54 protein-coding genes and 1 pseudogene (1 of these 55 running past the window's edge) are annotated in these 56,489 nt (G+C 64.7%); 25 read left to right on the forward strand and 30 right to left on the reverse strand.

Going from position 1 to position 56,489, the window contains the following annotated elements:
- Nucleotides 1-168: 168 nt before the first annotated feature.
- The 3 genes from IEW24_RS16675 to IEW24_RS16685 all read right to left on the reverse strand — a co-directional run bounded on the left by IEW24_RS16675 (nt 169) and on the right by IEW24_RS16685 (nt 4,935).
- Nucleotides 169-3,285, reverse strand: coding sequence for an efflux RND transporter permease subunit (locus IEW24_RS16675; protein ID WP_188580692.1), 3,117 nt, complete (start codon nt 3,283-3,285; stop codon nt 169-171).
- Entirely contained in the window at nt 3,282-4,328 is a 1,047-nt protein-coding gene (locus IEW24_RS16680; protein ID WP_244644483.1) for an efflux RND transporter periplasmic adaptor subunit, read from the reverse strand. The genes IEW24_RS16675 and IEW24_RS16680 overlap by 4 nt, the downstream gene beginning before the upstream one ends.
- Nucleotides 4,329-4,671: 343 nt before the next feature.
- Nucleotides 4,672-4,935: a hypothetical protein gene (locus tag IEW24_RS16685; protein WP_188580696.1), complete on the reverse strand. Its 264-nt coding sequence runs from the start codon at nt 4,933-4,935 to the stop codon at nt 4,672-4,674.
- A gap of 277 nt (nt 4,936-5,212) precedes the next feature.
- Here IEW24_RS16685 and IEW24_RS16690 point away from each other — a divergent pair, with 277 nt between their 5' ends.
- Nucleotides 5,213-5,461 carry an EF-hand domain-containing protein gene (locus IEW24_RS16690; RefSeq protein ID WP_188580699.1) on the forward strand — a complete coding sequence of 83 codons (249 nt, stop codon included), beginning with the start codon at nt 5,213-5,215 and terminating at the stop codon, nt 5,459-5,461.
- A 476-nt stretch (nt 5,462-5,937) separates the two neighbouring features.
- Complete coding sequence (locus tag IEW24_RS16695; RefSeq protein WP_188580701.1) at nt 5,938-6,291, forward strand: putative quinol monooxygenase; 354 nt, start codon at nt 5,938-5,940, stop codon at nt 6,289-6,291.
- A gap of 156 nt (nt 6,292-6,447) precedes the next feature.
- Here IEW24_RS16695 and IEW24_RS16700 read toward each other — a convergent pair whose 3' ends face one another.
- From IEW24_RS16700 to IEW24_RS16715, 4 genes are all read right to left on the reverse strand, one after another.
- Complete coding sequence (locus IEW24_RS16700) at nt 6,448-7,419, reverse strand: LysR family transcriptional regulator (protein ID WP_188580703.1); 972 nt, start codon at nt 7,417-7,419, stop codon at nt 6,448-6,450.
- Nucleotides 7,420-7,562: 143 nt separating this feature from the next.
- Entirely contained in the window at nt 7,563-8,021 is a 459-nt protein-coding gene (locus IEW24_RS16705) for a VOC family protein (RefSeq protein ID WP_188580705.1), read from the reverse strand.
- A gap of 102 nt (nt 8,022-8,123) precedes the next feature.
- The gene (locus IEW24_RS16710) at nt 8,124-8,552 is read right to left on the reverse strand and encodes a nuclear transport factor 2 family protein (RefSeq protein WP_188580707.1); all 429 of its coding nucleotides are present in this window, start codon (nt 8,550-8,552) and stop codon (nt 8,124-8,126) included.
- A 126-nt stretch (nt 8,553-8,678) separates the two neighbouring features.
- Complete coding sequence (locus IEW24_RS16715; protein ID WP_188580710.1) at nt 8,679-9,047, reverse strand: hypothetical protein; 369 nt, start codon at nt 9,045-9,047, stop codon at nt 8,679-8,681.
- Between the two features lie 361 nt (nt 9,048-9,408).
- On the opposite strand from IEW24_RS16715, the gene IEW24_RS16720 reads away from it, so the two are divergent.
- Nucleotides 9,409-10,278: a helix-turn-helix domain-containing protein gene (locus IEW24_RS16720; RefSeq protein ID WP_188580712.1), complete on the forward strand. Its 870-nt coding sequence runs from the start codon at nt 9,409-9,411 to the stop codon at nt 10,276-10,278.
- Nucleotides 10,279-10,344: 66 nt separating this feature from the next.
- Here the strand turns inward: IEW24_RS16720 and IEW24_RS16725 are convergent, their stop codons facing one another.
- The 8 genes from IEW24_RS16725 to IEW24_RS16760 all read right to left on the reverse strand — a co-directional run bounded on the left by IEW24_RS16725 (nt 10,345) and on the right by IEW24_RS16760 (nt 16,684).
- Entirely contained in the window at nt 10,345-11,193 is an 849-nt protein-coding gene (locus IEW24_RS16725; protein WP_308468954.1) for an AraC family transcriptional regulator, read from the reverse strand.
- A 290-nt stretch (nt 11,194-11,483) separates the two neighbouring features.
- A complete protein-coding gene (copD, locus tag IEW24_RS16730; RefSeq protein ID WP_188580715.1) occupies nt 11,484-12,362 on the reverse strand; it encodes a copper homeostasis membrane protein CopD in 879 nt (292 codons plus the stop codon).
- Between the two features lie 5 nt (nt 12,363-12,367).
- A complete protein-coding gene (gene copC / locus IEW24_RS16735; RefSeq protein ID WP_188580717.1) occupies nt 12,368-12,727 on the reverse strand; it encodes a copper homeostasis periplasmic binding protein CopC in 360 nt (119 codons plus the stop codon).
- 97 nt (nt 12,728-12,824) lie between these two features.
- Nucleotides 12,825-13,292 (reverse strand): hypothetical protein, encoded by a 468-nt coding sequence (locus IEW24_RS16740; RefSeq protein WP_188580719.1) that lies wholly within the window; start codon nt 13,290-13,292, stop codon nt 12,825-12,827.
- 3 nt (nt 13,293-13,295) lie between these two features.
- Nucleotides 13,296-14,084 (reverse strand): anti-sigma factor family protein, encoded by a 789-nt coding sequence (locus IEW24_RS16745; RefSeq protein ID WP_188580721.1) that lies wholly within the window; start codon nt 14,082-14,084, stop codon nt 13,296-13,298.
- The gene (locus tag IEW24_RS16750) at nt 14,081-14,611 is read right to left on the reverse strand and encodes an RNA polymerase sigma factor (protein ID WP_244644485.1); all 531 of its coding nucleotides are present in this window, start codon (nt 14,609-14,611) and stop codon (nt 14,081-14,083) included. The genes IEW24_RS16745 and IEW24_RS16750 overlap by 4 nt, the downstream gene beginning before the upstream one ends.
- An 83-nt stretch (nt 14,612-14,694) precedes the next feature.
- Nucleotides 14,695-16,155, reverse strand: a complete 1,461-nt coding sequence (locus tag IEW24_RS16755; protein ID WP_188580723.1) for a YncE family protein — start codon at nt 16,153-16,155, stop codon at nt 14,695-14,697.
- Nucleotides 16,156-16,174: 19 nt separating this feature from the next.
- On the reverse strand, nt 16,175-16,684 hold the full coding sequence (locus IEW24_RS16760) for a DUF305 domain-containing protein (RefSeq protein ID WP_188580724.1): 510 nt from the start codon (nt 16,682-16,684) through the stop codon (nt 16,175-16,177).
- Nucleotides 16,685-17,330: 646 nt separating this feature from the next.
- Here IEW24_RS16760 and IEW24_RS16765 point away from each other — a divergent pair.
- The 6 genes from IEW24_RS16765 to IEW24_RS16790 all read left to right on the forward strand — a co-directional run bounded on the left by IEW24_RS16765 (nt 17,331) and on the right by IEW24_RS16790 (nt 23,196).
- Nucleotides 17,331-18,128 (forward strand): IclR family transcriptional regulator, encoded by a 798-nt coding sequence (locus tag IEW24_RS16765; protein ID WP_188580725.1) that lies wholly within the window; start codon nt 17,331-17,333, stop codon nt 18,126-18,128.
- Complete coding sequence (locus IEW24_RS16770) at nt 18,128-19,663, forward strand: class I adenylate-forming enzyme family protein (RefSeq protein ID WP_188580726.1); 1,536 nt, start codon at nt 18,128-18,130, stop codon at nt 19,661-19,663. The genes IEW24_RS16765 and IEW24_RS16770 overlap by 1 nt, the downstream gene beginning before the upstream one ends.
- Nucleotides 19,660-20,442, forward strand: coding sequence for a citryl-CoA lyase (locus tag IEW24_RS16775; protein ID WP_210324238.1), 783 nt, complete (start codon nt 19,660-19,662; stop codon nt 20,440-20,442). The genes IEW24_RS16770 and IEW24_RS16775 overlap by 4 nt, the downstream gene beginning before the upstream one ends.
- A gap of 3 nt (nt 20,443-20,445) precedes the next feature.
- A complete protein-coding gene (locus IEW24_RS16780) occupies nt 20,446-21,168 on the forward strand; it encodes an SDR family NAD(P)-dependent oxidoreductase (RefSeq protein WP_188580727.1) in 723 nt (240 codons plus the stop codon).
- Between the two features lie 58 nt (nt 21,169-21,226).
- The gene (locus IEW24_RS16785; protein WP_244644488.1) at nt 21,227-22,219 is read left to right on the forward strand and encodes a Bug family tripartite tricarboxylate transporter substrate binding protein; all 993 of its coding nucleotides are present in this window, start codon (nt 21,227-21,229) and stop codon (nt 22,217-22,219) included.
- A 164-nt stretch (nt 22,220-22,383) separates the two neighbouring features.
- Entirely contained in the window at nt 22,384-23,196 is an 813-nt protein-coding gene (locus IEW24_RS16790; RefSeq protein ID WP_188580728.1) for an SDR family NAD(P)-dependent oxidoreductase, read from the forward strand.
- 71 nt (nt 23,197-23,267) lie between these two features.
- Here IEW24_RS16790 and IEW24_RS16795 read toward each other — a convergent pair whose 3' ends face one another.
- From IEW24_RS16795 to IEW24_RS16820, 6 genes are all read right to left on the reverse strand, one after another.
- Nucleotides 23,268-24,284, reverse strand: a complete 1,017-nt coding sequence (locus IEW24_RS16795; RefSeq protein WP_188580730.1) for an asparaginase — start codon at nt 24,282-24,284, stop codon at nt 23,268-23,270.
- A complete protein-coding gene (locus IEW24_RS16800) occupies nt 24,274-25,176 on the reverse strand; it encodes a polysaccharide deacetylase family protein (RefSeq protein ID WP_188580731.1) in 903 nt (300 codons plus the stop codon). Before IEW24_RS16800 ends, IEW24_RS16795 begins: the two co-directional genes overlap by 11 nt.
- 45 nt (nt 25,177-25,221) lie before the next feature.
- Entirely contained in the window at nt 25,222-25,710 is a 489-nt protein-coding gene (locus IEW24_RS16805; RefSeq protein WP_188580733.1) for an ureidoglycolate lyase, read from the reverse strand.
- Between the two features lie 29 nt (nt 25,711-25,739).
- The gene (locus IEW24_RS16810) at nt 25,740-27,035 is read right to left on the reverse strand and encodes a TRAP transporter large permease (protein ID WP_188580735.1); all 1,296 of its coding nucleotides are present in this window, start codon (nt 27,033-27,035) and stop codon (nt 25,740-25,742) included.
- Nucleotides 27,035-27,643 (reverse strand): TRAP transporter small permease subunit, encoded by a 609-nt coding sequence (locus tag IEW24_RS16815; protein ID WP_188580737.1) that lies wholly within the window; start codon nt 27,641-27,643, stop codon nt 27,035-27,037. Before IEW24_RS16815 ends, IEW24_RS16810 begins: the two co-directional genes overlap by 1 nt.
- Before the next feature lie 111 nt (nt 27,644-27,754).
- Nucleotides 27,755-28,804 carry a TRAP transporter substrate-binding protein gene (locus IEW24_RS16820; RefSeq protein WP_210324239.1) on the reverse strand — a complete coding sequence of 350 codons (1,050 nt, stop codon included), beginning with the start codon at nt 28,802-28,804 and terminating at the stop codon, nt 27,755-27,757.
- Between the two features lie 129 nt (nt 28,805-28,933).
- Between IEW24_RS16820 and IEW24_RS16825 the strand changes: the two genes are divergently transcribed.
- The 6 genes and pseudogenes from IEW24_RS16825 (at nt 28,934) to IEW24_RS16845 (ending at nt 35,539) form a co-directional block, all read left to right on the forward strand.
- Nucleotides 28,934-29,833 carry a LysR substrate-binding domain-containing protein gene (locus IEW24_RS16825; protein WP_280514983.1) on the forward strand — a complete coding sequence of 300 codons (900 nt, stop codon included), beginning with the start codon at nt 28,934-28,936 and terminating at the stop codon, nt 29,831-29,833.
- A gap of 448 nt (nt 29,834-30,281) precedes the next feature.
- Nucleotides 30,282-30,797, forward strand: a complete 516-nt coding sequence (locus tag IEW24_RS16830; protein ID WP_188580739.1) for an RNA polymerase sigma factor — start codon at nt 30,282-30,284, stop codon at nt 30,795-30,797.
- A 120-nt stretch (nt 30,798-30,917) separates the two neighbouring features.
- The gene (locus IEW24_RS16835; RefSeq protein WP_308468966.1) at nt 30,918-31,955 is read left to right on the forward strand and encodes a FecR family protein; all 1,038 of its coding nucleotides are present in this window, start codon (nt 30,918-30,920) and stop codon (nt 31,953-31,955) included.
- 272 nt (nt 31,956-32,227) lie between these two features.
- Nucleotides 32,228-34,567: a TonB-dependent receptor gene (locus IEW24_RS16840; protein ID WP_244644491.1), complete on the forward strand. Its 2,340-nt coding sequence runs from the start codon at nt 32,228-32,230 to the stop codon at nt 34,565-34,567.
- Nucleotides 34,568-34,611: 44 nt separating this feature from the next.
- Nucleotides 34,612-35,079: pseudogene (locus tag IEW24_RS29110) on the forward strand (ABC transporter substrate-binding protein); the annotation flags it as partial.
- Nucleotides 35,080-35,143: 64 nt separating this feature from the next.
- Nucleotides 35,144-35,539, forward strand: a complete 396-nt coding sequence (locus IEW24_RS16845; RefSeq protein WP_188580743.1) for an iron chelate uptake ABC transporter family permease subunit — start codon at nt 35,144-35,146, stop codon at nt 35,537-35,539.
- 80 nt (nt 35,540-35,619) lie between these two features.
- Here IEW24_RS16845 and IEW24_RS16850 read toward each other — a convergent pair whose 3' ends face one another.
- A complete protein-coding gene (locus IEW24_RS16850; protein WP_188580745.1) occupies nt 35,620-36,495 on the reverse strand; it encodes a LysR family transcriptional regulator in 876 nt (291 codons plus the stop codon).
- A gap of 95 nt (nt 36,496-36,590) precedes the next feature.
- Between IEW24_RS16850 and IEW24_RS16855 the strand changes: the two genes are divergently transcribed.
- Nucleotides 36,591-36,998, forward strand: a complete 408-nt coding sequence (locus IEW24_RS16855; protein ID WP_188580747.1) for a tautomerase family protein — start codon at nt 36,591-36,593, stop codon at nt 36,996-36,998.
- Nucleotides 36,999-37,252: 254 nt separating this feature from the next.
- On the opposite strand, the gene IEW24_RS16860 is transcribed toward IEW24_RS16855, so the two are convergent.
- The 7 genes from IEW24_RS16860 to IEW24_RS16890 all read right to left on the reverse strand — a co-directional run bounded on the left by IEW24_RS16860 (nt 37,253) and on the right by IEW24_RS16890 (nt 45,033).
- Complete coding sequence (locus IEW24_RS16860; RefSeq protein WP_188580749.1) at nt 37,253-38,554, reverse strand: Zn-dependent hydrolase; 1,302 nt, start codon at nt 38,552-38,554, stop codon at nt 37,253-37,255.
- A 470-nt stretch (nt 38,555-39,024) separates the two neighbouring features.
- Nucleotides 39,025-39,747, reverse strand: a complete 723-nt coding sequence (locus IEW24_RS16865) for a GntR family transcriptional regulator (RefSeq protein ID WP_188580751.1) — start codon at nt 39,745-39,747, stop codon at nt 39,025-39,027.
- Nucleotides 39,747-40,757 (reverse strand): Gfo/Idh/MocA family protein, encoded by a 1,011-nt coding sequence (locus IEW24_RS16870; RefSeq protein ID WP_188580754.1) that lies wholly within the window; start codon nt 40,755-40,757, stop codon nt 39,747-39,749. Before IEW24_RS16870 ends, IEW24_RS16865 begins: the two co-directional genes overlap by 1 nt.
- Complete coding sequence (locus IEW24_RS16875) at nt 40,754-41,902, reverse strand: ABC transporter ATP-binding protein (protein ID WP_188580756.1); 1,149 nt, start codon at nt 41,900-41,902, stop codon at nt 40,754-40,756. The genes IEW24_RS16870 and IEW24_RS16875 overlap by 4 nt, the downstream gene beginning before the upstream one ends.
- An 11-nt stretch (nt 41,903-41,913) precedes the next feature.
- Entirely contained in the window at nt 41,914-42,783 is an 870-nt protein-coding gene (locus IEW24_RS16880; RefSeq protein ID WP_244644493.1) for a carbohydrate ABC transporter permease, read from the reverse strand.
- 2 nt (nt 42,784-42,785) lie between these two features.
- A complete protein-coding gene (locus IEW24_RS16885; RefSeq protein ID WP_188580759.1) occupies nt 42,786-43,745 on the reverse strand; it encodes a carbohydrate ABC transporter permease in 960 nt (319 codons plus the stop codon).
- 16 nt (nt 43,746-43,761) lie between these two features.
- The gene (locus IEW24_RS16890; protein ID WP_188580761.1) at nt 43,762-45,033 is read right to left on the reverse strand and encodes an ABC transporter substrate-binding protein; all 1,272 of its coding nucleotides are present in this window, start codon (nt 45,031-45,033) and stop codon (nt 43,762-43,764) included.
- Nucleotides 45,034-45,232: 199 nt separating this feature from the next.
- Between IEW24_RS16890 and IEW24_RS16895 the strand changes: the two genes are divergently transcribed.
- Nucleotides 45,233-46,936, forward strand: coding sequence for an IlvD/Edd family dehydratase (locus IEW24_RS16895; RefSeq protein ID WP_188580763.1), 1,704 nt, complete (start codon nt 45,233-45,235; stop codon nt 46,934-46,936).
- A gap of 13 nt (nt 46,937-46,949) precedes the next feature.
- On the forward strand, nt 46,950-47,891 hold the full coding sequence (locus tag IEW24_RS16900; RefSeq protein ID WP_188580765.1) for an SMP-30/gluconolactonase/LRE family protein: 942 nt from the start codon (nt 46,950-46,952) through the stop codon (nt 47,889-47,891).
- Between the two features lie 41 nt (nt 47,892-47,932).
- Here IEW24_RS16900 and IEW24_RS16905 read toward each other — a convergent pair whose 3' ends face one another.
- Nucleotides 47,933-48,847 (reverse strand): LysR family transcriptional regulator, encoded by a 915-nt coding sequence (locus IEW24_RS16905; protein ID WP_188580767.1) that lies wholly within the window; start codon nt 48,845-48,847, stop codon nt 47,933-47,935.
- 108 nt (nt 48,848-48,955) lie between these two features.
- Between IEW24_RS16905 and IEW24_RS16910 the strand changes: the two genes are divergently transcribed.
- The 7 genes from IEW24_RS16910 to IEW24_RS16940 form a co-directional block, all read left to right on the forward strand.
- Nucleotides 48,956-49,330, forward strand: coding sequence for a Dabb family protein (locus tag IEW24_RS16910; protein WP_188580768.1), 375 nt, complete (start codon nt 48,956-48,958; stop codon nt 49,328-49,330).
- Between the two features lie 50 nt (nt 49,331-49,380).
- Nucleotides 49,381-50,469 (forward strand): maleylacetate reductase, encoded by a 1,089-nt coding sequence (locus IEW24_RS16915; RefSeq protein ID WP_188580770.1) that lies wholly within the window; start codon nt 49,381-49,383, stop codon nt 50,467-50,469.
- A gap of 3 nt (nt 50,470-50,472) precedes the next feature.
- Nucleotides 50,473-51,852, forward strand: coding sequence for an amidohydrolase family protein (locus tag IEW24_RS16920; protein ID WP_188580773.1), 1,380 nt, complete (start codon nt 50,473-50,475; stop codon nt 51,850-51,852).
- A gap of 10 nt (nt 51,853-51,862) precedes the next feature.
- Nucleotides 51,863-52,780 (forward strand): NAD(P)-dependent oxidoreductase, encoded by a 918-nt coding sequence (locus IEW24_RS16925; RefSeq protein WP_188580775.1) that lies wholly within the window; start codon nt 51,863-51,865, stop codon nt 52,778-52,780.
- Nucleotides 52,777-53,658 (forward strand): intradiol ring-cleavage dioxygenase, encoded by an 882-nt coding sequence (locus IEW24_RS16930; RefSeq protein WP_188580777.1) that lies wholly within the window; start codon nt 52,777-52,779, stop codon nt 53,656-53,658. Before IEW24_RS16925 ends, IEW24_RS16930 begins: the two co-directional genes overlap by 4 nt.
- A gap of 65 nt (nt 53,659-53,723) precedes the next feature.
- Nucleotides 53,724-55,163, forward strand: coding sequence for an FAD-linked oxidase C-terminal domain-containing protein (locus IEW24_RS16935; RefSeq protein ID WP_373870082.1), 1,440 nt, complete (start codon nt 53,724-53,726; stop codon nt 55,161-55,163).
- Nucleotides 55,164-55,171: 8 nt separating this feature from the next.
- On the forward strand, nt 55,172-56,489 hold the 5' portion of the coding sequence (locus IEW24_RS16940; protein ID WP_188581457.1) for a sugar ABC transporter ATP-binding protein. Its footprint extends 221 nt past the window's final position; the window shows 1,318 of its 1,539 coding nt (coding positions 1-1,318); the start codon lies at nt 55,172-55,174; its stop codon lies beyond the right edge, outside the window.

The raw sequence follows: 56,489 nt of genomic DNA on the forward strand, positions 1-56,489 counted from the left end.
TCAGCAACCTTGCTGCGCCGATGGCTGTGAACCAATACCCTTCTCAAACGCCCTCTTAGGCAATTCCATGTCCTCGCATCGTGTGCATCTCGCGGACGGCCTCACCTGTTGAGGGGGACCGGGGCGGATTTTCGTGTTCCAAGTGCATCTGCGGCTTCCGCATTCGCACTAACGGATCTCGGCGGGCGTACGGACCGGGTGGCCTCGTCGGTTGAAGCGGTCGAGGTAGAGGTAGATGACGGGTGTGGTGTAGAGGGTGAGCAACTGGCTCACGATCAATCCTCCCACGATCGCGCAGCCCAAGGGCTGGCGCAGTTCGGATCCGGTGCCATGGCTGACCAGCAACGGAACGCCGGCGAGGAGGGCGGCCATTGTGGTCATCAGGATCGGGCGGAACCGCAACAGGCACGCCTCCCGGATCGCCTCCAAGGGCGCGGCACCGGCGCGCTCCCTCTCCAGCGCGAAGTCGACGATCATGATGCCGTTCTTCTTCACGATGCCGATCAGCAGCACCACGCCGATCAGCGCGATGATCGAGAAGTCGAAGTGGAAGGCCGAGAGGCTGATGAGCGCGCCCAACCCCGCGGAGGGCAAGGTGGAGAGGATGCTGAGGGGGTGAATGTAGCTCTCATAGAGCACGCCGAGGATGATGTAGATGACCACCAGGGCGGCTCCCACCAGATAGGGCTCGCTCGCCAGCGAAGTCTGGAAGGCCTGTGCATTTCCCTGGAAGGAGGCGGTCAACGTGGCGGGCGTGCCGATCTCGGCTTCCGCCTTGTGGATCGTGGCTACGGCATCGCCGAGAGCCACGCCGGGAGAGAGATTGAAGGACAGGGTCACGGAGGGGAATTGCGACTGGTGATTGATCGACAGGAAGGTCGTCGGAACCGTTGACCAGTGCGCCACGTCGCTGAGCGGCACCGAGGATCCGGTGAGCGCCGACTTCAGATAGATGTGCTCCAGCGCATGGGGAGAGTCCTGTAGCTGCGGCAGCAGCTCCAGGATGACATGGTAGCTGTTGAGCTGGGTGAAATACTGGGTCACCTGCCGCTGCCCGAAGGCGTCGTACAGGGTGTTGTCGATGTCGGACAGGCTGACGCCCAGCCGCGCGGCCTTCTCGCGGTCCACGGTCAGGCTAAGGGTGGCGCCGGCCGCCTGCTGGTCGCTCGCCACGTCGGTGATCTCCGGGAGCGTCTTGAGCTTCGCAAGCAGCTTCGGCGCCCAGTTGTTCAGTTCGTCGATGCTTTCGTCCTGAAGCGTGTACTGGAACTGGGTGCGCGCCGCGCGGCCGCCCACATTGAGATCCTGAGCGACCTGAAGGAAGAGCGCGGCGCCCTCCACGCTTTGGAGGCGCTTTTCCAGTCGGGCCACGATCTCGAAAGCAGAGGCTTCCCGCTGATCGCGCGGTTTCAGCGTTATGAACATCCGACCGTCATTGACGGTCTGGCCGGCGCTGGCACCGACCGTCATGCCCACCGTCGCCACGTCGGGATCGGCGGCGACGATCTCCCCCAATTGCCGCTGATGCACGGCCATATCGGCAAAGGAGACATCCTGGGCTGCCTCAGAGATGCCGATGATGAGACCGGTGTCCTGCTGCGGGAAGAAGCCCTTGGGGATCGTGTAGAACAGCCAGCCCGTGGCGACGACAGCAGCCAGGAAGGTGGCCAGCGTCACTGCGCGATGCGCAAGGGCGATGTCCAGTGTCGAACGGTAGCCCGCAAGCAGGGCATCGAAGCAGCGCTCGGATAGCAGGTACAGCCGCCCGTGCGATTGCGCGCTCTTGGGTCTCAGCACCAGCGCACACAACATCGGCGTGAGGCTAAGTGAGACGAAAGCCGAGACGACGATGGTCACGGTAACGGTGACGGCGAACTCCTGAAAGAGCCGCCCTACCAGTCCGCCCATGAGCAGCAGGGGAATGAAGACGGCGACAAGAGACAGACTGATGGAGACGATGGTGAAGCCAATCTCCGCCGAGCCGTCGAGCGCAGCCTGGAGGGGCGATTTCCCCATCTCCAGATGACGCTCGATGTTCTCCAGCATCACGATGGCATCGTCCACGACGAAGCCGACAGCGATGCTGAGCGCCATCAGCGAGAGGTTATCGAGGCTGTAGTGCAGCACGTACATGGCGCCGAATGTGCCGATGAGCGCGAGGGGCACCGCGACGGAGGGAATGAGGGTGGCCCAGAAGCTGCGCAGGAAGACGAAGATGACGGCCACCACGAGGACCACGGTGATGACGAGCGTGCGCTCCACATCGTCCACAGACGCGCGGATCGTTTCCGTGCGGTCGCTCAGGATCGAGACGTTGAGACCTGCCGGCGCACTGGCCAGCAATGCCGGCAGCTGTGCCTTGATCCCATCTACGGTAGCGATGACATTGGCACCCGGCGACTTGAAGACCGGCAGGACAATGGCGGGCTTGCCGTTCGACCATGCCGCCAGCTGGTTGTTCTCCGGCGCCTCGATGGCGGTGCCGATATCCTTCACGCGCACGGGGGCACCGTTGCGATAGGCGAGGATGGCATCGAGCCACGGGCCCGCCTGGGTGATCTGGTCATTGTCCAGCAGGGTGAAGGTGCGACGCTTGCCCTGCACCGTACCCTTCGGGCCATTCACGGTCGTGGTGACGATGGCCTGCCGGATGTCCTCCAGGGAGAGCCCGAGGCTGGAGATCTTGGCCGGGTCTACCTGGATTCGGACGGAGGGCTTCTGCTGTCCGAACACCAGCACCTGGCCGACGCCTTCGATCTGGCTGATATGCTGCTCAAGGACGTTTTCCGCATAATCGTCCACGCGGATGATGGGGAGGGTGTCGGACGTCAGGGCGAGGACGAGAATGGGCGGGTCAGCGGGATTGACCTCCCGGTAGGTGGGCGGCGCCGGAAGGTCGGTGGGGAGTTGTCCGCCGGCGGCGTTGATCGCCGTCTGCACGAGTTGCGCGGCGGCGTTGATGTCCACGTCGAGATTGAACTGGAGCGTGATGGAGCTGTTGCCGAGCGTGCTGATGGAGGTCATCTGCGCGACGCCAGGGATCTCCCCGAACTGACGTTCCAGCGGCTGTGTCACCGACGATGCGATGATCTCGGGGCTGGCGCCGGGCAACTGGGCGGACACCTGAAGGGTGGGAAAGTCCACCTCCGGCAGCGGGGCGACGGGCAGTTGCACGAAAGCCGCCAGCCCCAGCGCCAGCAGCCCAGCCATCAGCAGCGAGGTGCCAATGGGGTGCCGAATGAACCAGGAGGAGATGGAGCGCCTGGCCTCAGAGGAGGGGTTCACTTCGCACCCTCATCCGTGGCGTCCGCGGAGACGGCGCTACCGGGGCGCACGCGATACTGCCCGGCGGTGATGACGGGCTGGCCCTCGGCGAGACCGCTCTTGATGACGGCGATGCCGTCGGCGATCTGCCCCACTGTAACCGGCACCTGCTGCGCACGATTGTCGGGCGTAACGGCATAGACGAACGTCCCGTCCGGCCCCCGCTGGAGGGCGCCGGCGGGCACGGTCAACGCCTTGTCCAGAGTACCGACGCGAATTCTCACATCGACGAACTGGCCTGGCCACAATGCATCATCCGCATTCGGGAAGACGGACTTCAGCTTCACCGTCCCGCTGTCCGTGTCGATCTGGTTGTCGATCAGGGCAACGGAGCCCGTTGCCAGAACCTGCCCATCCTCCCGCGACAGGGCCACAGCTTCCGTTGTGCCAGCGCTCAAGGCGTTGCGAACCGCTGCAATGCTGTCCTGCGGGAGGGCCGAAATGGCAGCGATGGGATGCAGCTGATTGATCACCACGAGACCGGTGGTGTCGGTCGCATGGACGATGTTTCCCTGATCAACGAGACGCAGCCCCGCGCGACCGGAGATGGGGGAGGTGATGCGGGTGTAGGACAACTGGACGCTGGCGCTCGTAATGGCTGCCTTGTCCTGAGCCACCTGCGCCGTGAGTTGTGCCACCTGCGCCTTCTCGTTGTCGATGGTCTGGGTGCTGACGAAATCGTCTTTGCCGAGTCGGCTGTCCCGATCGAGATTCAGCTGCGCATTTGAGAGCGTGGCGCTATCCTGTTGGAGCCGCGCGTTGGCCTGCTGGAGAGCGGCCTCGTATGCGCGGGGATCTATGATGGCCAGCAACTGGCCCTGCGAAACATCCTGCCCCTCGTCGAACAACACCTGCTGAAGTTCACCGTCAACGCGCGTGCGGACGGTGACGGTGTTGAAAGCTCTGACTGTGCCGAGAGCGGTAACGAAGACGGGGACATTCTGCGCGCCAGCGGTCGCGACCTGCACGGGCACGGGCGTCGGTCGGTTGGTTTCGGCTTCCACGGAGGATGCGCTTCCGGATAGCAAACCCGCCGTGGCAAGGCAGACCGCACCCGTCGCGCGGATGAGCGACCGGTTCAGCGAAGGCGTGCGCTGGCTGCTGGGCTTTGGGGGCATGTTCCACCGGGAGGTTGCATCTGAAGTGAAGTCGCGGGTCGGAAGAACTCAGCTTTGCCCAAAGCAACATCCCCGTCGGAGCAGCCTGAGCTTTTCGCGACCGAAGCGGCCAATCCGTTACGTCTTTTTGCGCCTTGCGATGGGCGATTTGCGTGAGATGCCGTCGATGACGACCATAAGGAGCGGCCGGCGTTGCCGGCCGCCTTTCAATGCAGACTTGGCGTATGGACTACTCGACGTCAGGATCGAAGGATGGGCCCGAGTGCGGGTCGGCGGGGCCGACCAGATTGCCCACGCCGGTCTGATTGGAGCGCATGTGCATTCTTGCGGTGCCCATATGCTGACGGTGCATCGGGAAGAGCCAGCCCTGCGCCGAGACCTGATACTGTTCCTCGTTCAAGGGGGCGACATCCGGGCCGGCGAAAGCAGCGGTGGAAGCGGCACTGAGCAGGGCGGCAGTGGTGAGCGCGATAAGCGTGGACTTGATATTCATGTTCGTTACTCCCGTTCTTGATGGGGCAATCATATTTGCCCGCGAAGCTGGGAGAATTGTACGCTCGGAGGGTTTTCTCGCATCGTTCGGTATAATGTCTATACCGAGGTATGTATCTTAAGGTCAGTTTGCGTAATTGGACGTTCTTGCTTGTTTTGATATTTTTCTGGCCTGCGCAGAGCTTGCGTCGTCATGTTGACGTCGCTGGTCGATCATTGAATTCGTATTTTTCCGCGCGATAATCTCCCCCTGTTCTCCAAATGGTGGGAGTTGAAGAATGATTTCCGGTCTCAATCTGAGGGCGGTCCTGAGCCACTCTTTTACGGGTAAGGACGCAAACGCCGACGGTGCGGTGAGCTTTGAGGAGTTCATGACGCCGGTGTCTGGAACAGCCTGTGTGCCGGCGTTTCCGGACGAGGCTCCCAGCATGGAAGAGCTGTTCGCTGCATATGACAAGAGCAAGGACGGCCTTGTATCTCTCTTCGAGATGACAGGGACACTGGAGGTTAAGAAGGGCGAGGTGTGATTTTCGGCCTGGCCGCAGGGCTGCGTAAGCGTGCCCACTGATGTGCATGCACTCACTATAAGCCAGCCGGCTATGTAGAGAGTGTTCCCCGTGCGAACGAGAGCGCTTCCGGTCTCCGAAAGATCGGAAGCGCCTTCGACATCGGCCGCTTATGCGAGCATATCCCGAGCCATGCAGGGATGGCGGGCCGCCTCGGAGAGAGGCTTCTGGTTGCCAGCAAGGCAATTCGGTCCCTGCTCATAAGGGGGCTACTTCGGGGCGTTTCTCAATGCATGCAGGGCGCAGCAATCCATCGCGTTGAACGTTTGTCGGGTCTACTTCGCTTGAGTGCGATGCAGAAGATTGGTTTCGTGGAGAGTGAAACCATGAACGTGGACAATATACCCCTTGGATCTTCGTCTTCAGGGGCCATCTGAGTGTTCAGGTTGATGACACGGATCTGGTGTTTGTCACCGACGAATAAGCGAGACAGACAGATGGTGGACCATGACAAAACGCTGCCCACGGGGATCCTGGTGAGCGCTTACTACCGCGTCCATCCCGATGACAGGCAGACATTCGTGGATGCCGTGGTTCCCGAGATGACGGCTGCGCAGAAGATGCAGGGCTGCATCTACTACGCATTCGCTCAGGATCTGACGGATCCCAACACTTTCCATCTTCTGGAAGGTTGGGCGGATGAGGAGGCCTATGAACGGCACGAGAACGCCGCGACCTTCCTGTCTGCGTTGGCAACGGTGGTCAAGAATGTTCGCATTCTGGATCGCCAGGGTATTCGCTACGAGGTCGCGAAGCAGATCATCGATGACCCCCGGGGAAAGGTTTCCTGAGGGGCCGAAGGTGGTGGGCGCAGCATGGGGCGCCCACCACCAATCTGAACTATGACCCTCGATCGGATGTCTCCCGAGGGTCGTAAGGCAGTGGGGCGCGTTGGGGCGCTCCACTGCCGCTCCGATGGCTCTCGGAATAAGGGCTTCCGAGAGCCCCTAGGCGGTGGAGCGCTGCATGGTGCGCTCCACCGCCACGTCGGTCGCCGAAGTATCTGGCGGCGAAGTATGCGGTTGTTCAATCCGGGCGAAGAGGCCCACTGCCCAATCGCAGAACGCACGCACCCGCGCATTCTGCTTGCGGCTGGGGTGATATATGAGATGGAGAGGATGGGGCGCGGGGCGATACGGCCCCAGAATCTCTCTCAGCCGCCCGTCCTGAAGATAGGGGCGCGCCACGAACTCGAATGTCTGTCCAATCCCGAGGCCGGTCAGAAGCGCCGTCATGTGAGCTGTGCTCTCGTTGACACTGATCGACTGGGCCAGGCGCAACTCGTCCGGCGCGCCATCCCGCCGGAACCGAAGGGGAAAGGTGCTCGCGGTCGCCGCCGAGAAGTAGCCTATGCTACGCAGCGTCCGGAGGTCGGATAGGTCGTGTGGCGTGCCGTTGGCGTCCAGATAGCCGGGCGTGGCACAGGTTACATACGGGAGTTGTCCGAGGGTGCGGGCAATCAGCGCGGAGTCGGTCAGAGGGCCACCGCGGATCACACAGTCAATGCCCTCGCTGACAAGGTCCGCTGTGCGATCGCTGACCCCCAGCGAGAGTTCGATCTCCGGGTAGCGTGCCAGAAAGCCCGGCAGCTCGGGGATCAGGATCAGGTTGGCGAGCGAGGATCCGACATCCACGCGCAGGCGCCCCGTTGGCTTCAGCGTGCTGCCGCGAACCGCCGCATCCATCTCGTCGAGATCGGACAGCAATCTGACCGCATAGCGATAATAGGCGGCGCCTTCCGTGGTGATCGTCGCTGCCCGCGTGCTGCGAGAGATAAGCCGGGATCCCAGATGATCCTCAAGATCCTGCAAGAGCTTGCTGACCGTGGAGCGGGGGAGGTTCAGCGAGCCTGCGGCCTTCACCAGCGATCCAGCTTCGACGATACGGACGAAGGTCCGCAGGGCAAGAACCTGGTCCACATGCCACTCCTTGATGCTGGCTTTCGAAATGGGCAAGAGCCGGCCCGGCGGATGTCTCCCCCGAGCCGGTTCGGGCTTTCGATCAACGGGGTTAAGGCGCGCCCGGAGAACCAGTCCGGCCCCCGAGTGTCGTCAGCCCACGCTCATTGCGCCGGAAAGACAAGCTCGAGCTGGGACCCCCACGGCGTCAGGAAATAGAACCACAGGGAACCGGCCGGGCCAGGAAGCGGGTCATTCAGGATGCTGAGGCCCCGCGCCTTCAACGCAGCTATGGCCTTCTCGGGGTCCGCTGCCTTGAATGCGACGTGGTTGGCTCCGGGATCGTCTCCATGGGGATGATCCTCCGCTGCATCAGGAGCGGAATATTCAAACAGCTCGATCTTCGAGCCATCCCTCACTTCCAGCATCACGATGCGGCGGATCTCGGCGCTTGGGTGCCATCGAAAACGACGCTTCCACTCTCCATCCACGGCGCCGGGGCGCATGTCGGAGATCACGCGCGTTCCAAAGAGCTCCTCGAAGAAGGCTGCTGCCTCATCGGCGTCGGGCACGTTAATGCCGGCATGGTCGATGCCGGTCGTCTCGATCAGGGGATGGGCCATTGCGGATGCGGCCTTCAAAGTCGGGAGGGGAAGGGGATGCTGGCGACGGCGTCAGGTGCGGTGTCGGCCAGGACTGGTGAGGTTACGCTGCGCGTGCGAGGGCTACGTGTTCCGGGGATCCAGGAAGACATAGAGCTTGCGGATGCGGCCGTTCTCGATGAACGCGAGATCCGTGCCCGTCACGGCAGGCTTGGCGGGGTCAGAGCCGGCGGTCCAGCGAAGAAGTGCGGCCTCGTGATTGACGACCGGCGCGCTGGCGGGGCGAAACAGGGTTCCAGCCGGGAGGCGTGCGAGAAGCGCGCCGACATTGTCCGAGATCGCCTTCTGGCCGGAGAAGACCTCGTCCGCCTCGAACATCACCGCGTCGTCCGCCCACAGTTCGGACAGTGCTTTCAGGCGCCGTGCTTCATCGCGCTCATTTAATACCCGCTCGATATTGGCGCGAAGAAGAAATGCCGCGTGTTCGGTGTCGGTAGCGTTCATGATGGTCTTTACCTCGTGAATGGCGTCCACGGACACGCCACTGGACATGGGGCGCTGTCCTTGTTCTGACGGGACGGACGTTACCTGCAATCAGCGTGCATCGGCCCCATACCTAGGTTTAGTTTGGCAACCATTATGTCGGGCGATGAGCAGGTCGCGTGGGGGAGAATCCGCCTAGGTGGGGCCCGTGTTTACGTCGAAGTGCGAGTTGCCGTCTTGGTCCAAAAGGCGCGGGGTCAGTTGTCGGCACATGTCGGCGATATGCTCCCAGGCGCGCGCGGTCTCGGCGATGATCGTATCGATCGAGGAAGCCAGTTCGTCGGTCCCTTCGCCATGGCAGCTTTGCCTGATCGCCTCGGCGTGGAGCATGATCGATGTAAAGGCACTGATCACTTCGACGGCGGGAAAGCCGAGCGCGGATGGGCCTGGCTTGTTCAGAGTTTGAGTCTTCGCGCGCAGAAGCACCGGGCTTGGTGCATCCGTGAGCCTACTCTCGGGTTCCTCGCAGGTCGCTGGTTCCCTGGCTTTGTGCTTGGCAGTCATCTGACGTTCCTGAATCGGATCGAGCGCTTATCGTGAGGCGGTCCAACCTGTCAGTATTGGAAGGATTGCCCGACGTACGTTGACAGTTCCGACCGATGTATGGGGCTTCAAGGAAACACGTGTCTTCTGAGGAACGCGCCTTGGCGTGGCTGCCAGCTCTCATTCGTGGAGCTGTTTCTCATCCGCACGGCTCCGACCGTATCCACACCTGCACCCACCTGCGATGCATATTCGTGCGGAGGCTGCACGTTCTTGCCCCGAAGTTCATCGGCCCTCTCGATCTCGTATTTACGCAGGAACTCAACCCGTTAGCTTCCGATTCAGCAACGCTCGGGGCAGGCGCATAACGAGGGGGAGGGCCATGAGCACGAAGGCAGGGCAGGAGCTTCATGAAAACGTGCTGCGGATCGACAGCCGCTCCCAGACCTGGAATGGCATCACGGTCGCCGACGTCCACGAATACACCAAGGGGGAGGTGCAGCACTCATTGCTCAATGATGAAGAAACCGGAATCGCAATGGCACTGGAAGAAGTCGGCGGCGTTACTGAGCCCCGGCTAAAGCCAGGCCAGGCGTGCCAGCTCGACCACAAGCCCAACCATATGACCCTTGTCCCGAGGGGGATGCAGCTATGGGGGCACGCGACGAGGGGACTTCACTACAGCCGATATGCTTTGATCCGGTTCGATCTCGGCACGTTGGAGGCGCGCTTCGAGGAGGAGTTCAGGCCGAATGCGTTTGCGCGACCGCGCATGAGATTCACGGACACGCGAATTCATTCTCTTGTGCGTATGCTCATCGATATCCCGCAGGGCGAACCCTCATCCACATTGCTGGGTGACTGCCTGACCTCCGCAATGTTTGCTATTCTGTCGTCGGAGACGGGAGAGGTCCCGGAAGCGACGAAACTCTCGCAGCACAATCTCGAACGCGTCATCGACTTCATGCAAAGTGAGCTGCCACGCCAGATTGAACTGCGCGAACTGGCCGCGCTCGTCGGCATGTCGCAATGGCACTTCGCGCGCGCCTTCAAGGCCGCCACGAACAAGTCCCCTTACCAGTGGCAGCTCGAGAAGAGGACCGACCTCGTCCGGCAACTCCTGCTTCAGAGTGATGCTCCTCTGGATGTGATCGCAACGTTGGCAGGCTTCTGCGATCCGATGCATTTGATCCGGGTGTTCAAAAAGCGGACGGGTGAAACGCCGGGCGCCTGGAGACGGGCGCGCCGATAGGTCCGTCGGCTAGATCGAAACGACGCCCGGCTGTTCCATGATCTGAGGCAAGGGGAGAGGCGACGGCTACGTGATCTTGTTTTGACGCCGCCAGGCTCCCGGCGTCTGGCCGGCTTTCCGCTTGAACGTGCGGATCAGGTGCATGGAGTCATTGAAGCCCGTGGCCTCTGCGACGGCTTCCAGGGGCGCATCGGACTGGACGAGCAGTCGGCGCACCATATTGACCCGCTCTTCCAACTGCCACTGGTAAGGCGACATGCCCGTTGAAGCCTTGAAGGCGCGGCAGAAGTGCCATTGGGACTGCCCCACCAGAGCGGCGAGCTCGCGCAGTTCGATTTGTCGTGGAAGCTGCTCACGCATGTACTCGATCACCCGCCGCACCTGCCATGGGGCGAGCTTCTTGCCTTCCCGGACCTCGGTGTGGCCAGCGGACAGAAGGGCGAAAACGCCCGCTGTCAGGCTGTCTCCCAGCAGTTTCGAAGAGCTGTCATCCATCGGAATGTCGATGAGCATGCGCACGAGGGTGAGAATGCGGGGGTCCATGAACCGCAAACGCGGCTCATCGAAGGGCTGGGACACGAACTCGTCTTCCAGCCGTTCCTGCAAAAGCGGAAGGTCGAACAGGAGGATGCCGTAGCGACAATAGCGCAGATCCTCGGCAAAACCCCACAGATGCATGCCTCTGGGAATGATGGCCATGTGATTGGCGCGATGCTCGTGGGGGCAGGCCTGGCTTTCTCTGAGCCGAGGTTCCGTCAGCCCGCCGACCTCCTCCAGATTGACGGTCAGCCGCGTCTCGGTTTCGTAGAGCATCGAGTGCAGGACGCGACCGTTCGCATATTCGTGAACGTCCTCCACCGTAACGCCATTCCACGACTGTGTACGGCGTTCGATCTTCAGCACATTGTCGGGCAAGTCATCTTCAAAAATTATGCTCATTTCGATTGTTGCCTGCACACGAACCCGCGTTGCGACCCCCAATACCACGTTGGGTCCGAGAGACATGCTAGCCGAAGCGGGGCTTAGGGCAACGGTACGGCGCGATTATGAACGGTGAATCCAGCAAGAACGTCCAATCGGCGCAAAAAATGCACCCTGCGATGGCCGGGTTGCTCGAAAAGGGGGAAGATGACGAAAGGTTAGTTCTTTCTTCCCTCGGGACCAGGCCGACGTGCGATTGCGCTAAACGGCACCTCACGGACCGATCAGCTTGCTGGATCCAGAATGCCGAGCGCGGCTGCGACCGTGAGAACGGTTATGCCGATGCCTATCTCCGCGATCGTTCCATGGCGCAGGAGCCTCACAGCACGCTCGGGGCTTGAGCGAAGGCGAGGGACGCAGACGTATCGGTTGACGATGGCGATCGCGATCATCAATGCGACGAGGGAGACCTTGATGGCCAGAAGCCGCACATAAAGGGAGCCGAGCTCGATGGGGCGCCCTGCGATGATCAGGACGGAATTGATGAGACCCGTGGCGACCACGAGCGCGACCGCCAGATGGCCGATGAGGGAGAAGCGGCGCAGGGCGGTGACAGCTTCTCGACGCAGTGTTGGATGCTCCAGGTGCCGTAGCGCAAGGAGAACCATCGGCAATGCGCCTATCCAGAAGGCGCCGGACAGGAGATGCAGACTGTGATTGGCGACATGGACAGCATGGCGCGCCCCGGCCTCCATGGCGGCATGGCCGGTCCAGGCGAGGCTGAGCAAAAGCAGCGCCGCAAGAAGGAGCCGTGCCCCAAGCATGTACGGAAAGCCGAGCGCCAAGGCGAGGGCGCCAAGTGCCAGTAACACACGCAGCAGAAGCGCGTGGCCTGCCGATGTATCGAACGCAAGCGCGGCGAGTGTGGCCGGATCAAGGGCCTGCCCCCAGCTGTCGCCGATGACCGCGGCCTGGAGCGGCAGGAAAGCAAGGCTGGCCGCTGCCACCAGGAGAGCCGCTGTCCGCGTCCCCTCGTGGATTTCCCGTTCGAGCCTGCCATCGAGGGGCGGGGGCGTGAGGAACTGCACGAAGCAACCGGCACCGAACAGGAAAACAACCCCCAGATAGAAACACAATCGGCAGCCAGCCAATGCGAAGTCCATGGCTGTCACGGTCCGACCGTGAATTTATAGGTGCCATGGGTCGGATGACCATCCTTGGCGAGGACGTGCCAATCCACCTGATAGGTGCCCGGTTGAAGCGGCTGGCTCGGCCGGACCCTGACCTGCGTGTCGTCACCTTCGACGAGGCTCGGTTCGCTGGTCGGAGCGGCATGCCCATCCGGCCCCGTCACCTTCACACCGCTGAGGCCGATCTCAACGCCTTCCGAGAATTTGAGGGTGATGTCCGTCGGAGCTGCCACAACGGATGTGGCCGACGGCACGGTTGATGAGAGATGTGCGTGCGCAAATGCGGAAGATGCGGACGCTGCCAGGATCAACAAGGCATAGGACAAGGCTTTGGGCATTGTGCACCGATCGATTGGGATGCCGTGACTGGACCCCCAAGAGGCAGGAAGGGGCGGAGGCCTTCCTCGGCTGGAGGTTGAAGGAATGTGCGTCTGCTCAGGAGAGCAGGGCCAGCACGATGAAGAACGCGGTGTGCGCCCCTGCAAAGGCCAGGATGCCGGCAAGGCTTAGCGTGTCGATCCCCGCGAAGCCCTCGCCCAATGCGGGGAGGACGATGGCCGCATTGATCAGCCAGATGAGCAAGGCGTAGGTCAGTCCCTTTGCGAGAGGCGGGCCGGGGAGGGTGGGCCTGATCCAGAGATAGATCACGGCCATCGCGAGCCCGACCCCGATCTTGAACCCATTGACGAAAACGGGCCCGCCCGGATCCGGCAGATGGAGGGCAGCCCACGTCCGGTCAATCCCGAGAGCGCGCAGCGGGGGCGCCGCCCAGAGCTTTGCAAGGCGCTGGAAGCCGCCACGCGCGGTCACGATGCCCATCCGGTCCGCAAGGCCGAGCAGCAGGAAATTGACACCGAGGCCCGCAGCGCCAGCAAGCAGTGTCCTGAGATAGTCGCGGCCCATGGCTCAGGCTCCCCGCACCTGGGAGCGGATCTGGCGGCGTGCTTCATTCGCCAGAGGCCGAAGGATGTCGGCCGACGAGGCTCCCACGAGGCTGTATCCGAGCCCGTTATCGGCCCAGCTGAAACCGTTCACGTCGCCTTGTTCGTGTGGAGACATGGGCGCATTGCCCTCGGCCTTCATGGGACGGGCGAGCATGACGAGCCGCGTCCCCTTGTCGTCGTCATACATGAACAGTGCCGCGGGGCCGTGCTCGGTGGGCACCACGCGCCCGCCCATCAGGCGATAGCCGGCCGATTTCAGGTCCGGAATGGTCACGGCACGGCCAAGCCTCTGCGATGTCCAGTCGTCCAGTGCGCTGGCGTCGTCGGCGCGGACTTCCACCGGCCGGATATGATCCGGTGCATAGACGGCGTAGCTTGCCGTCGCCTCGCGCGAGAGGGCCTGGATGCCTTCGGTCGGCATCAGGTCCATGCCGCGCATGGACCAGCCTCCGGCGGCCCCAATGGCCAGCAGGACGACAGCCGCCGCAGCCATGCTCCAGCGGGCCGACGTCCGGGGGCGGTGCCGCGCCTCGATCAGACGGCGGAGGTCCAGTTCCGATGGGACGGGCTCCTCGATCACTGGCGCGAACGCGGCGCGCAGTTCTTCCCGCTGCGCGCGATAGGTCGCAACGCGCTGCGCCACCTCCGCATGCGCCTCCAGATAAGCGGCCACCTCCGCGGTGCGGGCGGGATCGAGGGTCTGGTCGACGAAGCCGTTCAGATCGTCTTCGGTAATGGGGCGAGACGTCATTTCACGCTCCGCAGGTAGGGCGAGGACTGGATGGAAGGCGGGTCGGCGGACATCAGTCTTGCGAGCCTCTCCCGCGCCCGGGAAAGGCGGGACATCACCGTCCCGATGGGCACATCGAGAACACGGGCGGCAGCCGCATAGGAGAGGTCCTCGACGGATACCAGCAGCAGCACGGTGCGTTGCTCTTCGGGAAGTTTGGCGAGCGCGGCAAGCAGGTCTCGGTGGCGCAAGCCGTCCTCCTGCGCTGCCGGACTCGTGAGGCTGCCGGGATCGACATCGTCGAGTGCGAGATGCATGGGCCTTCGCGTCGAGCGGCGCAGCCGCGTCATCGCCAGATTGTGGAGGATGGTGAAGATCCATGCCCGAGCGTCTTCGCCATTCTGTCTCTGGTGCCAGTGACCGATGGCCCGTTCGAGGCAATCCTGCACCAGATCGTCGGCGGACGAGCGGTCCTGCATCAGCGCCCGGGCGTAGCGCCGGAGCGAAGGAATGAGCGGCTCGATGGCGCTCACCATTTCCTTGGTCATGGCATCTCCTCGGGAGGGGCGGTGGGGCAAGAAGGACACTGCTCGCCCCACCGCTTCGCATCCGCTCCCGATCTCTCAGGAGGTCAGTTCAGGACCTGATGCTGCACGACCGGCCCCGGCTGCGCGGCCGAGCCCTCGGCGATCACCAGATAGCGCCGTTCCGCCTTCGCATTGTTCTGCACGATCTGGCGGATCGGCCCGGCGGCGTTGACGATGGCGGATCCTGCCGGGTTCGTCATGAATGCCGACAGCGGCTCGAGCGCGCCCTTGCCATCCGGCTGGCTGGACAGGGCCAGAACATACCCCTTCTTGGGCTCAAGGCCCGTGACGGAGGCCTGGAGGATCTGGATCAGGCCCTGGTCGAACAGCGAGATGCTGGTCGGGGCCTTGTCCGCACCCGTGCGGCCATCCTTGGACAGGGTCAGATGCACGGTTTCGCCGGCAATGCCGAGCGGCTGGAGGTTCTGCTTGCCGTCGCCTTCCGGGACCGCACCGGGCACGTAGTTCACGGCCTGCGGCGCCTGACCGATCGGCACGGTGGCGACCACCTTGTTGCTGGCGGTGTCGATGGCGGCGAGGGCATCGGCATTCTCAAGGCCCACATAGACGCGGGTGCCATCGCCCGACGGCCAGACACCATGCGGCAGGTTGCCGGTGGGGATGGTCGCGACGGGCGAGAAATCATCCGTGCGGAACACCTTGACCTGATTGAGGCCACCGACGGTGATGTAGGCGAGCGTGCCCTTGGCCGTGTTGGCGAAATTGACGTGGTTGGTGATCGGGCCGGTCTCGATGGTTTTGATGAGATCGAAAGGCGGCTGGGCGTTGAAGACCTGCGTCTTGCCGATATCCTTGAGCGTGAACCACACCTGCTTTCCATCCGGCGTCGCCGCGATGTTCGGGCAGAAGGGGCTTTCCTGCTTCACATGACCGACGATCTGATGGTCGGCGACGGTGATCACCACGGTCTCGGGCGTGAAGGAGGAGCAGACGTAGCCGTATTTCCCATCCGGCGAGAAGATCTGCATGCCCGGCCCGTTCGGAACCTTGATCCGCGTCTTCTCCTCGTAGGTGCTGCCATCCAGCACGGCCACATAATCCTCGCCGCGCACGGTCACCCAGACTTCCTTGCCATCCGGCGTGAAGAAGGCCTCATGGGGGGAGCGGCCGACATAGGTGGTGTGCTTCACCGCATTGGTCGCCGTGTCGATGAAGGTGACGGAATTCGAGCCGATCGAGACCACGGCAATGGTCTTGCGATCGGGCGAGAAGCCCATGCCGTGCACGAGCACCTGTCCGCGGTAGAGCGGGCTGAAGTTTCCGGGCTGCGGATCGCCGAGGCGGATGACGCCGAGCAGTTTGTTGGTCGCAGGATCAGTGACGGAGACCGTGTTGGAGAACTGCTCCGCGGCATAGACGCGATCATGGCTGCTGAGCGGGATTTCCGGTGCCGAGGCGGCGAAGGGCGCTTCGCCCGCAAAGGCAGGCGCCGTGAGGGCGAGGAACGTGCCGGCGAGCAGGCCGGTGATAACGCGCTTATTCATCAGGTGGATACTCCGTAGTCTATCGCGAAGCGGGGGCAGGGGAAGCAGGGGCGGCAGCATGATCTGCCGGGTGGTGGTGGGCGGCAGTGCTATCGGCTGTCGGCGCCGGCATGGGCTGGGTCGGGGATGGAGTGGAGGGTGGTAGAGGCTGCCCCAGCGCGAGGCGCATGGCCGCGATCTCCTGCTGCTGCTCGACCACGATTTCCTGAGCCACCCGCCGCAACTGCGGGTTTTTGCCGTAGCGCAGATAGGCGACGGCCATGTCGATGGCACCTTGATGATGCGGGACCATCATGGCGGTGAAATCGGCATCGATGTCACCCGTGGGCTTGACGTCCATGTCCGCCATCATCTTGTCCATGGCGGCCGTGTTCTCGGCGAGATACGGGGTTTCGGCGTTCACCGCCTCCGTGGCTTGCGTCGCACTGCCGTGACTTGCCGCGTGGGACGTATCGTGTGCCTGAACCGACGTTGCGCCGACGCATGCTGCAAGCACAGCGCCGAAGCATGCGAATTGTCGATGTCGCATGACATTCTCCGTGGGGCGCTTTGAGCGCCATCGAGAGGTTTGACTCGGGGGGAGCGGATTTATTCCCGCGATGCTCGGATTTTTTCGTCGCTTGGATGGCCAGTGCCCAACGGTGTTCAACCGTTGCAACACCAGCTTCTTCGGAACGAGGCCGGAAGGCTGGGGCAAAAAGACTGCATACGCCGAGCCTCGAAGGTTCGCTCAGCGGCGACCTTGGCATCCGGGCAGGGGACGGTATTTCGCGCTCGCCCGGCCGGTATCGGGGCGATTACGCCGTGAGGGCGGCAGACGCGATAGCGTTCGACGGAGTGCCGTCTCCTGATCCTGCACCAGCACGCCATTGCCCTGGCAGGCTTGCGAGATGGGCGAGCAGGTTCCTGGTGAGGAGCTGGTTCAATCTCCCGCAGCGTCGAGGCGGCTCCGTTTCCGACCGTGAGCCACTGGCCTCCGACCGGGGTGCCTTCATGTGACGCGGGCCGATGATCGTGTCGAGCAACGCCTGATGCGCACGCTTCGCGTTGGCCGTCTCCGCGAATTTTCTCATCTGATGAGAAACAAAATTCCGCAGAGCGATAAAGGGGCGTAGACAGGCCGCTTGGTGTGGCTATCCTCACCTTCAAATAAAAGAAGTAAATGGAGGGCGCCGGTGTTGTCTCTGGCAGAAAACCAGAGCCTGAGTGGCACAAAGTCATCCCTGTCCAAAGCCCTCAACCTGTTGGTTGTAATAGCCGAGCGGGGGCGGAACGGAATAACCGTAAGTTCCGCCGCAAAAAGGTCAGGAATACACGTCGCGACCGCGCATCGTCTCATGACGGCGCTGGTTGAGGAAGATTTCCTGAGTTTTGATCCCTACACCAAGCTCTATCATCTCGGGCTCATGCCGTATGAGATCGTGGCGCGTGCGGGGAGCGATCTTGAGTTTCTCGTCCTGCGCAAGAGCTTGCATCCCGTACTGGAGCGCGTTCAGGCGGAGGTCGGCGGCGTTGCTTCCCTGTCCGTCATCTCTCGCAACGAGGCGCTCTGCGTCGATGTGATCGAAGGGCAATCGGACATCAGCCTGAACACGCTGAAAGTCGGCTCGCGCCGCCCCCTTGGGGCCGGGGCCGCAAGTCTCTCCCTGCTCGCCGCTCTGGGGGAGGAGGAACGCGAGGCGGTCATCCAGCGCGAGAGCGAGCGCTACCGGAAGTACGGCAACCTCACCGCCGAATTCGTGCGGGCCGCTTGCGCGGAGCTGCCCGAGAACGGTCATGTCTTCAATGCGCAGATCATCCCCGGCATCGGCGCCGTGGGCGTGCCGCTGTTCACGGCCGCCGGGGCCCTCGCCTGCGCCGTCTCCATCACCAATACCGTCTCGCGCCTCTCGCCCGAGCGGCGGCGGGACATCGCCCTTGCTCTCGTGCAGGCCGCGCGCGCGGCCGGCTTCCAAGCCATGGATATTGCCTGATGTATCCCATTGATCTGTTCTATCGCCAGGCCGCCCGGAGCCCCGACCGCATGGCGGTCGAGTTTGGCGACGACAAGCGCAGCTATGGCGCCCTGTGCGCCCACGCCTCGGCGCTGGCCGCCGGTCTCCAGGCCATCGATCCCACCCCTGGCTCGCGCGTTGGCATCTGCTGTTTCAACCATGTGGAGCACATCGTCGCCTGGTTGGCGGTGCTGGCCGCCGGCAAGGTGTGGGTGCCGCTCTATCCCAAGAACAAGGCGGCGGAGATCGGCGAGAGCGTCGTCTTCACCGAGATGAGCATCGTCATCACCGATGCGTCCGCCCGCCATCTGGTGGAAGGCACGGGCGCCCGCATCATCATCGCGGATGCCGAGGGGGGCGCCGACACCACCGGCGGGCTGGTGCGGGCACACGAGGGCGCTGCGCCCCGCTTCCATTCACTGCCGCTCGATGCCACCCAGGCCATCAAGTTTACCGGCGGTTCCACGGGCAAGCCGAAGGGGGTGATGCAGCCCTACCGCGCCTGGAACACCAACATCATCACCCAGATTCTCGCCTGGAAGCTGAAGGCCGGCGACCGGCTACTCGCGGTGGCACCCATCACCCACGGCACCTCCACCTATCTCATGCCCACCTTTGCCTCCGGCGGCACGCTGGTGCTGCGCGACCAGCCCCGGCCGGAGGACGTTCTGGAGGCGCTGGCGGAGGAGAAGATCTCCACCACCTTCCTGCCGCCCACCGTCATCTACATGATGATGCAACTGCCGCAGGCGCGCCGCACGTCCTTCGAGCGCCTGCGCAATCTGGTCTATGGCGCCGGCCCCATGCGGCCGGAGGCCATCGCCGAGGCACAAAACGTCTTCGGCCCCTGCATCGCCTCCACCTACGGCCAGACGGAGGCGCCCCAGATCGCCACCATGATCAGCGCCGAAGAGCTTGCGCGGCCGGAGAAGCGGGCCTCCGTGGGGCGGGAGACCATCCTCACCAAGGTCGCCATCATGGACGAGGCCGGCAACCTCCTGCCCCAGGGCGAACTCGGCGAAATCGTCATCCGGGGCGATCTGCTGATGACCGGCTACTGGCGCCAGCCCGAGAAGACGGCCGAGACCATCATCGACGGCTGGCTGCACACCGGCGACCTTGGCGCGTTCGACGAGGATGGCTTCCTGTTCCTGAAGGGCCGCTCCAAGGACCTCATCATCACCGGCGGCTTCAATGTCTATCCGGCAGATGTTGAGCCGGTGATCGGCACTCATGCGGCCGTGGCCGATTGCGCCGTCTTCGGCGTTCCGGACGACAAATGGGGGGAGTCGGTCCACGCCGCCGTTCAGTTGCGCGAGGGCATGAGCGCGGATCCGGATGAGATCATCCGCTTCGTGAAGGACAAGCTCGGCTCGGTGAAGGCGCCGAAATCCGTCGCCGTCTACGACCGCCTGCCGCGCAACAATTACGGCAAGCTCCAGAAACAGGCGCTGGTGGACGACCACATCGCCCGCACCCATGCGCCCAAGGAAGACGAGAAGGTGAGCCAATGACCTCCGGCCCGACCATGAAGACCCCCACCACCGCACTGAGCCATCACACGCTCGACGCCGTCTATTATCGCGAGAAGAACCTCGTGGATGACATCCTGAAGCCGGGTGCCCAGCCCGACTTCGTGCGCGAGGCCATGGCCCACATCCTCGGCCGCGAGATCGGGGACGGCGAGCTGCGGGTGATGAACGCCATCCTCATCACCATGATGGAACACGGCTTCACCCCGAGCGCCATCTCCACCCGCTCCATCTACATGAGTGCGCCGGAAAACCTGCAGGGTGCGGTCGCCGCCGGCCTGATGGCGGTGGGCAGCCAGTTCGTCGGCACGGTGGAGAACAACGCCCGTCTTCTTGCCCGCATCGCCGCCGTCCCCGAGGGGGAGAAGCGGGCGCTGGCCGAGGAGATCGTGGACGACCACAAGGCACGCAAGGTGCATATGCCGGGCTTCGGCCACCATCTGCATCGACCGGACGATCCGCGTGCCATCCGCCTCCTGGAGATCGGCGCCGAGAACGGCCTCGACGGTGCCTATGTGAAGGCCCTGCGGCTTCTGGGCGAGGTGATCGACGAGAAGGCACGCCGTCACATCACCATCAATGCGACCGGCTCGGTCGCTGCCCTGCTGGGCGAAATGAACGTGCCGGTGGACCTGATGCGCGGCTTCTCCGTGCTCGGCCGCACCGCCGGTCTGGTGGCCCATATCGCCGAGGAGCGCGAGCGGCCGAGCGCCCGCTTCATCTGGGAACTGGTCGACAAGACCATTCCCTACGAGGCCTGAGCGATGGCGGACTACGTACTGCTCACGGGCGGGGCCCGCAACATCGGCGCTGCCATTGCGCAGCGGCTCACCGATGACGGACTGCGCGTCATCGTGCTCGACGTGGTGCCGCCGGAGCACGATGCCCTCGACAGCTTCTTCCCGGTCGATCTCAGCGATCTCGAAGGCACGCAGGACGTGCTTGCGAAGGCGGTGGCGGGGCGCACTGTGACGCGGCTCGTCAACAATGCGGGCATCGTCGATCCGGCTCCGCTGGAGGAGACGACGGCCGAGAGCCTCGACAGGGTGGCGGCGATCAACATCCGGGCGCCGATGCTGTGCGCCCAGGCGGTGCTGCCGGCCATGAAGGCGGCCGGCTTCGGCCGCATCGTCAACATCTCCAGCCGCGCGGCGCTGGGGAAGGAACTGCGCACCGCCTATGCCGCCAGCAAGGCCGGGCTGCACGGCATGACGCGGACCTGGGCGCTGGAACTGGGGCGCTTCGGCATCACCGTGAATGCGGTGGGCCCGGGGCCGATCCGCACCAGCCTGTTCGAAGCGGTGAACCCTGCTGAGTCGCCGCGTACCAGGGCCATTATCGAAGGCGTGCCCGTGGGGCGCCTCGGAACGCCGCAGGACATTGCCGATGCGGTGGGTTTCTTCTCCTCCGATCGGGCCGGCTTCGTCACCGGGCAGGTTCTTTATGTCTGCGGAGGAATGACCATCGGTCTCGCGCAGGGCAGTTAGACGACCATTCGCTTACACGCTGAAAACAAAACACAAAAACAACATCTGGAGGAAAGCCATGTTTCGATCCATGACCTGTGCCATGGCGGCGGTGTTCGCTGCCGGTCTCGCCCTCTCCACCGGCAGCGCGCTGGCGGAATCCAACTGGCCAAGCCGCGCCATCTCCATCATCGTGCCCTATTCGGCCGGCGGCGCCACCGATATTCTGGCCCGCAAGGTCGGCCAGGAGCTGAGCTCGGAACTGGGCCAGCCGGTGGTCATCGACAATCGTGCCGGCGGTGGCGGCATCACCGGAACCATGGCAGCGACCAATGCGCGGCCCGATGGCTATACCCTGTTCTTCGGTCAGGTGTCGTCCCACGGCATTGCGCCGAACCTGAGTTCCGCCGCGCGCTATGACCCGGTGAAGGGGTTCGAGCCGATCGTCTTCATCGACACCATTCCGAATATTCTGGTGGTGCGCAAAGATCTGCCGGTCAATTCGGTCGATGAGCTGATCGCCTATGCCAAGGCCAATCCGGACAAGCTGAACTTCGCGTCATCAGGCACAGGCGCCTCCACCCATCTGTCGGGCGAAATGTTCAAGGCGCAGGCCGGCGTCAAGATGGTCCACATCCCCTTTCCCGGCAGTTCGCAGGCCCTCACCTCCATCGTGGCCGGCCAGACCGACCTGATGTTCGACAACATGCCGTCCGCCTGGCCGCAGGTCAGCAGCGGCCGCGTGAAGGCGCTGGCTGTGACCAGCAAGGCGCGCTCGCCCCTCGCTCCCGACCTGCCGACCATGTCCGAAGCGAAATCGGCTGATCTGTCGAAGTTCGAGGCCACTGCGTGGTTCGGTCTGTTTGCGCCGGCCGGCACGCCGAAGGATGTGATCACCAAGGTGAACACGGCTGTGAACCGGATGCTCAAGAAGCCGGAAATGATCAAGTTCATCCAGGATGGCGGCGGCATCGTTGACGGTGGTACGCCGCAGGATCTGGCCAAGCAGGTGGAAACGGAGCTCGCCAAGTGGAAGGTGGTGATCGACACCGCCGGCATCCCCAAGGAATGAGCCATGATGCCTGCCGGCCCTGATGGCATCGCCATCGCGGGCAACAGGCGATTTCCATTCAGATGTCGGGCCCGTTGTCCCGGTTCGGATAGGCGTCATCCGGACCGGTGCGGTCGCCAATCTCGGCCCTCAGCGAAGGACCGGCCCTCAGCAAAGGATCAGTGATGTCGGAGCTTCAGGATCGTGTCGCCGTCGTGCTCGGCGGCGGCTCAATCGGACCGGGCTGGGGGATAGGCAAGGCTGTCTCCGTGGCCTTTGCCAAGGCCGGGGCGCGCGTGGTGGTCGCCGACCGCGACCTGCCCTCGGCCGAGGAGACCTGCACCCTCATCGCAGACGAGGGTGGTGTGGGCAGCGCGGTGGCGCTGGACGTGGCGGACGATGCCGCCCTCGTGTCGGTTCTCCAGGACGTTCTCGCCACGCACGGGCGGATCGACGTGCTGTACTTCAATGTCGGCATCGGCAAGGCGGGGCCGTCCATGGACACTTCGCCCGCCGACTGGCGGCGCATCTGCGATGCCAATCTGACGGCGCTGCATGTGGCCGCCACCACCGTCCTGCCGGCGATGCGCGCGCAGCAGCGGGGCGTGATCCTCGCCACCTCCTCCATTGCAGGTCTGCGCGATGTGGGCTTCCCCCATCTGGCCTATGGCAGCACCAAGGCGGCGGTGATCCAGTATCTGCGCTTGCTGGCGGTGGAGAATGCCCCTTTCGGCGTGCGGGCGAACACCATCATTCCGGGCCTGATCGATACGCCGCGCATCGAGAAAACGGTGGCGGGTTCCTATGGCGGCGCCAGCCTTGCCGCCATGAAGAGTCTGCGGGCCGCGCAATGCCCCCTTGGCCGCATGGGAACTGCGTTCGACGTGGCGGAGGCGGCGCTGTTCCTGGCGTCTGACCGCGCCTCCTACGTCACGGGCACCGAACTGCTGGTGGATGGCGGCCTCGCCGCCACGACGCGGCAACCGGAGCGGGCCTGAGCCGAAAGCCCGGACCGGCGGCAGATGTCCGCCACCGGCATCCCATCGGCGCCCTGCTAGCCGGACATGCTCTAGCCGAAAGCGGAGAGCCGCGTTTCCATCGTCGCATGATCCAGCCGCGCATTCAGACACAGCATCAGGAGAATGCGTGCTTTCTGCGGATTAAGACCGTGTCCGGCCAGCCAGCCCTTCTCCCGAAGCGCCAGACGTGCGGCGACACGGCCATGGAGCGCACGGCTGGATTGGACAATGATGACGCCCTGTCGATGAGCATCCTCCAGCGCCGCGGATTCAGCTGGCGTCGGGATACCCGGTGCGAAGCCGGCCGAGACGATCCCGCGTGCGCCCGCAGCCACCGCCGCCCGGATCGCGGTTCCGTCCGCGCCAGCGTAGGAATAGGCGATGTGAACGGCTGGCAGATCGGGATCCTGGCTGTCCAGGCTGAAGGCCTGTGGTCTGTCGCCGAGACCGCGCCGAAGGATGATCCGGTCGCCGTCCACGGTGCCCAAAGGTCCGGTCTCCGGCGACTGGAAGGTCTGGAGACGATAGGTGGAGGTCTTCACCACCTGTGCCGCAGAATGGACCTCGTCGTTCAGGACCACCAGTACGCCCTGTCCGCGCGCTTGCGGCGCACAGGCCACACGTACGGCGGCGATGAGATTGGCGGGCGCATCGGAACCTACGGCGCTGGCCGGACGCTGCGCCCCGGTCAGGACCACTGGAATATCCAGATCCAGCGTGAGATGCAGGAAGAAAGCGGTTTCCTCCAGCGTGCCCGTGCCGTGGGTGATGACGATGCCCTGCGCGCCTTCCGCCGCCAACGCCAACACGTCGCGGCGCAACTGCAGCCATTCGGCCGGTCCGATGGCCGATGAACTCACCCGGCTGAAGTCCTGCACCTTGAAGCTGGCGAAGCGCGCCGCATCGGGCACCCGCTCCAGCAACTCGCGGGCACTGATCTTGCGCCCGTGCTCGGGATAGTCGATCACGTCCAGTGGATCATCCGCGAGCGAGCCGATGGTGCCGCCGCAGCCGATGAAGCCGATCACCGGCCGCGCATCTGCTGCCTGAGGTCCGTCAACCGACATCGGTCGACGCCGGGTGATGGGCATGCCAGTGGCGGGCGATGTCGATCCGGCGACACACCCAAACGTCCTTGTGGCCCATGACATAATCGAGGAAGCGGGCCACGCCCGCAGCGCGTCCGGCATGACCGGCGAGGCGCATGTGCAGGCCCACCGACATCATCTTCGGCTGAGTTGCGCCTTCGGCGTACAGCACATCGAACGTGTCGCGCAGATAGTCGAAGAAATCACCACTGGTGGCGATGGCGCCACGCGCGAACTTCGCGTCGTTGTTGGCAAGGCTGTAGGGAATGACGAGGTGCGGCTTGCCGGACACGCGCGTCCAGTAGGGCAGATCGTCCGCATAGGAGTCGGAATCGTACAGAAAGCCGCCATGCTCCACCACCAGCCGGCGCGTATGCTCCGTGGGCGCGTAGCGGCAGTACCAGCCCGCCGGTTGTTCGCCCGTGAGGCGGGCGATGGTCGCGGCGGCCGCCGCGATGTCGGCGCGCTCCTCGTCGGGCGTCAGCGTCTGGTGGCGGATCCAGCGGCGGCCGTGGCTGCACACGTCGAAATCGGCGTCCGCAATGGCTGCCACCATGTGCGGGTTGCGTTCCAGCGCCAGCGCGCAGCCGAAGACGGTGGCTGGCATGTTGCGCTCGCGCAGCATCCGCATCAGTCGCCACACGCCGGCGCGGCTGCCGTATTCGAACATGGACTCCGCCGCCAGATCGCGGCCGGCAAAAGCGCCGCCTCCTCCTTCGGTGAGCCCGCCTTCAGTAACGGCGTCGCCGTCGGCGAAGGAGGGCTCGGAGCCCTCCTCATAATTGAGCACGATATTGAGGGCGATGCGCGCCTCGCCCGGCCAGCGGGGATGCGGCGGATTGGGGCCATAGCCGATAAAGTCGCGTTCCATCTTCCAAATCCCCTTTACCGCTGCCCGTTGAGCCGGACAGCGGCCTCAGCCGGCAGCGGCCAGATCCCATTCCACTTCCACGCGCCGGTCCGCGACGGAGACGATGCAGTCATCCTCGCGCCCGGTCACGCCGATCATGACCACCACCTCGTTCGGGCCATCCAGCGCCGTGAAGCCGAAGTGCCACACGTTCGGATGATAGATCACGCCCTGTCCAGGTTCAGTCACGAAGGGGCGCAGGTTATCAAAGTCGGGCGTCCCGTCCGGCAGGCTGTGCGTCACCGCCACGAAAAAACGCGCGGCATGCAGCGGGATCAGCGTCTGGAAGGAGTGCGGGTGGCGCTCCACCTGGTCGATCAGGATGGGGGCGGCCGGGGCAGGGTGCAGGATGCGGTTGATCCACATGGTGGGCCGGGCGGCCGGGTCGGTGGTTTCGAACGCACGCTCCACATAATGCCGGCGTCCGTCGCCCGCATGGGTCAGCACTTCACCATAAGCCGCAAAGCGTTCTGCCGTCAGCGGTTCCGCTTTCATTGTTATTGTGGCGGACAACATCTTCCTCCTCAATTGAACACTTGATTGGGTAGCCAGAGGGCGATGCCGGGAAATTCGATCAGCAGGGCGACGAAGATCAGCATGGCGACCACGAACGGCAGCACGCCGATGAAGACGTCGTTGATGCTGCCCTTGATGGGGCGCAGGTTCTGCACCACGTAGAGATTGAGGCCGACCGGCGGGCTGATGATCGCCAGCTCCATCATCACCGTGATGAAGATGCCGAACCACACCGGATCGAAGCCGAGGCTGACCACCAGCGGCGTGACGATGCCCACCGTCGTCACCATCATCGCCATGGCCTCGATGAAGATGCCGAGCAGCAGATAGAACAGCACCAGGACCCAGATGGTGGTGGTCGCCGACCAGTTCAGATCGCGGATATATTCCGAGAGCTGCTGCGGCAGGCCGGTGAGGCTGAGCGAGAAATTCAGGACGAAGGCGGTGGTGAGCACGAGCATCACCATGGCCGTGGTGCGCACCGAGGACAGGAACGCCTCATGCAGCATGGCCACCGTGAGGGTGCGGTTGGACGCGGCGATCATCAGCGCGCCGACGATGCCCACGGCGGCCGCCTCGGTGGGCGTGGCGAGGCCCGCATAGATGCTGCCCATGACCATCGCGAACACGAACAGCACAGGCAGCAGGCCCACCAGCATACGCAGGCGCAGCACCAGACTGGGCAGCGGACCGTCCTCGCGGTGGTTGTCGCCCCAGATCAGCGACACCACGACGATGATCGCGGACATGGTGATGGCCAGCGCCAGGCCCGGAATGATGCCGGCGATGAACAGCCTGCCCACCGAGACGTCGGTGAGCGCGCCGTAGACGATCATGTTGATGCTGGGCGGAATGAGGATGCCCAGCGTGCCGCCGGCGGCGATGGAGCCGAGCACCATGCGCTCGTTGTAGCCGAGCTTCGCCATGGTGGGCTGGGCCACCGTGCCGATGGTGGCGGCGGTGGCCACCGTCGAGCCGGAGGTGGCGGCGAACAAAGCCGAGGCGACGATATTGGTGTGCAGCAGGCCGCCGGGCAGCCAGCGCAGCCAGACCGACAGGCCCTTGTACATCAGCTCCGCCACGCCGCTGCGGCTGAGCAACTCGCCCAGCAGGATAAACAGCGGGATGGCCACCAGAAGGAACTCATTCATGGTGTTCCAGGTGAGGTTGCCGACCATCGACGGCAGCACCCCCATATCCAGCCAATCGGCGAGATAGGCCGTGAAGAAAATGGCTGTGGCCACATGCAGGCCGGCCATCAGGAAGACCATGATGGCGCCAGTGAAGAGAAGGCCCATAGCCATCAGACGGTTTCCTTGGGGCTGGTTGCCAGACGGGCGCGCGCATCGGCGATCTCGGCGGCGACCTCGGTTTCGATGTCGTCCTGCCCGAGCTTGTCCTCGATGCCTGCGAAGTCGGCCCTGAGCAGTCGGCCGAACGCCCAGACCAGCAGGAAGGCAAGGACGAAGGTGAACCAGACCAGGGCCAGCGCCCAGATCGACTGGGGAATCCAGAGCGGTGTGCGCAGCACGCTCGGGGTCAGCGCCCCCATGCTCCAGGATTCATAGGTGAGCAGCACGGCCTTGGAGGCGATGATCCACATCATCGCGAACAGCAGGCCAAGGGCGACCACGTCGAAGATGGCGCGTCCGGCCAGCGGAAACAGGCGCGTCACCACATCGATGCGCACATGGGCCTTGTCGAGCGCCGCCTTGGCAAAGCCGGCGGCGGAGACGATGGCCAGGAAGTAGCCGCCGTATTCATCGACGCCCTGGAACGAGAAGCTGGCGAACTTGCGCAGCAGGACATTGACCACGATCCAGATAGACAGCCCCACGAGGCCCCAGCCGCCGGCGATACAGAGCCAGTCGCTTATGGTGCGGATGCGCGCTTCGGTGTTTTGAAAAGACATGGGTCCGCCTTGCCCGCTCGCGCGCGGCTTGTTTCCCTGAAATGCGGAAACGCTCTGGGGGAGGCCGGCCCCGCAGCGGGGCCGGCCGGAATCATACGCGGAGACCGGCGATCAGAACTTGATGCCGACAGCGGCGCCCACGGTCTTCGCCCAGTCCGCCTTGCAGGTCGGGCTGGCCGCCTCGCAGTCCTTCAGCCAGATCGGGATCACATTGTCCTTGAGGATGGTCTGGATCCGGGTTTTGTCGGCGTCGGTGAGCTTGACCAGGGACATCTTGCCGACCTTGCCGTCGCAGGGCTTTTCGCCGGTGTTGCAGCGGATGCCATCCTCATGGCCGTCGACCGCCATGGCCCACAGCTTGGTCTCAAGCTCCTTCATCTGGGCGGTCAGCGTTGCCTGCTGGGCCGGCGTCAGCTTCTCCCAGAAGCCCTTGCGCGCCACATGCAGCACCACGCCAGCGCCGCCGATGGGAGCGGTGTCGAGCGACTTGGTGACTTCGTACCAGCCGTTGCTGTTGCCGTACTGGCTGCCGGTGACGCCGCAATCCACCACGCCCTGCATCAGTGCCTGATAGACTTCCGGGCCCGCCAGTGTCACCGCCGCGCCGCCCAGCTGCTTCACGAGTTCCGAGGAGAGATTGCCGGCGACCCGGACCTTCTGACCCTTCAGGTCGTCGAGGCTGGTCATGGCGTTCTTGCAGAAGAGTATCTGGAACGGGAAGGGCCACACCGCCAGCAGCTTGCCGCCGAACTTCTCGCTGAGGTTGGCTTCCATCACCGGGCGATAGGCGTCCACCACCTTGCGCTGCTCATCGAAGTCGAAGGCGACACCGGGAATGTCCACGCCCATCAGCACCGGCGCTTCACCGCCGACGAAGCTGATCTGGAACGACACCACGTCAAACGCACCGCTCTGGAGGGTGCGCAGGGACTCGAAGCCCTTGAGGCCAATCTCGTCCACGGTGCGGAAGTTGGCGGAGAACTGGCCCTTGGTTGTCGCGTCGAGATTTTTCCAGAACGGGCGTTCCACGTCGGTGGACTGCTTCTGATTTCCGTACCAGCCGAGAACACGCATGTTCACTTCGGCGGCAGGTGCCGTCACCACAGCGGCGGTCAGCATGAGCGAGGCGGCAAGAGCCGTGGAGACAAGCCTTTTCAGCACATCGGTTCCCCTGTGTTTATTTTTTATGCAAGTGAATTGTCTGCGATGAAAATGAGCATAGACAGAGGTTCGGATCGCTAGCAAGATAACCGACTATAAAGTTTGACCCCCTCCCTATAATGACCGGTTATGCTGAGCGCCCGCCAGATAGAGATTTTTCGTGCCGTCATGCGCCACCAGACCACGGTGGGGGCGGCGCGCGATCTGCACGTGTCCCAGCCGGCCGTGAGCAACGCCATAAGGCATCTGGAGGATCAGCTGGGTTTTCCGCTGTTCGATCGCACCGGCAACCGGCTGGTGGCGCGCGAGGAGGCCAAGCTGCTCTATCGCGAATCCGAGGGCATCTTCCTGTTGTCGCGGGCGCTGAACCAGACGGTGGAAGACCTGAAGGCGGACCGCCGCGGCCACGTGCGTGTGGTGGCCACCCCTCAGCTCGGACACACCGTCCTGCCGGCGGCCCTGCAAGACTTCCTGAAGGATCGGCCGAAGGTGAAGGCCTATATGGACATTAATCAGTCCTTCAACGTGCTGGAAAGCGTTGAGACGGCGGCCTGCGATTTCGGCCTCGCCATCGGGCTGGAAGAGGAACTGACCCACACGTTCGAGATGATCCCTCTTGGTGGGGCGGAGATGGTGTGTCTTTTGCCGGTGGGACACCCTCTGGCGAACCTCGCCCGCATCGGTCCACGGGATATGGTCGGTCATACGCTCATCGGGCTGGATATCCGCAGTCGTCTGGGGCCGCTCGTCCGCGCTGCATTCCGCCAGGAGGCCGTGCCATATGCGACCGATATTGAAGTGCGCTTCTCGGAGACCGCGTGCCGTTTCGTGGAGGCCGGCGTCGGCCTGACCGTGGTGGACAGCCTGACTGCGCGAGGCATGGCCGGGGGAGGCAGCAAGAGCCTTATCCGCCCTTTTGATCCCCCGACCAAGATTTCAGCCTCTGCCGTTCATCTGCGCTCGCGCCCGCTCTCGCGCGTAGCGTCCCGCCTGATCGACTGCATTCGCAACCAGATGGCGGACGGCTGAAGCCATCAATGCATGCTTTCCTCGCATGCGGGTGGCGCGGATCGGCGACCGCATGCGGCCCCTCAGGACTCATGGGTCTGCCTTTTTCAGGACACTCCATGACAGCGAAGATAAGGCCATATCCCCTTTATTGGGCATTGCCATTTGGCTGAGAGCATACGTCTGCGCCCTGAAGCCAAAGCAAGGACAACGACAAATCGGGCAAATGCCAGCAGCGAAAGCGCGGAAGAGGGAGATCATCATTAGATGTATTCCAATTCATAGCGCTTGTGTGCCAATTGGCATCTGCTACTTGACGCGGGCACGCGCTCGCTTGGTTCCCTGTTCCATTCGGGACGTGCGGCGACCTTGAGACTCGACAAGAGCAAGATGCTCGCGATCCGGAGGATGGCCCGCTCTTTCCGTAGCTGGCTGACCGCCGCGCGGCGCGCGTAGGAGGGATAGCGAGGTGCAAGCGAGCCTTGCAGACATCTTCCTGAGCAACCGCAAATCCCTCATCTGGAGCGTGATGCGGATCGTGCGCGACGCGCAGATCGCCGAAGACCTCGCTCAGGAAACCTACATCCGGGCGCGAAAGGCGATCGAGAACGGGCCGATCGAGCATGTGGAGGCCTTCCTCCACCAGACCGCGCGAAACCTCGCCCTGAACCACAAGCGCCGCGATACCATGCGCGGCCGGATCGAGCGCGAGGACCTCTCCGAGGATCAGGTCGCGAACATCGCCTCGGCTTCGCCCTCGCAGGAGAGCCAGCTCATTCATCGCGAGCGGCTGAACGCCGTCCATGCCGCGATTGCGAAGCTCCCGCAGAGAGCCCAGACGGTCTGGCTGCTGAGCCGGATCGAGAAATGGCCCTATCCGAGGATCGCCGAGCATCTCGGGGTTTCCCCGAATACGGTGTTCAACGACCTCAAGCTGGCGCACGCTTGCTGTGTCGAGGCCCTCGCGCGGATCGATCGCGGCTGAAGGCGCGGACGCGGGCCTGCCCCCCGGGTGGGCATTTTAATTGTGGGATTCGAGCTTGTCTGGTGTCTCACGTATAAGGCCCCCGATCCTTCCGTGGCCTGCCGAACCGGATAGAGCTGAGTGACGCCCGACACACCAGACCGTAGCGAGACAGAAGACGGCTTCGTGCATCCGGACCCGGTCATGGATGCCGCGCTGGACTTCCTGTTCATGCTGCAGGCCGCTCCGGACGATGCCGGCTTGAGGGCCCGGTTCGAGACTTGGCGCGCCGCCGATCCCCGGCACGCCGAAATGTTTGATGCGGTGTCGGGCGCATGGGACCTGCCGGAGCTGGATCAGGTGGCGCGTGAGCGCGCGGCGGATGTCGTGCGCGGGCCAAACCCGCAGGCGGGGGGCTCCCCGGCAGCCCTCGGACCCCGGAGCCGCCGACCGAAGCACAGCCGCTGGACCCGCGTTGTCCTGGCTGCTGCCGCAGTGGTGCTGCTCGCGCTGGGCCTCCAGCACTATCCGGCCCTCATGCTGCACTGGCGCGCCGACCACATGACGGCGGCTGGCGTGCGCGATGAGATCAGACTGCCCGACGGCTCGCGCATGGTCCTGAATACGGCTTCGGCGGTTGCACTGGATTTCCGGAACGGGCGGCGCTCCGTGACCCTGCTCGAGGGCGAAGCCTATTTCGACGTGGTTCATGATGCCGCGCATCCCTTCACGGTCGCCGCGAACTTCTCCGAGGTCGAGGTGAAGGGCACGGCCTTTTCCGTCCGCACCGACAGCGCGGAGGACACCGTTGCGTTGGAGCACGGGCATGTGGACGTCGCGCTGCTGCCCGGCGGCCGCGAGGTGGCGGAGCTGGCGCCCGGCGAGAGCATAACGGCGTCCGCCGCGAAGCTGTCGGCGGTGCGGCCGGCCGACCTGTCCACGTCCCTCGCCTGGCTGCAGGGCCGGCTGGTGTTCGCCGACCAGCCCCTCGGCCAGGTGCTCTCGGAGCTGGGCCGATACTATGGGCATGCGATCATCGTGGCCGACAGCGGCCTCAACGGCGTGAAGGTCAACGGCAGCTATCGGCTGGATGATCCCGAGCGCGTCATCCGCTCGCTGGCGGCGGCCTCCGGTGCCTCGGTCACGCGGATTCCAGGCGGCATCCTGATCCTAAGATAGCGAGCAAACTTTTTTTGTGAGATTGGGCGCGCCCGATTGTCAGGTCTGTATGGGGCGAGGGCAGGGGACTGCTCTTCCCCTCGGAACCAGGGCAAGAGGGACAGCCGATGACGCGCACTGCATGCGCAGGAGCATGGGACGAAACCAGCCGTAAGGGCGCGCGCCACGTCAGGCGGCATCTTGCGTCTCTCCTGGTCTCATCGACCATCCTCGGTGGCGCCGGCCTGTTATCGCCCACGATCGCGACTGCGCAGCAGCAGTCCACTGAGGCGGTGATCACTTTCGACATTCCGGCCCAGCCGCTGTCGTCCGCGGTCAACGCCTTCATTCGCACCACAGGGTGGGAAGTGGGCTTCACCTCGCAGGCAGTGGCCGGCAAGCGGTCCGCCCCCGTCCGTGGCGCGATGACGGCGGCGCAGGCGCTGCACACCCTCCTCGCCGGCACGGGTGTCAGCGCCCAGATTTCCGGCCGCTCGACGGCGGCCCTGGTGGCGCCCGTCACCGCCAACGGCCTGGCCGGCGTCGACGGCGCCCTTGCGCTGGACACGATCAACGTGGAGGGGGCGGCCATCAACAATTGGGATGCGCCGCCCAGCTATGCGGGCGGCCAGGTAGCCACGGGCGCCAAGCTCGGCATGCTCGGCAACATCAGCATCATGGACGCCCCCTTCAACGTCACCAGCTACACCTCGCAATTGATGCGGGACCAGCAGGCGGTGACTGTTGCGGACGTGGTGGCCAATGACCCCTCGGTCCGGGTGTACACCAACGGCCTGGGCTCGTCGGCGGGCGTGGGGGATTCCTTCAACATCCGCGGCTTCTCCGTGGGCAATTACAGCGTCCTGCTGGATGGATACGGCGGCATCGCGCCGGACCGGGTCATTCCCGTGGAGACCATGGAGAGCGTGGAGATCCTGAAGGGGCCGAACGCGCTGCTGAACGGCTACACCCAGTACGGTTCCCTCGGCGGCGCCATCAACGTGGTTCCCAAGCGGGCCACGGATGCTCCCATCACACGCCTGACCACCAGCTACATCTCCGACGGCCAGTTCGGCACGCAGATCGACTATGGCCGGCGGTTCGGCGCGCAGAAGGAATGGGGCGTGCGCGTCAACGGCGTCTTCCGCGACGGAGACACCGCGATCGACGGACAATCCGCCAAGCTCGGCGTCGGCACGCTCGCGCTCGACTATCGCGGGCAGGATCTGCGGGCGAGCCTCGATGTGGGCTATATCGACCAGAAGACCTATGTTCCCACGGGCTCCGCCGGCTTCGGCTTCGCGTCCGACATCGCCATTCCCAAGGCCCCCGATCTCAGCAAGCAGATCTACCAGAACTGGGAATATGCCGGGACCAAGAGCGCTTATACGCTCGCGAAGTTCGAATACGATCTGAGCCCGGCCTGGACCGTCTATGGTGGCGCTGGCTATCGCTACTCCGACCAGAAAATCCTTTCGACGGACATTTACGTCACCGACACCGCGGGCAATGCGACCGCCACCGCATATTACAGCCCCATCCAGGGGCAGTCTGCTTCTGCTCAAACCGGAATCCGCGGAGAATTCGAGACCGGCACCGTCGGACACAAGGTCAATCTGAACGCATCGTACCTGTTTCAAACTCTGAATCAGGAAAGCAACTATTACGGCTTCACCTCGTTCGACACCAACATCTACAACGCGCCGACGGTTGCTGCCCCCTCTCTCGCCGGGTTCAGCAACAGCCCGCCCAGATATTGGGACATCAATGCGCCGGCGCTCACTTTGGCCGACACGATGTCCTTCCTCGATGGTCGGATCCTGTTCACCGCCGGCGTGCGCTATCAGCGCATCAAGGTCGATGTCTTCAATCCCGACGGCAGCATTTCGCAGGCCTATGACAAGGAAGCCGTGACGCCGGCCTTCGGCATCGTGGTGAAGCCCATCGAGCGGATGTCGATCTACGCCAATTATATCGAGGGCCTGCAGCAGGGGCCGGTGGCCTGGGCCGGCACCGCCAATGCGGGCGAGGTGTTCCCGCCGATCATGACCGAGCAGGTGGAAGCCGGCATCAAGTATGATTTCGGCGCCTTCACCGCCACCGCCAGCATCTTCCAGATCACCAAGCCGAGCAGCATCATCACCACCGATGCCTCGGGCGCGTCCATCTTCAGCGTCAATGGCGAGCAGCGCAATCGCGGCCTTGAGCTGAACCTGTTCGGCGAGGTGACGACGGGCCTTCGCCTGCTGGGCGGCGTGGCCTATACCGAGGGCACGCTCACCCAGACGAACGACGGCCTCTATGACGGCAACACGGCCGTTGGTGTGCCGCGCTGGCAGGCCAATATCGGGATTGAATGGGATCCGAAGTTCGTGGAGGGGCTCACGCTCTCCGGCCGGATGATCTCGACCAGTTCTCAATATGTGGATCAGGCCAACACCCAGCAGATCCCCTCATGGCTGCGGTTCGACCTGGGCACCCAGTACAAGACCGTCGCCTTCGGTAATCCTCTGGTCCTGCGGGCCGCTGTTGAGAACGTGCTCGATACCAACTACTGGTCCGCCGTCAGCGACGGCTGGGTCACAATGGGCACGCCGCGCACCTTCAAGCTGTCGGCCACCATGGACTTCTGAGCGTGCCGGCTGTCCCCCGCACCCGTCTGCCGTCCCGCCGGCACATGTTGCGTGTGGCGGCGGCCGGGCTGGCGGGACTGGCCGGTGGTCCGGCCCGTGCCGCGCGCGCGCCGGGGCCGCTTGTGGTGCTGGATTTCGCCGCCGCCCAGTCGCTTCTCGCACTCGGCGTCGAGGCCTTCGGCCTCGCGGAGAGATGGCGTTACGAGCGCTCGGTGGAGGAACCACGCCTTCCCGGCGGGGTGTTCGACATCGGCTCCTTCGCCGAGCCCAATCTGGAGCTGCTGGCGGAGGTGCGGCCCACTCTCATCGTCCACGCCCCGGAATGGCCCACCAACATCGCGCAACTGGCGCGGATCGCGCCCCTGAAGGCGCTCCCGATCTACACCGGTGCTCCGGACCCGCTCGCTCGTGCCCGAAGCGCGTTGCTCCAGCTCGCGGGGATCACCGCGCGGGAGGCGGCGGCAGCGACCTACGACGCCGGCTTCGAGCGCCGGCTGGAAGGGCTGCGCAGCCGCCTGAAGCCGTTCGAGGGCTGTCGGGTGATGGTGCTATGGGCGGAGACGCCCCGCAGCTTCCGTGGCGCTCGTTCTTGCGGCGGTCACGCCTCTGACGCGGCGCTGGCTCGACATTCTGCCGCTCGGCACCGCCACGGCTCGTGCCGCGGGCGTGGATATCCATCGCAGCCAGATCCTGCTTCTGCTGATGGCGTCCCTTCCCACCGGCGCGGCCGTGCTGGCCATCGGCCCCCTGAGTTTCGTCGGCTTGATGGCGCCCCATCTCGCGCGCATGACGGGCTGGCGCTCCGCCTCGGCCCAGCTTGTCATGTCGGCCATCTTCGGCGCCATCATCATGAGCCTCGCCGACTGGGGCGGCCGCAATCTCCTGTTCCCGTATCAGATACCGGCCGGCATGCTCGCGGCCCTGGTGGGGACACCCTATTTCATCGCGCAGCTGTGGAAGCGGCCGACTTGATCGCACTTCTGCATTGCGCGGTGAAACGCTCTAGCGGCGGTTGCTAGTCCGTGGACGGCCCAAGGTGTGTTCGGAAAGCCCTACGGCATCTGAGCATCCTGACGGGCCGCCTCCTTAAGCCACTTAACGAAGTGCTCGGTCTTCGCCCCTCCCGGCCGGATGACCTGCACGGCATAAACATAGTTGCTGTCCACAAACCCAAAGGGCGCGGACAGCCGACCGCAGGCAACGTCCTCAGCGACCAGATGCCAGGGAGCGATCGCGATACCGAGGCTGTTGAGAGCGGCCTCAATAGTCATGTGATAATGATCGAAAATCCGGGTCGCGCCAATTTCACCATGCCCCTCCGTACACGTCAGGCGTGCCCATTCGCGCCAGGCATCAGGCCGGGTCCGTGTCTCCAGCCGGGGCAGCGCAAGAACATCAGCATGGGCTTCGGCTGCAAGTGAGGGCGCGACAACCAGCCCCAACTTCTCCTGAAAAAGCGGAGAGCTGTTTTCTGGGAGAGCGGCTTCCAGAGGCAGAACCATAATCTGCACATCGATATGACTGCGCCGATGCCTGTCATCGGTTGCAAGACGCACGTCATAGCGGGGATGCCTGGCAGTAAAGCTGTGGAGGCGTGGAATGAGCCAACGCATAGCGAAAGTGCTGAGGCAGGCCACGTCCAGAATGCCGCCACCGCCTCGCCCGATGATGCGAAGCGCGTCCTCCATCTGATCGAAGGCGGCGGTCAGGGCGAAGCCGAACACCTGGCCCTCTGCGGTGAGCTTCGGACGGCTTCGCGCGCCTTCAAACAGCGCTGTGCCGATAAACGCCTCAAGGTGGCTCACATGGCGGCTGACTGCCCCATGCGTCACCCCGAGTTCTTCGGCGGCTGACGACAGCTGGCCATGCCGCGCCGCGGCCTCGAAGGCTCTCAGGGCGGCGACGGGTAAGTTCCTGCGGCTTTTCATTGTGAGCTTTGATCACATTCAAACGACCAAGCTGTCAATATGTGAAGCCGGTTGGAAATGATAGATCCTCCCTCATCGCAACGATGAGATGAACCATGCCATTTGTGAGAACAGCGCTTCCCAAGGGGACGGAACAGTCGCGAAAGATCCTGATCGTAGAAGGGATTCACGATGCCTTGGTTGAAGGCATCGGAATGCCGAAGGATGAGCTGTTCAACCTCGTTTCCGAGTATGGAGACGGCGAGTTCTTCTATGATCGGAGCTTCAACGGCATCGCCCGCTCCGAGAATCTGGTCGTCGTGGAAATCACAATGCGCAGAGGCAGAAGCGACGCCATGAAACGCGCGCTCTACGCAGCCATCACGCGAAACCTGGAGGCCAGGGCGGCCGTGTCGCCGAAGGATGTGTTCATCTTCATGCACGAAAACGACTATTCGGACTGGAGCGTCGGAAATGGTGTGTTCGCCATGGCCATAGCCCAGCAGCGAGGCACGGACAGCTAAGCCCGGCGCGGGTCCCGCACGGGCGTCCGGCCGGGGTTCCGCATGTCCGCCTCTGCGCACACGCCCAGAGGCCGCTCCTGGCTGTGAGGTGCAGTGGAGCGGTTTCAGTGGAATGTCCGCTTGCCCCCAAGCAGCTGCACTGTGGAGGCGATCTTTCCTGCCCCACAAGCGGACCTCTTGAACGGCGGCCTTGGGTGGACAACGGTCTCCCGTTGCCCACCGTCACCGGGGCTTCCTCGGTACCAGCAGCGAACTCAGGAAGCCTCGCGCACCACCCAGTCGGCCAGAATGGTGCAGGCGTCGAGGAAATCGTCGATCTCCATCGCCTCCAGCGGATTGTGGCTGCCGTGCTCATTGCGCACGAACAGCATGGCGATGGGCACGCCGGCAGCGGCGAAGGCCGCCGCGTCATGCGAGGCGGGGCTGCCCAGCGGCATGGTGCCGATGCCATGGCGTGAAGCCGCGTCCTCAAGACCTGCGACGATGCCGGGATCGACCGGCCCCACCGCCGCATTGGCGCGGGCGCCCAGCTCGAAGCGCACCCGGCGCCGGGCCTCGATTTCGGGAATGGCGGCCAGCATCCGCGCCTCCACCCGCTCCAGCACCGCCGGATCATAGGCGCGCACATCCAGGCTGAAGGCGAAGCTGCCCGGCACCGTGGTCAGGCCATGGACGGCGACATCGGTGTGGAAGCGGCCCAGCGTGACCGCCATGGGGAAGCCGGCGGCTTCCTCCGCCTCCCAGATCCGGTCGAGCAGCATGGCGAATTCGGCCCCCGCCATGGCCGCGTCCTGACGGAAGCGGCGGGGCGTGCCCACATGGTCGTGCCGCCCGACGATGCGGGCAGCGGGATAGCGGAAGTTGCCCGGCACGCCGGTGCAGATGGCCACCGGAAGCGCCGACTCCACCAGACTGGGCGCCTGCTCGATATGGACTTCGAGGAAGGCGCGGATGGCGGCGGGATCGAGGTGACGCGCGCGCCGGCGGATGGCGGCCGAGTCGCCGCCGCAGGCGTCGATGCTGGCGGCGAGCACCCGGCCGTCGTCGATGCGCTTGGCCTCCAGCGCGCCATCCGGCAGGGTGCCCAGCGCCGAGCGGCTGCCGATATAGGACACCTGGAACCAGACGCTCTCTTCCGCCCGTACGCCCATGGCGGTGATGTCACAGCGCGGTGTGATGCCGAGCGCGCGCAGGGTCTCGATCACCACCAACCCGGCGATGACGCCGGCCGCGCCATCGAAATTCCCGCCGTGCGGCACGCTGTCGAGATGCGAGCCCATGAGGATGCAGGGCGCGGCGGGGTCGCGGCCCTTGAGCGTGACATAGCTGTTGGCGGCGATGTCATGGGCGATGGCAAGGCCGCGCTCCCGGCCGTGCTCCACCAGCAGCCGGTGGCCGAAATCCTCGCCCGCGCCATAGGTGTCGCGGGTGATGCCGGGCGTGCCCTGACTGCCGGCGGCCAGCCGGTCGAACAGCTCTGCCACCCAACCGCGCTGGGCGGCGACGGCCTCGGCGAGTGCCGTTTCGGTCTGCTGCGATGACGCTGCGATCGTCATGTGTCTTCCTTCTGCGGCGCGACAGGTTCCGGATCGGTCGCGCTGTTCCAGCCGGAATAGCACAGGCGATGCGCACCGCCCCACCACGCTCCGGTGACTGCCCGGATTTATCCGTGCTCGGGGAACACGAGGATGCGCTCGCCCGGCCAGTCGAGCTCGATGATCGCGCCCACCGCCGGCGGTTGGCCATCGATGCGCAACAGTGCCTCGATCCGGCAGCCGACGCCAATCTGACGCTGGGCCTCTATGACCCCGCCACCTTCGCCAGTGGCACGCGGGGCTGCCCCCCGGTGTGGCCTACGACTGCGCCGAAGCTCGCACGCACAACGGGCGTGAGTTCCGCATGCTGAACGTGAGCGGTGAAACGACGTGCTGACGTATCATCGAGAATATCAGCCCGGCGTGATCTCCGTGCTCAGCTGAGGAGGCTGCGTAGCGTCCCGCCCCTCAGTTCCAGATCCGTGAAGCACTCACCTGCCGCGGCGCTGCCGTTGTGGGGCGCCTTCCTGCTCGTCGGCGGATGCGCCCTTGGCAACGCGGGCGAGATAGTCGGTCTTGCTCGTCTGCATGTGCTCGACGCAGAGCTGTGCGAAGGCCCAGATGTCACGCCCGGTCAGCAGGTCGATCATCAGGTCGTGCTGCGAGATGGAGAGCTTCAGCCCCTCGGCGTCGGCCAGATTCTTGGCCCGCATGGGCAGGGTGAGGTCCATGTAATCCTGCAGCGTGCGCACGAGGTACGGATTGCCGCAGGCCTCGAACAAGGCGATGTGGAAGGCGTCGTTGGCATCATGCACGCCCCGCAGGTCCTGCAATTCCGCCTGCTCGCGATAAGCGGCCTGCAAGGCGCGCAGCTTCCCGATCAGCTCCGGGGGCGCGGGCAGCGGGATCATCAGCGCCGCCTGCCGGGTCAGCATCTCGCGTACATCGTAGATGTGGTGGACTTCCTCGGCCGAATAGGTGCGGACCGTGGCGCCGATATTCTTCTCGCGCCGCACGATGCCGCGGCGCTCCATGTCCACCAGCGCTTGCCTCACGAAATGCCGCGAGGCGTCGTAGCGCACCATCAGCATGTCCTCGGTCAGGCGCGTGCCCGGCGCGAGGCGTCCGAAGATGATGTCCTCTTCCAGATGGGCGATGACCTTGTCGACATCGTCACGCCGCAGCGTGGAAAGGCTCAGATCGCTGTCCGACATCACCGCATGTCCTCACGTCCCGCCAGGCGGTAGCAATCCTCGACAACGAGCAGCGTCTCCAGATTGTCCTCCGGCGAGGTCTCGAATGGTGCCCCCTCGTCAAGCCGGGCGACGAAATGGGCGATCGTGGCATCATAGGAACCTTGGTAGGTCGCCGCGAGATCGAAGTCGGCGCGACGCTGTGTCGTTCCCGCGAGGCTGAGCACGCCATTGTCCAGGGTGAGCGCCCCCTGCGTGCCGAGGATCTCCAGCCGGTCGGCCGCTGCCGGCGGATGACCGTGGGCGGCAAGACACGCGAACACCTGCACGGACAAACCGTGCGCACCGTTGAGCTGGATGATGGCGGTGTCCTCGCCCGCAATGTCCGGGCAGATCCGGGCGAGCGTGCAGCTTGCGACCTCCAGCGGGCCAAGCAGCATGCGCAGCGTGTCGAGATGATGGATCAGGATCTCGGACACCAGCATGCGCCGCTCATGGCGGATGAAAGGCTGGCGTTCCACGGCCGGCAGGTGCCCCTGCGCATCCGGCAGGGTGCCGCTGGTGACGAGGGCGAGACGGGCGGCAAACGGCGTGCCGATATCGCCTGCACGCAGCCACGCGGCAGCCTCGCGATAATAGGCGCGGAACCGCCAGTTCTCATGCACCATCAGCCGGATGCCGGGCGGCAGATCCGCCACCATCTGGCGTGCCTCCGCCAGTGTTGGCGCCAGAGGCTTCTGGCACAGGATCGCGAGCCCTTTGCCGGCCGCCAGACGCACCATCTCCGCATGGGCGGCGCGGGGGGCGGCAATGTCCACGGCGTCGAGCGCGCAGGTGTCAAGCATCTCCTGTGCGCTGGCAAATCCGGCGGGGATGCCGAACTCCCGCATGCGCGTGGCCCGGGCCGTCTCGGAGGGATCGGCGATGGCGACGATCTCGACGCGGTCCGCGAGCGCCGCCCAGCCGCGCAGATGATATTGCGTGACCCAGCCCGCGCCGATCAGCCCGACGCGCAGTCTTGTCCCGCTCATTGCAGCGCCCCGCGGGGGGCGTGCGGCCGATGTGTCTCGCCATCGGCCGGTATGGCCTTGCCGCTCGCCTTGTCGAACAGATAGGTGGCGGAGGCGGCGAAGTGCAGGTCGATCACCTCATCCACGCGGGCGGCCACGTCGCGCGGCAGGCGGGCTGTGCATTCGACGCCGCCGTCTGTCTCCACCGCCACCAGCGTCTCGGCGCCGAGCGGTTCCACCGCGAAGACCCGGCCCCGGATGGTGCCGCCGGCGGCGCCGGCAGCTTCCCGGCTGAGGTGCAGATCCTCCGCGCGCACGCCCAGGATGGCCTCCTGTCCGGCCAGCTTCGCGAGTGTCGCTTCCCGCCAACGGGACAACGGGCCCAGGACGGGCCCGCCGCCGATCTCGGCCCCATTGGAGGCGACAGGCAGGGTGAACAGATTCATCGGTGGCGAGCCGAGGAAGCGGGCGACGAAGGTGTCCGCCGGCTGCCAGTAGACATCCAGTGGCGCGCCCACCTGCGCCACCTTGCCGCCGTTCATGACGCAGATGCGCGTGCCCATGGTCATGGCCTCCACCTGGTCGTGGGTGACGTAGATCATGGTGGATGCGAGGCGATGGTGCTGGCGGATCAGTTCGTTGCGGGTGTTCACCCGCAGGGCCGCATCGAGATTGGAGAGAGGTTCGTCGAACAGGAACACCATGGGCTCGCGCACCATGGCCCGCCCGAGCGCAACGCGCTGGCGCTGGCCGCCGGAGAGCGCGTGCGGCTTGCGGTCCAGCAGTTGCGACAGGCCGAGGATCTGCGCGGCTTCCTTGACCCGCCGATCAATGTCGGCGGTGGGCACGCGGCGGCGCTTCAGGCCGAAGGCCAGATTGTCGGCCACACTCATGTGCGGATAGAGCGCATAGGACTGGAACACCATGGCGATGTCGCGGTCCTTGGCGGGCACGTCGTTGACGACGCGGCCGTCGATGGAGAGCGTGCCGGAGGAAATATCCTCCAGCCCGGCGATCATGCGCAGGGTGGTGGACTTGCCGCAGCCGGAGGGGCCGAGCAGCACCATGAACTCGCCATCGGCGATGGTGATGTTCACATTGTCCACCGCCACCGGCCCGACGCCGCCATAGCGCTTGCAGATACTGTCGAGTTGGACGACCGCCATGGGAGTTACCTCTACTTGACTGCGCCGGCGGTCATGCCGCGGATGAGCTTTTCGGAGAAGAAGGCGTAGGCGATGATCACCGGGATGACTGAGATCATCACGCCGGCCGCGATCATGCCGATGTCCTGGAAATGGTCGCCCATGAAGGCGCGGATGCCGATAGGCAGGGTGCGCTTCTCGGGATCGCTGATCAGCACCACGGCGAACAGGAACTCGTTCCAGAGCTGGATGAAGTTCAGGATCAGCGTGGTGGCGATGGCCGGCATGCCGATGGGCAGCACGATGCGGCGGAAGATCTCGATATCGCCATAGCCGTCCATCTTCGCGGCGTCGAACAGATCCTGCGGGATGCGGGCGAAGAAGCCCTCCAGCAGGTAGACGGTGAGCGGTAGCTGGAGGGAAATGTAGACCAGCGTGAGGCCGGTGAGGCTGTTGTAGAGATTGTAGTCCACCAGGATCTGGTAGAGCGAGATCAGCGTGATCTGCGGCGGGAAGATGATGGACGAGAACAGGATGCCGTAAATGATGCGGTTGCCCCGGAAGCGATAGCGCGCCAGCGCATGGGCGGCCGCAGCCCCCACCAGCGTCACCACAGCCACGGCGGTGACGACGACGATGGCGGAGTTCCAGAAATAGGTGTCGAACGCCGAATCCACCCAGGCGACGCGGAACTGCTCCCAGCGGAACGGGCTCGGCCAGGCGTAGTGGTCGGCCGAGATCTCGCCGGTGTTGCGCACCGACATGGTGGCGAGCCACAGGAAGGGCCCGAGCGTGTAGACGGTGTAGGCGCCGATCACCAGCGCCAGCGCGCCGCGTCCAAACAGGCGGGGCAGGGGCTTGAAGGGCTTGATGCCGTGCGGCTGGGCGTTCTGATAGGTCACGGTCAGTACTCCAGCCGGTCTTTCGACTTGAAGATCTTGTTGAGCAGGATGACAGCGGCACAGACCACGCCGAACCACACCGCCGCGATGGCGGACGGGTAGCCGAGGTCGAACGTGTTCCAGTTGAACGCGCGCTTGTAGACGTAGGTGGAGACCGTCTCCGTCGCCCATAGCGGCCCGCCGCCGGTCATGATCCAGACCAGATCGAACACCTTCATCTTGCCGATGAACGCCAGCACGTAGAGGTTCAGCAGCGTGGGTTTGAGCATCGGCACGATCATGTAGCGGAGCTTCGCGCCCCAGCCGCAATTGTCGAGTTCCGATGCCTCCAGCACCTCGCGGGGCAGGGAGTGGATGGCGGCGAGGCACACCACCATGTTGAAGCCGGCCCATTTCCAGGCGTGGGTGACGATGACCGCCGCAAGCGCCGTGTTGGGATCGCCCAGCCAGGAGCGGGCGAGATCGCCAAGGCCCATGGCGCGGAGCAGTTCGTTCACCACGCCCCAGTCGTAATTATAGATCCACATCCAGAGGATCGCGACGACCACATAGGAGAGCAGAACCGGCGTGAACCACGCGATGCGCAGGAAGCGCGCGAACGGCACGCCGGCGTAGAGCGCGAGGGCCAGAAGGAGGCCGGTCGCCACATCGAGGATGGGCGCGACGAAGGCCCAGATGAAGGTGTTGCGCACCGCCACCCAGAAGGTCTCGTCCTGCCAGAGCGCCACATAGTTGGCGAAGCCGACGGGGATGCGCTCCATGCCCTCGATGGTGAAGAAGCTGTCATAGATGGTGCGGAAGGCGGGATAGGCCGTCAGCCCGAAATAGATCGCCAGCGCCGGGACAAGGAAGACCAGCAGGACCGGAAAGCTGGCCCGGCGCGGGTCGGAGAAGCGCCGGGTCCGCGGCGCGCGGGATGCGCGCGCCGGGGCCTCGACGTCGGTGCCGGCGTGCTTCGCCATGTCCGACATCACCGCTTCACTTCTTCAGGCAGGCCGCGTCCATCTTGTCGGCGGCATCCGCGACGCTGATGAGACCGGCGGGGAAGGCGTTGTTCATGACCTGGGTGAAGGTCTCCGCGCACTTGGCCCGGTAGTGGAACAGGGGGGTGCCGAAGAAGTACTTCACGTCGGCGTTGCGCGCGGTGAGTTCCTTGAAATAGGCCTCATGCGGCGACTTGATCTTGGCCGGATCGGACTTCAGGCCGGTCTGCAGCGAGACCTGCTCCATCCATTTGGTGCCGTTCTCCACATTGGCCATGGATTTCAGCAGCGCGCCCGCGCAATCCTTGTTCTTGCTCTTGGAATAGAGGACGAAGCTGCCCGCCACCGCCAGCGTCTTGCAGTTCGGGCAGTCGCCCTTGTCCATGGCCGGGAACTGCATGATGCCGAGCGGAAAATCCTTCGGCATGCCGCCGCTCTCCGGCGCGGCGAAGGCGCGGCCGGTGAACCAGCTCGGGTCCGGGAAAGTGAGGGCGCCCGGCTTCTGGTAGAAGTAATAATGGGACTCGCCCAGCTTCAGGGTGGCGAAGCTCTTGGGGTATGCGCCGGCGTCCACCAGTTCCTTCACCCAGCCCATCACCTCGGCCACGCGCGGATCCTTGTAGGACAGTTCGCCGGCCAGCAGCTTGCCGTAGTCATCCGTGCCGAGCCGGCGCAGCAGCGCTTCATAGGTCAGCAGCGCGCCGGGGAAGGGGCGGTCGCCCACGCCCTGAGAGATGGGGGTGATGCCGGCGGCGACACCCTTCTTCACCAGATCGGTGAACTGCGCCTGCGTGAGCTGCGCGGAGGCGGGCACGTCGATGCCGACCTTCTTCACCTGATCCTTGTTGTAATAGAGCTCGACCGTATAGGCCTCGACCGGGACGCCATAGACCTTGCCCTTGGAGGTCCAGGCGGGCTTCGCCCAATCCTCCAGGCCGGCGAGGTCGATATAGCTGTCCAGCGGCTCAAGAAAGCCGCCGGCGAGGAATTCCGGCTGGTCCGGCTCCATGTAGAAGATGTCCGGCGCCTGCCCGGTGCGCACGGCGGACTTGGCCTGCGTGTAGATGTCCGCCTTGGGAATGAAGTTCAGCTTCACCGAGCACTGCTTGTTGGCGGCCTCGAACTCCTGCACGCGGGCCGTGACCCAATCCTTCTTGGCCGGCTCGTCGGGCCAGTTGGACCACATGGTGATCTGCGTCTGTGCATGCGCAGAGCCCGCCATGGCAGCCAGGAAAACGGCTGCCTTCAGACATGCCTTCACACTCATCTGCGTCCCCTCCGGATGGGTCGTCATGGTTCTTATGTTGTTGGCGGCAGCTAGGCCCATATCCCGAATATTGTCAATAACAACATCGGATTTTGCCTTGAATCAGCACGTTGCAGTGCGATATCGCTATGCATTATTGACAATAATGCAGATTGCTCGATAGCTCTGGCCTCGGATAGGTGATCGCTCGGAGGGCGAAATGGGCAAAGGGTTGCGCAAGGGCCTGACAAGCTATGGGGATGCGGGCTTCTCGCTGTTCCTGCGAAAGGCCTTCATCAAGGCCATGGGCTATTCGGACGACGCGCTGGACCGGCCCATCGTCGGCATCACCAACACCTACAGCGACTACAACCCCTGCCACGGAAATGCGCCGGCGCTCATCGAGGCGGCCAAGCGCGGGGTGATGCTGGCGGGCGCCATGCCCATGGTGTTTCCCACCATCTCCATCCACGAGAGTTTTGCCCACCCCACCTCCATGTTCCTGCGCAATCTCATGGCCATGGACACGGAGGAGATGATCCGCGCCCAGCCCATGGACGCGGTGATCATCATTGGCGGCTGTGACAAGACCCTGCCGGCGCAGATCATGGCGGCGGCCAGCGTCGATCTGCCGGCCATCGTCATTCCCGTTGGCCCCATGGTGGTGGGCCATCACAAGGGCGAGGTGCTCGGCGCCTGCACCGATTGCCGCCGTCTCTGGAGCGCCCATCGGGCGGGCGAGATCGATGCGGAGGAGATCGAGGTGGTCAACGGCCGCCTCGCACCCTCTGTGGGCACCTGCATGGTCATGGGCACCGCCTCCACCATGGCCTGCATCACCGAGACCATGGGCCTCTCCTTGCCCATGAGCGCGACCATTCCCGCCCCCCATGCCGAGCGTTTCCGCCTTGCCGAGGCCAGCGGCAGGCGGGCGGCGGAGATGGCGGTGAGCGGCGGCCCGAAGCCCAGTGAACTCATGACTCCGGCCGCCTTCCGCAATGCGCAGGTGGTGATGCAGGCCATCGGCGGCTCCACCAACGGCCTGATCCACCTCACCGCCATGGCCAACCGCGCCGGGGTCGAGATCGATCTTGAGGCGTTCGATGCCATCGGGCGAGAGGTGCCGGTGTTGATCGATCTGAAGCCCTCCGGCGACCATTACATGGAGCACTTCCACCACGCCGGCGGCGTGCCGAAGCTGCTGCGCGAGCTGGGCGACCTTATCGACACCTCGGCGCTGACCGTGGGAGGCGGAACCTTGCGCGATGTGGTCGCGGGCGCCGAGGAGGTTCCGGGCCAGACGGTGATCCGCACGCCCGCCGATCCCATAAAGCCCATCGGCGCCATGGCCGTGCTGCGCGGCAACCTCGCGCCGCGTGGGGCGCTCATCAAGCATTCAGCCGCCACCCCGCGCCTGCTGACCCATACGGGGCGCGCGGTGGTGTTCGACTCCACCGCCGACATGGCTGCCCGCATCGACGATCCGGATCTGGACGTCACGGCGGACGATATCCTGGTGCTGCGCAACGCGGGTCCCAAGGGGGCACCCGGCATGCCGGAGGCCGGCTATCTGCCGATCCCCAAGAAGCTCGGCCGGCAGGGGGTGAAGGACCTTGTCCGCATTTCCGATGCGCGCATGAGCGGCACTGCGTTCGGCACCATCGTGCTGCACATCACGCCGGAATCGGCCGATGGCGGCCCGCTCGCGCTTGTGCGTAGCGGCGATATGATCCGGCTGGATGTGCCCGCGCGCAGCATCGAGCTGCTGGTCGATGAGGCGGAACTCGCCATCCGCGCTGCCGCTTTGCCGCCGGTCGAGCGCCCCGACTGGGCCGAACGCGGCTATGCGCGGTTGTTCTATGATAGCGTGACGCAAGCCGACGAAGGCTGCGACTTCGATTTCATGATGCGGCCGAAGGTCTGACTGGAGCTTTCCCATGTGGCAGCCTGCCGAGCGCTATCCAGACCCGGCTATCGAGAGTCTCGATGCTTCCTTCGAGCGCTATCGCCTGTTCAATGCCGCTGTGGAGCGGCTGTACACCGGCTGCCGCTGGAGCGAGGGGCCGGTCTGGTTCGGAGATGCACGCCATCTGCTGTGGAGCGACATCCCCAATAACCGCATGCTCAAATGGGATGAGGAGACGGGGCAGGTGGCTCCGTATCGCGCGCCGTCCGGCTATGCCAACGGCAACACGCGGGACCGTCAGGGTCGCCTCATCACGTGCGAGCATGGCGGACGGCGGGTGGTCCGCACCGAGGCGGACGGCAGCCTCACCGTGCTGGCAGAGAGCATCGACGGTCGCCGTTTGAACTCGCCCAACGATGTGGTGGTGAAATCGGACGGCTCCATCTGGTTCACCGATCCCCTCTTTGGCATCTCCGGCTATTATGAAGGTGCGCGGGCAGAGCCTGAACTGCCGCAGAACGTCTATCGGATCGCACCGGACGGCGGCGTGCCGGAGGTGGTCGCCGAAGGCATCAGCGGGCCGAACGGTCTGTGCTTCTCTTCCGACGAGCGCATCCTCTACATCGTCGAATCGCGCGGCACGCCGTACCGGAAGATCCTGGCCTGCGATGTCGGCGCCGACGGAGGCCTGAGCAATCGGCGGCTGTTCGTGGACGCCGGTCCTGATGGTACGCCCGATGGCATCCGCTGTGACGTGGACGGCAATCTGTGGTGCGGCTGGGGCATGGGCAGCGAGGCGCTGGACGGGGTGATGGTCTTCAATCCGGAGGGGCGCCCCATCGGCCGCATCCGCCTGCCGGAGCGCTGCGCCAACCTCTGCTTCGGAGGCAAGGCCCGCAATCGCTTGTTCATGGCGGCGAGCCGCTCTCTCTATGCGCTCTATGTGAACACGCAGGGGGCTGTGGGCGGTTGATTGCCCCTCTGTTCCGCTCCCGAATGGGCGCGGATCAGGGTTCACATCGACCAGATGTCGCTGCGGGAAGTCTTGCGGACGTAGTCCACCAGATGGTCGGTGAACACGCGGATCTTCGCGGGCAGCCGTTCGCGGTTCTGGTAGGCGATGTTCATCGTCAGCATGGGCAATTGCCAGTCCAGCATGATGGGGACGAGACGCCCGGCATCGATATCGCTCTGTACGATGTAGAGGGGCTGGATGAGGATGCCGAGGCCGGCGAGGGCGGCCTCACGGATCACCTGTCCGTCATTGCAATCCAGCGCAGCCGTGATGCGCACCGTGCGCTCCGCTTCGCCCTTGGTCAGGCGCAGCGAGAAGGGATCCTGTGCGAGATTGTAGACCAGCATGTCGTGGTGGCTGAGATCAGCCGGCTCGCGCGGGTGTCCGCGTTCCTCCAGATAGGCGGGAGAGGCGGCGAGGACCCGTCGCATGCGCCCGAGACGCCGCACGATGATGTTGGTGTCCGGCTCATGTAGGCGCGTGCGAATGGCGACGTCGATGCCCGCCTCGATGAAGTCCAGATACCTGTTCGCGACCGCGATGTGGACGTTGAGCTTGGGATAGAGCTTCCGAAAATCCGGCAGCATGGGAGCCAGATAGATCGTGGCGAAGGAGAGGGAGCTTGTCACGCGCAACAGGCCCTGCGGAGCAAGCGTATGCTCATTTATCGCCTCTTCGGCTTCGGATAGCTCGGCCAGAAGAGCCCCGCTGCGCTGGTAGAATTCCTGCCCGGCCTCGGTCAGCCACAGGCGCCGCGTATTGCGTTCCACGAGACGCGCCGACAGGCGTTCTTCCAGCGCGGAGAGATGACGGCTCGCGGCCGCATTCGACATGCCGAGGGCCTCGGCGGCGCGCGACAGGCTGCGCAGCTCCGCGGTCTTCAGGAACACCTCAATCTGGCTCAGCCGATCCATTTTTCCGATCCGCGCAAAAGACCGTTCCGAAAAATCCGGTTTATTTCCGCAGTTGGCAAGCCAAAACTCTCTCCCAACGAAAAGACCAAACAGGTCGAGGGAACGCCAATGACCGGACCCATCCGCCACATCGTGATGTGGCGGGTCAGCGGAAACACGCGGGAAGAGCGTGACGCTGCCCGTCTCAAGGTGAAGACAGCATTCGAAGGGCTGAGAGGCCGGATCGACGGCATGACGCATGTGGAGGTCGGCCTCGACATGAGCGACGTCGACTATGCCTGCGACGTCGTGCTGGTCTCGGAGTTCGAGACGCCTGCCGATCTCGAAGCCTACGCCACTCATCCAGAACATTTGCGGGTTCGCCAGGAACTGGCCGACCTGCGGATCGCGCGGTTCCAGGTCGATTATCTGGTGGGCGCACCTGCGGACGCGGCCGTCAGCGCCGTCACCCGTCACCAAGATCAGCTTATCGCCAGCGCCTGATACGAGCGGCGCAGGCGATTGTGGCGAGCACCCGGTTGAGGGACAGCGTCATGATCAAGACTTTCACATATGAGGCCCTGCCGATCCGCGTCCGCTTCGGGAGCGGTGCCATCGCGGAGATCGGTGCCGAGCTGGAGCGGCTGGGTGCCCGGCGGGCGCTGGTCCTCACCACGCCGCAGCAGGCGGGGGAGGGGCAGCGGATCGCGGCCATGATCGGCGGCGCCTCGGCCGGCGTGTTTTCCGGCGCCACCATGCACACGCCCGTGGAGGTGACGGAGACGGCCCTTCAGGCGCTGTCGGCGGCAGCGGCGGATTGCGTTGTCTCGCTCGGCGGCGGTTCCACCACGGGCCTCGGCAAGGCGCTGGCGCTGCGCACCGGCGTGCAGCAACTGGTGATCCCGACCACCTATGCCGGGTCGGAAATGACCCCCATCCTCGGCGAGACGCAGGACGGGCGGAAGACCACCATCCGCTCGCTCGATGTGCTGCCCGAGGCCGTGATCTACGATGTGGATCTCACGCTCAGCCTGCCGCCGGGACTTTCGGCCACCTCGGGCATGAACGCCATCGCCCATGCGGTGGAAGCGCTCTACGCCCGTGACCGAAACCCGGTGATCTCGCTGATGGCGGAGGACAGCATCCGCACCCTGTCGTCGGCCCTGCCCATTCTTGTCCACGAGCCGAGGAACATGGAAGCGCGCAGCATGGCCCTGTATGGGGCCTGGCTCGCGGGATGCTGCCTCGGCACCGTAGGCATGGCGCTGCACCACAAGCTCTGCCACACGCTCGGCGGCACCTTCAATCTGCCCCATGCGGAGACGCATACGATCGTCCTGCCGCATGCGGTTGCCTACAACGCCTCCGCCGCCCCAGAGGCCATGGCGAGCATCACGCGGGCGCTGGGCGCTCCGGATGCGGCACAGGGGCTGTTCGACCTGGTCAGGGCGCTCGGCACGCCACGCGCGCTCGCTGATCTGGGGATGCCGGCTGATGGCATCGAGATGGCTGCCGATCTCGCGGTCGAGAATCCGTACTGGAATCCCCGTCCGGTCACGCGGGATGCCATCCGCGACCTGATCGGCCGCGCCCATGCGGGTGAGCGGCCGGTGGCGGCATCCCGGGCAGAGGAGGCGGCCTGAGCCATGGATGAGCACCGGACGGCCCCCCGCATCCTCATCGCCGGCGCCACCATTCTCTCCATGGATGGCGCGGTCGGTGATCTACCGAGGGGTGACATCCTCATCGAGGACGAGCGCATCGTCGCCATCGGTCCGTCCATCGCCGCCGATGATGCGGAACGGGTGGACGCGACGGGACGCATCGCCGTGCCCGGCTTCATCAACGCACACATGCACACCTGGCAGACGGGTCTTCGCAGTCTCGCCGCGGACTGGACGCTGCTGGAGTATTTTCGCTGGGTTCACGCGGGTCTCGCCACCTGCTTCCGCCCCGAGGATGTGGGCATCGCCACGCTGGTCGGCGCGCTCGGCCAGATCGACGCCGGCACCACGACCCTTGTGGACTGGTGCCACAACAATCCGACGCCGGAACATACCGATGCGGCGGTGGAGGCCCTGACCCAGAGTGGCATCCGGGCGGCCTTCTTCCACGGCTCGCCCAAGCCCGATCCCAGGCCGGGAGAGCCGCACTTCTCGGAGGTGCCGCATCCCCGCTCAGAGGTGGAACGGCTGCGGCGCGGGCCTTTCGCCAGTGACGAGGGCCTGATGACGCTCGGCCTCGCCATCCTCGGCCCGCACTATGCCACGCTGGATGTGGCGCGTGCGGACTTCCGGCTGGCGCGGGAGTTCGGCCTCGTCGCCTCCATGCATCAGGGCGGCGGAGCCGCGAAGTCGCCGGGCGGCTGGGAGACGCTGATCGCGGAGGGGCTGGTCGGGCCGGGAATCAATGTCGTGCATGGCAACGACCTGTCCGACGCGCTTTTCTCCCAGCTGGTGGATCTCGGCGTCTCCTTCTCGGTGACACCCGAAAACGAGATGACGCAGGGCCACGGTTTTCCCGTCACGGGCCGCCTGTTGAAGCGTGGCGTGGCACCCTCGCTGGGCGTGGACCTGGAGTCCGTTCTTGCCGGCGACATGATGGGAGTCGGACGCATCGCGTTAGGCATGCAGCGCGTGCTCGACAATACGGACAGTCGCCGGGAAGCCGGCGTCATTCCGTCCACATCCACGGTGCGCGTCCGTCAGGCATTGGAATGGATCACCATCGAGGGCGCCCGGATGCTGGGCCTCGACCGACGCGTCGGCTCCCTCGCACCCGGCAAGCAGGCCGACATCACCCTCATCGACGCGCGCGCCCTGCATCTCCAGCCCGTGCACGATCCCGTCGCGACCGTGGTGATGCAGGCGGGCAGGGGAGATGTGGAGGCGGTCATGATCGCCGGCCGGTTCCGGAAGCGGAATGGCAGGCTGCTTGCCGAAGGGCTTGACGACAAGATCACCCGGCTTGCGCGTTCGGGTGCGCGCATCGTGGATGAATTAGGGCTCAAAAGAACAGCAGCATGAGGAGGCAAGGATGGCTGAAACTCAAGCGCTCGGCTGGATCGGGCTGGGCAAGATGGGACTGCCCATTTCGGCAAGGCTGGCGGCAGCCGGTCACGATGTCTTCGGCACGGATCGGGAACAGCAGCGCATCTCCGAGGCCTCCGATGCCGGCGTGAAGCCCGCCGCGACGCTGGAAGAGGCGGCGCGGCACGGGATCGTCTTCACCTCGCTTCCCGACGACAATGCGCTGCGGGCCGTGGCGCTGGATGGGCCGCTTCTTCATGTCATGCGCAAGGGCTCAATTCTGGTGGAGACGTCCACCGTGAGCCCCGGTGTGTCGGCCGAGGTCGCGCAGGCCGCCGACAGCGCCGGCATTGCCTATCTGCGGGCGCCTGTCTCCGGCAATGCGGCCATCGCGCATACCGGGAACCTCACCTGCTTCGTGTCCGGTCATCGCGCGGCGTTCGACACCTTTCTTCCCGTCGCCCAGGGTTTCACCCGTGCGCAGAAATACCTCGGCACGGCGGAGGAGGCGCGCTACGCGAAGCTGGCGGTGAACCTCATGATCGCCGTGTCCGCCGCCATGATGGGCGAAAGCGTCGTCCTGGCACGCAAGGGTAATCTGGCCTGGCAGGACATTCTGGACGTGCTCACGAACAGCGCGGTCGGCTCGCCCATGGTCCACTACAAGGCCAAGAGCCTTGAGACGCGGGATTTCAGTTCGACCTTCTCCTGCCGGCAGATGGCCAAGGATCTCGATCTCATCGTCGGCGCGGGCCACGCCACGGAGATGGCCATGCCCATTGCCTCGCTGACGCGCGAGATCTACGGCGCGCTCGTCGGTCGGGGCGAGGGTGAGGCCGATTTCATATCGACGGTGAAGCTCGCCGAATGGTCCGCCGGACTGGGCGAGCCGGACCTCGAACAGACCGGGGGGAGGCTGGCATGAGGAACTTCGATCAGTTCAGCATCACGCAGGCCGTGCTTGAGCGGATTGCGAACGCCCCCGACGCGCGGACCCGGCAGATCAGCGAGGCCCTCGTCCGCCATCTGCACGATTTCATCCGCGAGGTGCGGCCCACGCAGCAGGAGCGGGAGCAGGGCATCGCCTTTCTCACCGACACCGGTCACATGTGCACGGGGACGCGGCAGGAGTTCATCCTGCTCTCCGACACGCTTGGCGTCTCCATGCTGGTGGACGCCATCAACCACGATCATCAGAAGGCGGTGACTGAAAGCACGGTGCTCGGCCCCTTCTATGTGGAGGGCCCGCCAGAGATGGCCTGCGGCACCGATATCTCCGGCGGCCTGCCGGGTGAGCCCATGTACGCATGGGGTACAGTCACCGACCCCGACGGGCTGCCGCTTCGGGATGTCATTGTCGATGTCTGGCACTCCGACGAGGACGGCTATTACGACGTCCAGCACGAGGAGGACGGCACCGTCGCCCGTGCGCGCTTCCGCACGGACGATCAGGGGCGGTTCCATTTCTGGTCGATCAAGCCGGCAGCCTACCCGATCCCGCATGACGGACCGGTGGGCAAGATGCTGGAGGCGCAGGGGCGCCATCCCTGGCGACCGGCGCACGTCCATTTCATGATCGATGCCCCCGGTTACGAGAAGCTTGTCACCCACGTCTTCGTCGCGGGGGATGTCTATCTGGACAGTGATGCCGTGTTCGGGGTGAAGGACTCGCTCATCTGCGACTTCGCCAGCCATCCGCCCGGCACCGCCCCCGATGGCCGCACCCTCGATCGTTCCTGGTGCGAGTTCACCTACGACTTCCGCCTCGGCCCGGCATCTCGGGCGGCATCGAGAGCAGCCTAGAGCAGGGCATCGTCACGCGTGCGATCGAGAGCCCGGAAAACGGGCCGATATCGGAGGAGGAAAGCATGTCCAACCAAACGCCCATCGACGGCGTGCCCGGTGATGGCCGGTCGCTCAGCATCACCATGGCCCGGCTCGCGGCCATCGTCGGGGACCGTGCAACCTCTGCCCCGGGTGTGCGCTCCGATCATGGCCGCAGCGAAGCCTATCATGCGGCAAGTCCGCCGGACGTGGTGGTGTTCCCGGAGACGACCGCTGAGGTCCAGGCCATCGTGGCGCTGTGCCGTGAGCTCAACTTGCCAATCGTTCCCTTCGGTGCCGGCACGTCGCTGGAGGGAAATGCCGCCGCGCTCCACGGCGGGGTCTGCCTCGACATGGGACGCATGAACAAGGTGATCGAGGTGCATCCCGAGGACATGGATGTCCGCGTGCAGCCCGGCGTGACCCGCAAGCAGCTCAACGCATATCTGCGCGATACCGGCCTGTTCTTTCCCATCGATCCCGGCGCGGATGCTTCCATCGGTGGCATGACCTCCACGCGGGCCTCCGGAACCATGGCGGTGCGCTATGGCACCATGAAGGACAATGTGCTGTCGCTGGAGGTGGTGCTGCCGGATGGCCGCGCGATCCGCACGGCGCAGCGGGCAAGGAAGTCGGCGGCGGGCTACGACCTCACCCGCCTGTTCACAGGCGCCGAAGGCACGCTCGGCGTGATCACCGAGATCACGCTGAAGCTCCATCCACAGCCGGAAGCCATCTCCTCGGCGGTCTGCGCCTTTCCCGACCTTCAGGCTGCGGTGAACACGGCGATCGCCCTCATCCAGTCCGGCGTGCCGGTGGCGCGGGTCGAACTGCTGGACGCGGTCATGATGCGGGGCATGAACCTGCATTCGAAGCTGGGGCTGCCGGAGGTGCCGCACCTGTTCTTCGAGTTTCACGGCTCGCAGGCCTATGTGGGTGAACAGGCCGAGACGGCGCAGGCCATCGCCGCGGACTTCGGCGGGCAGGGCTTCCAGTGGGCGACCAGCCCGGAGGAGCGCAGCCGCCTCTGGCATGCGCGCGAGAACACGCTCTATGCCGGCCTGGCACTCAGGCCGGGCGCGAAGGCGATGATCACCGACGTCTGCGTGCCGATTTCGCGGCTGGCGGAGTGCCTCGACGCCACGTCGGCTGACATTGCCGAGAGCGGCCTCATCGCGCCGGTGGTGGGACATGTGGGCGACGGCAACTTTCATCTGCTCGTGCTCATCAAGCCCGACGATGGCGAAGAACTCCAGCGGGCCAAGGCCTTCAACGACCGGCTGATACGTCGGGCCATCGCCCTGGAAGGCACCTGCACCGGGGAACACGGGGTCGGGGTGGGCAAGATGGACTTCCTGCCCCTCGAACTCGGCGATGCGGTGGACGTCATGCGGCTCCTGAAGGAAGCTATTGATCCCGCCAGCATCATGAATCCCGGAAAAATCTTTCGCGCCCGGCCTCCCGTTGAAGGAGACGCATCATGAGAGCGGTCATGGACACGACGGCGCTCATTGAGCCTGCGCCGCCGCCGGCCCCGGATCGGGCACCCCTGCTGGAGCTTCGGGGGATCTCGAAGAACTTTCCCGGCGTGAAGGCGCTGGACGACGTGTCGTTCGGAGTGTGGCCGGGCGAGGTGCATATGCTCCTCGGTGAGAATGGAGCCGGTAAGTCCTCGCTCATGAAGGTGCTGTGCGGCGCCTATCAGGCCGATGCCGGCGACTATTTCCATAACGGTGAGAAGATCGAGATCCGCTCGCCGGCGGATGCGCGGCGGTTCGGGATCGCGGTCATCTTCCAGGAATTCTCGCTGGTTCCCTATCTGGACGTGGCGCAGAATATCTTTCTGGGCCGGGAGTTTGCCTCCGCCATTCCCGGCATCATGGACCGGCGACGGCTCTACCGCGAAGCGCAGGCCGTGCTGGACCTCATCGGCCTCGACGTGGACCCGCGCACCAAGGTCCATAGCCTTGGGGTCGCGCAGCAGCAGATGGTGGAGATCGGCAAGGCGCTGTCCCAGGATGCCCGCATTCTGGTGATGGATGAGCCCACCGCAGCACTCTCCGACCGCGAGACCGAACGCCTGTTCGAGGTGATGCGGCAGCTTCAGGCCAAGGGCGTCGCCATCGTCTACATCTCCCACCGCATGGCCGAGGTGTTTGCCCTCGGCGACCGCATCACCGTACTGCGCGACGGCAAGCTGGTCGGCAGCGCGCTGCCGGGCGAGACCTCGCCTGACGAACTGGTCCGGATGATGGTCGGGCGCAATGTGGACATGTCCTATCCAAGGCGCTTCAGCACGGCACCGGGCGAGCTGGTGCTCGATGTCCGGAATGTCTGTGCGGCCAATGGCATCCGGGACATCAGCCTGACGGTACGGTCGGGAGAGATCGTCGGGCTGTGCGGGCTCGTCGGCTCCGGTCGCACCGAGGTTGCCCGCGCCATTTTCGGCGCGGATGAGGTGACGGCCGGCGAGGTGCACCTGTTCGGCAAATCCCATTCGGGCGGCCCTGCGGCGACGACGCGGGCTGGCGTGGGCCTGATCCCCGAGAGCCGGAAGTCCGAGGGCCTCGCGCTGATCCGCACGGTCAGCGACAATCTCGCCGTGGCAGGCCTGCCAAAGCTCTTTCCGAACATGATGTTCTCGCGCGGCAAGGCGCGGCGGTCGGCTGAGGAGCTGATCAAGCGCCTGCGCATCGCCACGCCGTCACCGAACCAGAATGTCGCCCTCCTGTCCGGCGGCAACCAGCAGAAGGTGGTGATCGGGAAATGGCTGGCTGCGGGTACGCGCCTGTTCATCTTCGATGAGCCCA

The sequence above is a fragment of the Azorhizobium oxalatiphilum genome, assembly GCF_014635325.1.
Classification (GTDB): Bacteria; Pseudomonadota; Alphaproteobacteria; order Rhizobiales; family Xanthobacteraceae; genus Azorhizobium; species Azorhizobium oxalatiphilum.

Excerpts from the sequence above, each read along its gene's own strand:
- IEW24_RS16685 (WP_188580696.1), bottom strand. The coding sequence starts at position 4,935 with ATGAATATCAAGTCCACGCTTATCGCGCTCACCACTGCCGCCCTGCTC.
- IEW24_RS16690 (WP_188580699.1), top strand. The coding sequence starts at position 5,213 with ATGATTTCCGGTCTCAATCTGAGGGCGGTCCTGAGCCACTCTTTTACG.
- IEW24_RS16695 (WP_188580701.1), top strand. The coding sequence starts at position 5,938 with ATGGTGGACCATGACAAAACGCTGCCCACGGGGATCCTGGTGAGCGCT.
- IEW24_RS16705 (WP_188580705.1), bottom strand. The coding sequence starts at position 8,021 with ATGGCCCATCCCCTGATCGAGACGACCGGCATCGACCATGCCGGCATT.
- IEW24_RS16710 (WP_188580707.1), bottom strand. The coding sequence starts at position 8,552 with ATGTCCAGTGGCGTGTCCGTGGACGCCATTCACGAGGTAAAGACCATC.
- IEW24_RS16715 (WP_188580710.1), bottom strand. The coding sequence starts at position 9,047 with ATGACTGCCAAGCACAAAGCCAGGGAACCAGCGACCTGCGAGGAACCC.
- IEW24_RS16720 (WP_188580712.1), top strand. The coding sequence starts at position 9,409 with ATGAGCACGAAGGCAGGGCAGGAGCTTCATGAAAACGTGCTGCGGATC.
- copD (WP_188580715.1), bottom strand. The coding sequence starts at position 12,362 with ATGGACTTCGCATTGGCTGGCTGCCGATTGTGTTTCTATCTGGGGGTT.
- copC (WP_188580717.1), bottom strand. The coding sequence starts at position 12,727 with ATGCCCAAAGCCTTGTCCTATGCCTTGTTGATCCTGGCAGCGTCCGCA.
- IEW24_RS16740 (WP_188580719.1), bottom strand. The coding sequence starts at position 13,292 with ATGGGCCGCGACTATCTCAGGACACTGCTTGCTGGCGCTGCGGGCCTC.
- IEW24_RS16745 (WP_188580721.1), bottom strand. The coding sequence starts at position 14,084 with ATGACGTCTCGCCCCATTACCGAAGACGATCTGAACGGCTTCGTCGAC.
- IEW24_RS16750 (WP_244644485.1), bottom strand. The coding sequence starts at position 14,611 with ATGACCAAGGAAATGGTGAGCGCCATCGAGCCGCTCATTCCTTCGCTC.
- IEW24_RS16755 (WP_188580723.1), bottom strand. The coding sequence starts at position 16,155 with ATGAATAAGCGCGTTATCACCGGCCTGCTCGCCGGCACGTTCCTCGCC.
- IEW24_RS16760 (WP_188580724.1), bottom strand. The coding sequence starts at position 16,684 with ATGCGACATCGACAATTCGCATGCTTCGGCGCTGTGCTTGCAGCATGC.
- IEW24_RS16770 (WP_188580726.1), top strand. The coding sequence starts at position 18,128 with ATGTATCCCATTGATCTGTTCTATCGCCAGGCCGCCCGGAGCCCCGAC.
- IEW24_RS16775 (WP_210324238.1), top strand. The coding sequence starts at position 19,660 with ATGACCTCCGGCCCGACCATGAAGACCCCCACCACCGCACTGAGCCAT.
- IEW24_RS16780 (WP_188580727.1), top strand. The coding sequence starts at position 20,446 with ATGGCGGACTACGTACTGCTCACGGGCGGGGCCCGCAACATCGGCGCT.
- IEW24_RS16785 (WP_244644488.1), top strand. The coding sequence starts at position 21,227 with ATGTTTCGATCCATGACCTGTGCCATGGCGGCGGTGTTCGCTGCCGGT.
- IEW24_RS16790 (WP_188580728.1), top strand. The coding sequence starts at position 22,384 with ATGTCGGAGCTTCAGGATCGTGTCGCCGTCGTGCTCGGCGGCGGCTCA.
- IEW24_RS16795 (WP_188580730.1), bottom strand. The coding sequence starts at position 24,284 with ATGTCGGTTGACGGACCTCAGGCAGCAGATGCGCGGCCGGTGATCGGC.
- IEW24_RS16800 (WP_188580731.1), bottom strand. The coding sequence starts at position 25,176 with ATGGAACGCGACTTTATCGGCTATGGCCCCAATCCGCCGCATCCCCGC.
- IEW24_RS16805 (WP_188580733.1), bottom strand. The coding sequence starts at position 25,710 with ATGAAAGCGGAACCGCTGACGGCAGAACGCTTTGCGGCTTATGGTGAA.
- IEW24_RS16810 (WP_188580735.1), bottom strand. The coding sequence starts at position 27,035 with ATGGCTATGGGCCTTCTCTTCACTGGCGCCATCATGGTCTTCCTGATG.
- IEW24_RS16815 (WP_188580737.1), bottom strand. The coding sequence starts at position 27,643 with ATGTCTTTTCAAAACACCGAAGCGCGCATCCGCACCATAAGCGACTGG.
- IEW24_RS16825 (WP_280514983.1), top strand. The coding sequence starts at position 28,934 with ATGCTGAGCGCCCGCCAGATAGAGATTTTTCGTGCCGTCATGCGCCAC.
- IEW24_RS16850 (WP_188580745.1), bottom strand. The coding sequence starts at position 36,495 with ATGAAAAGCCGCAGGAACTTACCCGTCGCCGCCCTGAGAGCCTTCGAG.
- IEW24_RS16855 (WP_188580747.1), top strand. The coding sequence starts at position 36,591 with ATGCCATTTGTGAGAACAGCGCTTCCCAAGGGGACGGAACAGTCGCGA.
- IEW24_RS16860 (WP_188580749.1), bottom strand. The coding sequence starts at position 38,554 with ATGACGATCGCAGCGTCATCGCAGCAGACCGAAACGGCACTCGCCGAG.
- IEW24_RS16865 (WP_188580751.1), bottom strand. The coding sequence starts at position 39,747 with ATGTCGGACAGCGATCTGAGCCTTTCCACGCTGCGGCGTGACGATGTC.
- IEW24_RS16870 (WP_188580754.1), bottom strand. The coding sequence starts at position 40,757 with ATGAGCGGGACAAGACTGCGCGTCGGGCTGATCGGCGCGGGCTGGGTC.
- IEW24_RS16875 (WP_188580756.1), bottom strand. The coding sequence starts at position 41,902 with ATGGCGGTCGTCCAACTCGACAGTATCTGCAAGCGCTATGGCGGCGTC.
- IEW24_RS16885 (WP_188580759.1), bottom strand. The coding sequence starts at position 43,745 with ATGGCGAAGCACGCCGGCACCGACGTCGAGGCCCCGGCGCGCGCATCC.
- IEW24_RS16890 (WP_188580761.1), bottom strand. The coding sequence starts at position 45,033 with ATGAGTGTGAAGGCATGTCTGAAGGCAGCCGTTTTCCTGGCTGCCATG.
- IEW24_RS16895 (WP_188580763.1), top strand. The coding sequence starts at position 45,233 with ATGGGCAAAGGGTTGCGCAAGGGCCTGACAAGCTATGGGGATGCGGGC.
- IEW24_RS16900 (WP_188580765.1), top strand. The coding sequence starts at position 46,950 with ATGTGGCAGCCTGCCGAGCGCTATCCAGACCCGGCTATCGAGAGTCTC.
- IEW24_RS16905 (WP_188580767.1), bottom strand. The coding sequence starts at position 48,847 with ATGGATCGGCTGAGCCAGATTGAGGTGTTCCTGAAGACCGCGGAGCTG.
- IEW24_RS16910 (WP_188580768.1), top strand. The coding sequence starts at position 48,956 with ATGACCGGACCCATCCGCCACATCGTGATGTGGCGGGTCAGCGGAAAC.
- IEW24_RS16915 (WP_188580770.1), top strand. The coding sequence starts at position 49,381 with ATGATCAAGACTTTCACATATGAGGCCCTGCCGATCCGCGTCCGCTTC.
- IEW24_RS16920 (WP_188580773.1), top strand. The coding sequence starts at position 50,473 with ATGGATGAGCACCGGACGGCCCCCCGCATCCTCATCGCCGGCGCCACC.
- IEW24_RS16925 (WP_188580775.1), top strand. The coding sequence starts at position 51,863 with ATGGCTGAAACTCAAGCGCTCGGCTGGATCGGGCTGGGCAAGATGGGA.
- IEW24_RS16930 (WP_188580777.1), top strand. The coding sequence starts at position 52,777 with ATGAGGAACTTCGATCAGTTCAGCATCACGCAGGCCGTGCTTGAGCGG.
- IEW24_RS16935 (WP_373870082.1), top strand. The coding sequence starts at position 53,724 with ATGTCCAACCAAACGCCCATCGACGGCGTGCCCGGTGATGGCCGGTCG.